This is a genomic window from Plantibacter sp. lyk4-40-MEA-4 (assembly GCF_030209415.1).
Lineage (GTDB): Bacteria > Actinomycetota > Actinomycetes > Actinomycetales > Microbacteriaceae > Plantibacter > Plantibacter flavus_A.
Genome location: NZ_JARVSA010000010.1, coordinates 113,352 through 170,449 on the forward strand (window position 1 = coordinate 113,352; position 57,098 = coordinate 170,449).

The 57,098-nt window shown below is 68.5% G+C and carries 51 protein-coding genes and 1 tRNA gene (2 of these 52 cut by a window edge); 17 read left to right on the forward strand and 35 right to left on the reverse strand.

Annotation, left to right across the window (positions count from 1 at the left end):
* Window positions 1-30, reverse strand: partial view of a TrmH family RNA methyltransferase gene (locus QRN44_RS16455; RefSeq protein WP_064296952.1) — the start only. The gene continues 774 nt to the left of window position 1, outside the view; 30 of the gene's 804 nt are visible here — the first part of the coding sequence; it begins with the start codon at window positions 28-30; the stop codon falls past the left edge of the window.
* Window positions 31-168: 138 nt separating this feature from the next.
* On the opposite strand from QRN44_RS16455, the gene QRN44_RS16460 reads away from it, so the two are divergent.
* Window positions 169-1,071, forward strand: coding sequence for a Sir2 family NAD-dependent protein deacetylase (locus QRN44_RS16460; protein WP_064296951.1), 903 nt, complete (start codon window positions 169-171; stop codon window positions 1,069-1,071).
* 4 nt (window positions 1,072-1,075) lie between these two features.
* On the opposite strand, the gene QRN44_RS16465 is transcribed toward QRN44_RS16460, so the two are convergent.
* Window positions 1,076-1,978, reverse strand: coding sequence for an alpha/beta fold hydrolase (locus tag QRN44_RS16465; RefSeq protein WP_121290620.1), 903 nt, complete (start codon window positions 1,976-1,978; stop codon window positions 1,076-1,078).
* 104 nt (window positions 1,979-2,082) lie between these two features.
* On the opposite strand from QRN44_RS16465, the gene QRN44_RS16470 reads away from it, so the two are divergent.
* Entirely contained in the window at window positions 2,083-2,856 is a 774-nt protein-coding gene (locus QRN44_RS16470) for a 3'-5' exonuclease (RefSeq protein WP_285039651.1), read from the forward strand.
* Window positions 2,857-2,929: 73 nt separating this feature from the next.
* Here QRN44_RS16470 and QRN44_RS16475 read toward each other — a convergent pair whose 3' ends face one another.
* The 3 genes from QRN44_RS16475 to glgA all read right to left on the reverse strand — a co-directional run bounded on the left by QRN44_RS16475 (window position 2,930) and on the right by glgA (window position 5,393).
* Window positions 2,930-3,178: a type B 50S ribosomal protein L31 gene (locus QRN44_RS16475; RefSeq protein ID WP_056005588.1), complete on the reverse strand. Its 249-nt coding sequence runs from the start codon at window positions 3,176-3,178 to the stop codon at window positions 2,930-2,932.
* A gap of 157 nt (window positions 3,179-3,335) precedes the next feature.
* Window positions 3,336-4,148, reverse strand: a complete 813-nt coding sequence (locus QRN44_RS16480; protein ID WP_064296948.1) for an ABC transporter ATP-binding protein — start codon at window positions 4,146-4,148, stop codon at window positions 3,336-3,338.
* Between the two features lie 63 nt (window positions 4,149-4,211).
* Window positions 4,212-5,393 (reverse strand): glycogen synthase, encoded by a 1,182-nt coding sequence (gene glgA / locus QRN44_RS16485; RefSeq protein WP_071260213.1) that lies wholly within the window; start codon window positions 5,391-5,393, stop codon window positions 4,212-4,214.
* A gap of 45 nt (window positions 5,394-5,438) precedes the next feature.
* On the opposite strand from glgA, the gene QRN44_RS16490 reads away from it, so the two are divergent.
* Together QRN44_RS16490 and serB are read left to right on the forward strand one after the other, a co-directional pair.
* Complete coding sequence (locus tag QRN44_RS16490) at window positions 5,439-6,683, forward strand: glucose-1-phosphate adenylyltransferase (protein ID WP_121290622.1); 1,245 nt, start codon at window positions 5,439-5,441, stop codon at window positions 6,681-6,683.
* A gap of 17 nt (window positions 6,684-6,700) precedes the next feature.
* Entirely contained in the window at window positions 6,701-7,375 is a 675-nt protein-coding gene (gene serB / locus QRN44_RS16495; RefSeq protein ID WP_285039653.1) for a phosphoserine phosphatase SerB, read from the forward strand.
* Between the two features lie 59 nt (window positions 7,376-7,434).
* Here the strand turns inward: serB and fabG are convergent, their stop codons facing one another.
* Window positions 7,435-8,145: a 3-oxoacyl-ACP reductase FabG gene (fabG, locus tag QRN44_RS16500; protein WP_064296944.1), complete on the reverse strand. Its 711-nt coding sequence runs from the start codon at window positions 8,143-8,145 to the stop codon at window positions 7,435-7,437.
* A gap of 161 nt (window positions 8,146-8,306) precedes the next feature.
* Between fabG and QRN44_RS16505 the strand changes: the two genes are divergently transcribed.
* From QRN44_RS16505 to QRN44_RS16515, 3 genes are read left to right on the forward strand one after another with little or no spacing between them, the layout of a single operon-like run.
* Entirely contained in the window at window positions 8,307-8,615 is a 309-nt protein-coding gene (locus QRN44_RS16505; RefSeq protein ID WP_064296943.1) for a DUF3099 domain-containing protein, read from the forward strand.
* Window positions 8,612-8,836 carry a hypothetical protein gene (locus QRN44_RS16510; protein WP_064296942.1) on the forward strand — a complete coding sequence of 75 codons (225 nt, stop codon included), beginning with the start codon at window positions 8,612-8,614 and terminating at the stop codon, window positions 8,834-8,836. Before QRN44_RS16505 ends, QRN44_RS16510 begins: the two co-directional genes overlap by 4 nt.
* Complete coding sequence (locus QRN44_RS16515; protein WP_285039657.1) at window positions 8,833-9,681, forward strand: SURF1 family cytochrome oxidase biogenesis protein; 849 nt, start codon at window positions 8,833-8,835, stop codon at window positions 9,679-9,681. The genes QRN44_RS16510 and QRN44_RS16515 overlap by 4 nt, the downstream gene beginning before the upstream one ends.
* 80 nt (window positions 9,682-9,761) lie before the next feature.
* Here the strand turns inward: QRN44_RS16515 and abc-f are convergent, their stop codons facing one another.
* From abc-f to sufB, 7 genes are all read right to left on the reverse strand, one after another.
* Window positions 9,762-11,360, reverse strand: a complete 1,599-nt coding sequence (gene abc-f / locus QRN44_RS16520) for a ribosomal protection-like ABC-F family protein (RefSeq protein WP_056005615.1) — start codon at window positions 11,358-11,360, stop codon at window positions 9,762-9,764.
* A gap of 131 nt (window positions 11,361-11,491) precedes the next feature.
* Window positions 11,492-12,658 (reverse strand): MalY/PatB family protein, encoded by a 1,167-nt coding sequence (locus tag QRN44_RS16525; RefSeq protein WP_121290629.1) that lies wholly within the window; start codon window positions 12,656-12,658, stop codon window positions 11,492-11,494.
* A 93-nt stretch (window positions 12,659-12,751) separates the two neighbouring features.
* On the reverse strand, window positions 12,752-13,081 hold the full coding sequence (locus QRN44_RS16530) for a metal-sulfur cluster assembly factor (protein ID WP_056005622.1): 330 nt from the start codon (window positions 13,079-13,081) through the stop codon (window positions 12,752-12,754).
* 28 nt (window positions 13,082-13,109) lie between these two features.
* Entirely contained in the window at window positions 13,110-13,886 is a 777-nt protein-coding gene (gene sufC / locus QRN44_RS16535; protein ID WP_285039660.1) for a Fe-S cluster assembly ATPase SufC, read from the reverse strand.
* A gap of 4 nt (window positions 13,887-13,890) precedes the next feature.
* A complete protein-coding gene (locus tag QRN44_RS16540; RefSeq protein ID WP_064296937.1) occupies window positions 13,891-14,214 on the reverse strand; it encodes a non-heme iron oxygenase ferredoxin subunit in 324 nt (107 codons plus the stop codon).
* On the reverse strand, window positions 14,214-15,422 hold the full coding sequence (sufD, locus tag QRN44_RS16545) for a Fe-S cluster assembly protein SufD (protein WP_175115822.1): 1,209 nt from the start codon (window positions 15,420-15,422) through the stop codon (window positions 14,214-14,216). The genes QRN44_RS16540 and sufD overlap by 1 nt, the downstream gene beginning before the upstream one ends.
* Entirely contained in the window at window positions 15,422-16,840 is a 1,419-nt protein-coding gene (gene sufB / locus QRN44_RS16550; protein WP_056005633.1) for a Fe-S cluster assembly protein SufB, read from the reverse strand. Before sufB ends, sufD begins: the two co-directional genes overlap by 1 nt.
* 307 nt (window positions 16,841-17,147) lie before the next feature.
* On the opposite strand from sufB, the gene QRN44_RS16555 reads away from it, so the two are divergent.
* Entirely contained in the window at window positions 17,148-18,119 is a 972-nt protein-coding gene (locus QRN44_RS16555; RefSeq protein ID WP_121291065.1) for a COX15/CtaA family protein, read from the forward strand.
* 47 nt (window positions 18,120-18,166) lie between these two features.
* Here QRN44_RS16555 and QRN44_RS16560 read toward each other — a convergent pair whose 3' ends face one another.
* Together QRN44_RS16560 and QRN44_RS16565 are read right to left on the reverse strand one after the other, a co-directional pair.
* Entirely contained in the window at window positions 18,167-20,716 is a 2,550-nt protein-coding gene (locus tag QRN44_RS16560; RefSeq protein ID WP_079002529.1) for a DEAD/DEAH box helicase, read from the reverse strand.
* A gap of 4 nt (window positions 20,717-20,720) precedes the next feature.
* Window positions 20,721-21,641, reverse strand: coding sequence for a heme o synthase (locus tag QRN44_RS16565; protein ID WP_064296933.1), 921 nt, complete (start codon window positions 21,639-21,641; stop codon window positions 20,721-20,723).
* Window positions 21,642-22,018: 377 nt separating this feature from the next.
* On the opposite strand from QRN44_RS16565, the gene tkt reads away from it, so the two are divergent.
* Genes tkt through pgl form a run of 6 tightly spaced genes read left to right on the forward strand, consistent with a single transcriptional unit; the run spans window position 22,019 to window position 30,168 of the window.
* The gene (tkt, locus tag QRN44_RS16570; protein WP_121290633.1) at window positions 22,019-24,109 is read left to right on the forward strand and encodes a transketolase; all 2,091 of its coding nucleotides are present in this window, start codon (window positions 22,019-22,021) and stop codon (window positions 24,107-24,109) included.
* Window positions 24,110-24,133: 24 nt separating this feature from the next.
* Window positions 24,134-25,243, forward strand: coding sequence for a transaldolase (gene tal, locus QRN44_RS16575; RefSeq protein WP_121290634.1), 1,110 nt, complete (start codon window positions 24,134-24,136; stop codon window positions 25,241-25,243).
* Window positions 25,240-26,853, forward strand: a complete 1,614-nt coding sequence (locus QRN44_RS16580) for a phosphoglucose isomerase-related protein (RefSeq protein ID WP_064296930.1) — start codon at window positions 25,240-25,242, stop codon at window positions 26,851-26,853. Before tal ends, QRN44_RS16580 begins: the two co-directional genes overlap by 4 nt.
* Before the next feature lie 23 nt (window positions 26,854-26,876).
* On the forward strand, window positions 26,877-28,421 hold the full coding sequence (zwf, locus tag QRN44_RS16585; RefSeq protein ID WP_064296929.1) for a glucose-6-phosphate dehydrogenase: 1,545 nt from the start codon (window positions 26,877-26,879) through the stop codon (window positions 28,419-28,421).
* On the forward strand, window positions 28,418-29,380 hold the full coding sequence (locus tag QRN44_RS16590) for a glucose-6-phosphate dehydrogenase assembly protein OpcA (RefSeq protein ID WP_079705959.1): 963 nt from the start codon (window positions 28,418-28,420) through the stop codon (window positions 29,378-29,380). Before zwf ends, QRN44_RS16590 begins: the two co-directional genes overlap by 4 nt.
* Window positions 29,380-30,168, forward strand: a complete 789-nt coding sequence (gene pgl / locus QRN44_RS16595) for a 6-phosphogluconolactonase (protein WP_079705958.1) — start codon at window positions 29,380-29,382, stop codon at window positions 30,166-30,168. Before QRN44_RS16590 ends, pgl begins: the two co-directional genes overlap by 1 nt.
* An 88-nt stretch (window positions 30,169-30,256) precedes the next feature.
* On the opposite strand, the gene QRN44_RS16600 is transcribed toward pgl, so the two are convergent.
* From QRN44_RS16600 to polA, 16 genes are all read right to left on the reverse strand, one after another.
* The gene (locus QRN44_RS16600; RefSeq protein ID WP_064296926.1) at window positions 30,257-30,619 is read right to left on the reverse strand and encodes an RNA polymerase-binding protein RbpA; all 363 of its coding nucleotides are present in this window, start codon (window positions 30,617-30,619) and stop codon (window positions 30,257-30,259) included.
* 86 nt (window positions 30,620-30,705) lie between these two features.
* Window positions 30,706-30,954, reverse strand: a complete 249-nt coding sequence (gene secG / locus QRN44_RS16605; RefSeq protein ID WP_056005661.1) for a preprotein translocase subunit SecG — start codon at window positions 30,952-30,954, stop codon at window positions 30,706-30,708.
* A 135-nt stretch (window positions 30,955-31,089) separates the two neighbouring features.
* Window positions 31,090-31,893 carry a triose-phosphate isomerase gene (gene tpiA / locus QRN44_RS16610; RefSeq protein WP_064296925.1) on the reverse strand — a complete coding sequence of 268 codons (804 nt, stop codon included), beginning with the start codon at window positions 31,891-31,893 and terminating at the stop codon, window positions 31,090-31,092.
* Window positions 31,881-33,098, reverse strand: a complete 1,218-nt coding sequence (locus QRN44_RS16615; protein WP_079705956.1) for a phosphoglycerate kinase — start codon at window positions 33,096-33,098, stop codon at window positions 31,881-31,883. The genes tpiA and QRN44_RS16615 overlap by 13 nt, the downstream gene beginning before the upstream one ends.
* A gap of 136 nt (window positions 33,099-33,234) precedes the next feature.
* A complete protein-coding gene (gap, locus tag QRN44_RS16620; RefSeq protein ID WP_064296923.1) occupies window positions 33,235-34,242 on the reverse strand; it encodes a type I glyceraldehyde-3-phosphate dehydrogenase in 1,008 nt (335 codons plus the stop codon).
* 124 nt (window positions 34,243-34,366) lie between these two features.
* The gene (locus QRN44_RS16625) at window positions 34,367-34,993 is read right to left on the reverse strand and encodes a superoxide dismutase (protein WP_064296922.1); all 627 of its coding nucleotides are present in this window, start codon (window positions 34,991-34,993) and stop codon (window positions 34,367-34,369) included.
* 155 nt (window positions 34,994-35,148) lie between these two features.
* Window positions 35,149-36,126 (reverse strand): DNA-binding protein WhiA, encoded by a 978-nt coding sequence (gene whiA / locus QRN44_RS16630; protein WP_285039667.1) that lies wholly within the window; start codon window positions 36,124-36,126, stop codon window positions 35,149-35,151.
* Between the two features lie 124 nt (window positions 36,127-36,250).
* Window positions 36,251-37,132 carry an RNase adapter RapZ gene (gene rapZ, locus QRN44_RS16635; protein ID WP_064296920.1) on the reverse strand — a complete coding sequence of 294 codons (882 nt, stop codon included), beginning with the start codon at window positions 37,130-37,132 and terminating at the stop codon, window positions 36,251-36,253.
* Between the two features lie 34 nt (window positions 37,133-37,166).
* Window positions 37,167-39,092 carry an excinuclease ABC subunit UvrC gene (gene uvrC, locus QRN44_RS16640; protein WP_079002525.1) on the reverse strand — a complete coding sequence of 642 codons (1,926 nt, stop codon included), beginning with the start codon at window positions 39,090-39,092 and terminating at the stop codon, window positions 37,167-37,169.
* A gap of 1 nt (window position 39,093) precedes the next feature.
* Window positions 39,094-41,985 (reverse strand): excinuclease ABC subunit UvrA, encoded by a 2,892-nt coding sequence (uvrA, locus tag QRN44_RS16645; RefSeq protein WP_175115829.1) that lies wholly within the window; start codon window positions 41,983-41,985, stop codon window positions 39,094-39,096.
* 79 nt (window positions 41,986-42,064) lie between these two features.
* Window positions 42,065-44,131 carry an excinuclease ABC subunit UvrB gene (uvrB, locus tag QRN44_RS16650; RefSeq protein WP_121290644.1) on the reverse strand — a complete coding sequence of 689 codons (2,067 nt, stop codon included), beginning with the start codon at window positions 44,129-44,131 and terminating at the stop codon, window positions 42,065-42,067.
* A 68-nt stretch (window positions 44,132-44,199) separates the two neighbouring features.
* Window positions 44,200-44,829 carry a dephospho-CoA kinase gene (gene coaE / locus QRN44_RS16655; RefSeq protein ID WP_175115831.1) on the reverse strand — a complete coding sequence of 210 codons (630 nt, stop codon included), beginning with the start codon at window positions 44,827-44,829 and terminating at the stop codon, window positions 44,200-44,202.
* A 120-nt stretch (window positions 44,830-44,949) separates the two neighbouring features.
* Window positions 44,950-46,407 carry a 30S ribosomal protein S1 gene (rpsA, locus tag QRN44_RS16660; RefSeq protein WP_056005690.1) on the reverse strand — a complete coding sequence of 486 codons (1,458 nt, stop codon included), beginning with the start codon at window positions 46,405-46,407 and terminating at the stop codon, window positions 44,950-44,952.
* Between the two features lie 174 nt (window positions 46,408-46,581).
* Window positions 46,582-47,568, reverse strand: a complete 987-nt coding sequence (locus QRN44_RS16665) for an epimerase (RefSeq protein WP_175115832.1) — start codon at window positions 47,566-47,568, stop codon at window positions 46,582-46,584.
* Window positions 47,565-49,241 carry a DUF885 domain-containing protein gene (locus tag QRN44_RS16670; protein ID WP_285039671.1) on the reverse strand — a complete coding sequence of 559 codons (1,677 nt, stop codon included), beginning with the start codon at window positions 49,239-49,241 and terminating at the stop codon, window positions 47,565-47,567. The genes QRN44_RS16665 and QRN44_RS16670 overlap by 4 nt, the downstream gene beginning before the upstream one ends.
* 57 nt (window positions 49,242-49,298) lie before the next feature.
* Entirely contained in the window at window positions 49,299-51,959 is a 2,661-nt protein-coding gene (gene polA, locus QRN44_RS16675) for a DNA polymerase I (protein ID WP_285039673.1), read from the reverse strand.
* A gap of 55 nt (window positions 51,960-52,014) precedes the next feature.
* Between polA and QRN44_RS16680 the strand changes: the two genes are divergently transcribed.
* Window positions 52,015-52,437: a hotdog fold thioesterase gene (locus tag QRN44_RS16680; RefSeq protein WP_079002521.1), complete on the forward strand. Its 423-nt coding sequence runs from the start codon at window positions 52,015-52,017 to the stop codon at window positions 52,435-52,437.
* Window positions 52,438-52,511: 74 nt separating this feature from the next.
* Here QRN44_RS16680 and QRN44_RS16685 read toward each other — a convergent pair whose 3' ends face one another.
* A complete protein-coding gene (locus QRN44_RS16685; protein ID WP_064296913.1) occupies window positions 52,512-53,117 on the reverse strand; it encodes an ANTAR domain-containing response regulator in 606 nt (201 codons plus the stop codon).
* 54 nt (window positions 53,118-53,171) lie between these two features.
* Between QRN44_RS16685 and QRN44_RS16690 the strand changes: the two genes are divergently transcribed.
* Both QRN44_RS16690 and QRN44_RS16695 read left to right on the forward strand, forming a co-directional pair.
* Window positions 53,172-53,255 (forward strand) — tRNA-Leu (locus QRN44_RS16690).
* Between the two features lie 60 nt (window positions 53,256-53,315).
* Window positions 53,316-53,588: a hypothetical protein gene (locus tag QRN44_RS16695; RefSeq protein ID WP_124769355.1), complete on the forward strand. Its 273-nt coding sequence runs from the start codon at window positions 53,316-53,318 to the stop codon at window positions 53,586-53,588.
* On the opposite strand, the gene QRN44_RS16700 is transcribed toward QRN44_RS16695, so the two are convergent.
* The 3 genes from QRN44_RS16700 to pyk form a co-directional block, all read right to left on the reverse strand.
* Window positions 53,589-54,251 carry a histidine phosphatase family protein gene (locus QRN44_RS16700; RefSeq protein ID WP_285039675.1) on the reverse strand — a complete coding sequence of 221 codons (663 nt, stop codon included), beginning with the start codon at window positions 54,249-54,251 and terminating at the stop codon, window positions 53,589-53,591.
* A 60-nt stretch (window positions 54,252-54,311) separates the two neighbouring features.
* Window positions 54,312-55,652, reverse strand: coding sequence for a CoA transferase (locus QRN44_RS16705; protein ID WP_285039677.1), 1,341 nt, complete (start codon window positions 55,650-55,652; stop codon window positions 54,312-54,314).
* A 112-nt stretch (window positions 55,653-55,764) separates the two neighbouring features.
* On the reverse strand, window positions 55,765-57,098 hold the 3' portion of the coding sequence (gene pyk / locus QRN44_RS16710; RefSeq protein ID WP_064296910.1) for a pyruvate kinase. It continues 82 nt past the right edge of the window; 1,334 of the gene's 1,416 nt are visible here — the last part of the coding sequence; its start codon lies off the right edge, out of view — the gene reads right to left on this strand; its stop codon occupies window positions 55,765-55,767.

The window sequence follows — 57,098 nt, forward strand, 5'->3', positions numbered from 1 at the left end:
GTCGAGATCGGTGATCCGGATGACCTGCATGGGAGACGTCCTCTCGACGCGATGTTCGACCTCCACCTTGCCAGAGTGGGAACACGATCGAAAACGAGGCCGTTTAGACTCAGGGGAAGCGATGGCCCGGAGCACTCCGATCATCGCGGACGGATGGACGGAGCAGGCATGAGCACGCTGATCGCAGCAGGGGATCCCGCTGACGAGACGGCCGAGGCCGGGCTCGAACGGGCGATCGAGCTGCTCGCGGACCGACGCGTCGCCTTCCTCACCGGGGCCGGCGTCAGCACGGACTCCGGCATCCCCGACTATCGGGGCCAGGGCGCTCCGGTGCGGACCCCCATGACGGTCGACCAGTTCCTGTCCAACGACGACGCCGCGCGCAAACGCTACTGGGCCGGCAGCCACCTCGGGTGGAAGCGGTTCGACGGCGCTCGACCGAACGCCGGCCACCGGGCGATCGCGCTCCTCGAGGAGGCCGGCATCGCCGACGGCGTCATCACGCAGAACGTCGACGGCCTCCACGTCAGGGCCGGCTCGCGCCGCGTCGTCGACCTGCACGGGTCGATGGACCGCGTCAGCTGTCTCTCGTGTGGGCAGAGCTACGCCAGGTCGAGCATCGCGGAGCGCATGACGTCGCTGAACCCCTGGCTCGACACCGAGACGGACGTGACGATCAATCCGGACGGCGATGCCGAGGTCGGGCGCGTGGACGAGATCGTCGTCCCCGTGTGCACGGTCTGCGGTGGCATGTTGAAGCCGGACGTGGTCTTCTTCGGCGAGTTCATCCCCACGGAGAAGTACGCCGAGGCGGCGGCACTCGTGCGCGGCGCCGACGCACTCGTGATCGCCGGGTCGTCGCTCGTGGTCAACTCGGGGATCCGGCTCCTCGAACTCGCCCGCCGGAAGCGGTTGCCGATCGTCGTCATCAACCGTGGCGTCACGAAGGCGGACGGCCGTGCGGACGTGAAGCTCGACGCGGGCGCCAGTGAGACGCTCACCGGGATCGCCGCTCGCCTGGTCCCGTCCGCGTTCACGAGCGTCGTCTCGCAGGAGGCGACCGACGCCTGACGCCTCAGGCGTCGGTGTGGTCGTCCGCGAGGAACGCGGTGAGGCGTTGCGCCGCGTCGTGCGGCTCCTCGTAGTGGATGAGGTGTCCGACGCCCGGGATGACGTGCAGCTGCGCGTCGGCGAACCGCTTCGCGAGCGCGTACTGCGCGGCCACGGGCGTGATGTCGTCGCGCTCGGCGGCGATGAGCAGCGTGCGGCTGGGGATGCGGTCGGCGTACTCGCTGACGTCGTGGCTGACCGAGGCGGTGAACGACTCGAGGACGACCTCCCGGTCGGCGAAGGCGCTGAAGTACTGGTCGTGCTGGGCGTGGATCCACCGACGGAGCGCCGGGTCCTTCGTTTTCGCCATCGCGACGCTCATGATGCGGACGACACCCTTGTTGCGGAGGAAGGCGAAGCCCAGGCGTTTCGGGAGCTTCGCGGACGACCAGTAGTAGAAGACCGCGAGCCTCGTCAGGACACCTCGAGGGCCCTGGAGCGCCGGGGCGGCGATCGGGTTCACGAGGACGAGGTCGTCCGGTCGGAGTCCCCCGGCGACGGCGGCGCTCGACACGATCGAGCCGAACGAGTGCCCGAGCAGGACGACCCGGCCGGTCAGGTGCAGCTCCTCGATGAACCGTCCCAGCCAGGCTGCGTACCCCTCGACGGAGTGGGTGGCGTCGGGGAAGGGTGCGGAGCTGCCGAAGCCGGGGAGGTCCGGAGCGATGATCCGGAATCCGGAGAGCTGCGCGACGACCGGTTCGAGGCCGTGGTGGTCGCCGCGGAACCCGTGCACCATGACGATCGTCGTCGACGCCTCTCGGTCGCCGTAATCCCAGAACCGGGTCTCGGCTCCGTCCACGATGAGCGAGCGCTCCCGGACGGGGATGCGGTCGAGCTGGTCGGCGTACGGTGATTCGACGGGCATCCACTCAGTCTAGGCAGTCCGGCTCCGCGTTCACCCGACGACGCGGAGCGTGCCGTCCCGGCGTGGCACAGGCCCCTGTCGGAGGTGCGTCATAGGGTGAAGGCGTGAACACGGTCGACGCGAACCCCCACTGGACGGACCGCCTGGCGGTCTTCGATCTCGAGACGACCGGCATCGAGGTGGAGACGAGTCGCATCGTGACCGCCTTCGTCGGTGTCATCGCCGCGGACGGTTCGGTCGAACGCTCGTGGTCCTGGATGGCCGACCCCGGGGTCGAGATCCCCGCTCGCGCCGCCGAGATCCACGGCGTCACGACGGAGCGTGCCCGGGCGGAGGGGCGTCCGGCACCGGCCGTCGTCGGAGAGATCGTGTCCGTCCTCACCGAACTGTTCGCCGCACGGACCCCGGTGGTCGCCTACAACGCGCCCTACGACTTCTCCCTCCTGCACTTCGAGGCGGAGCGGCACGGGGTGACCTCGATCACCGCCCCGTCCCCCGTCGTCGACCCGCTGATCCTCGACCGACGGCTCGACACGTTCCGCCGCGGCAAGCGGACGCTCGAGGTCGTCGCCGCCCTGCACGGCGTTCCACTGGAGGGTGCTCACGACGCGGGCGTGGACGCCGTCGCCGCTGGACGCGTCGCTCAGGCCATCGGCCGACGCTACGCCGACGCGTTGCCGACGAGCGTGGACGAGCTGCACGAGGCTCAGCGGACCTGGTCGCTCGAGCAGGCGGAGAGCTTCCAGTCCTACATGCGCCGCGTGCGCGATCCCGAGTTCGTCGCCGAGGGCGCTTGGCCCATCCGCACCGGACGCCCTGCCGCTCGACCCGAGGCGCCGGTCATCGTCCCAGCGGACCAGCTGCCCATCGGTATCTGAGTCGCACGGACTCCCCACGACGACGAACGCCCCGATCCGAGGATCGGGGCGTTCGTGTATGACAGCGGAAGGACTACTTGCCGAAGCCCTTGAAGCGCTGGTTGAACTTCTCGACGCGACCGGCGGAGTCCATGATGCGCTGCTTGCCCGTGTAGAACGGGTGCGACTCGGACGAGATCTCCACGTCGATCACCGGGTAGGTGACGCCGTCGAGGTCGATCGTCTTGCCCGACGAGACCGTCGAGCGCGTGAGGAACGTCGCGCCGGAGGCGAGGTCGCGGAAGACGACGGCTTCGTACGTGGGGTGGATGTCAGATTTCATCAGCAGTCCTTGTTGAGTGGATGGTGTGGGTAGTACCCGCGCTCGGAACTCCAGGCACGAGGCAGAAAGCTCTTGGCTCCGCGAGCCAAAGGTCGACTTTACCAGACTCGGCGCGCGTCTGCTCGCCTGCCGAGGTCGACCCGCCGAGGCACGACCGTCAGGAGGGGGTGACGGCCGAGCGTCCGGCGCGGGCGGAGCGGGCGTGGAAGCGTCCGTCCTCCTCGGTCAGCTCGATCGGGAGGTCGAAGGTCTCACTGAGGTGCTCGGCCGTGAGGGTCTCGGCGATCGGTCCGGCGGCGACGACGCCGCCGTCGCGAACGAGCAGGACGTGCGTGAAGCCGACGGGGATCTCCTCGACGTGGTGGGTCACCATGATGATCGCCGGTGAGTCGTCGGCGCTCGCGTAGCCGCCGAGCAGCTCGACGAGCTCCTCGCGCGTGCCGAGGTCGAGGCTCGCGGCCGGCTCGTCGAGCAGGAGGAGTTCGGGGTCGGTCATGATGGCCCGCGCGATCTGCACGCGCTTCTGCTCGCCGTCGCTGAGCGTGCCGAAACGGCGGTCGGCGAGGTGGTCGAGCTTCCATTCGGCGAGGACCCGCGAGGCCCGCTTCACATCGATGTCCTCGTACTGCTCGACCCAGCGGCCGGTGACCGAGTAGGCCGCCGTGAGCACGACGTCCAGGACGGTCTCCTCCGGCGGCACCCGCTTCGCGAGGGCGGAGGACGCGAAGCCGATGCGCGGTCGCAGCTCGAAGACGTCGACCCGGCCGAGCGTCTCGTCGAGCACGGAGACCGTGCCCTTCGAGGGGTGGATGAGCGTCGCCGCGAGCTGCAGGAGCGTCGTCTTGCCTGCGCCGTTCGGGCCGAGGACGATCCATCGCTGGTCGCCCGTCACCGTCCAGTCGACGCCATCGAGGATGGGGTTGAGATTGCGGACGACGGACACATCGGAGAACTGCAACACGCTCGGCATGGTCCTAGCCTATCCGCCAAGACTCGTCGCGCGTCGCCGTCCTCCGAGGTGTCCGCAGGTGGTTCAGACCAGGCTGCGGTACAGCTCCGCGGTCTGGGTGGCGATGCGCGACCAGCTGAAGTCGGACTCCGCGCGTCGGCGACCAGCGGCCCCGTAGGCCCTCGCCTGGGCGGGATCCTGGACGACCTCGGTGAGGGTGGCGGCGAGGTCGGCGACGAAACGCTCCGGGTCGAGCGGGGTGCCGGTGCCGTCGGACGCCTGCGCGAGGGGGACGATCCTCCCGGTCACTCCGTCCTGCACGACCTCAGGGATGCCGCCGGTCCCCGTCCCGACCACGGCGGCACCGCAGGCCATCGCCTCGAGGTTGACGATGCCGAGCGGCTCATAGATCGACGGGCACACGAAGGTCGTGGCGGCGGTGAGGACGGTGCACAGCTCGTGACGCGGGAGCAGCCGTTCGATCCACACGACCCCGGTGCGTTCGCGCTGCAGCTCCTCGACGAGCCCCTTGACCTCGGTGAGGATCTCGGGGGTGTCGGGAGCGCCGGCGCACAGGATGAGCTGCACGTCGGGCGGCAGCAGGCGGGCCGCGCGGAGCAGGTACGGCAGCCCCTTCTGACGGGTGATCCGACCGACGAAGACGACGGAGGGACGGGACGGGTCGATGCCGAGCGACCGCAGCAGCTCGTCGTCCACGCGTGGCTGCCAGTCGGTCAGGTCGATGCCGTTGTAGATGACCTGCACCTTGGCCGGGTCGAGGCTCGGGTACGACCGCAGGATGTCGCGACGCATGCCGTCGCTGACCGCCACGACGGCCGCGGCGCCTTCGTAGGCGGACTGCTCGATCCAACTGGACACGCGGTACCCGCCGCCGAGCTGCTCGGCCTTCCACGGGCGGAGCGGCTCCAGACTGTGCGCGGTCACGACGTGCGGGATGCCGTGCAGCAGCGACGCGAGGTGACCGGCACCGTTCGCGTACCAGGTGTGCGAGTGCACGAGGTCTGCTCCGGCGACGTCCTGGGCGATCAGGAGGTCCGTCCCGAGTGTCGTGAGGGCGCCGTTCGCCCCCTGGAGCTCGGCCGGGACACCGTAGGCGACGGTGTCGGCCTCGTCGCGTGGAGCGCCGAAGCAGCGCACGGTCACGTCGATGTCGCTACGGAGGGATTTCACCAGCTCCGACACGTGGACGCCTGCGCCGCCGTAGATCTCCGGCGGGTACTCCTTTGTCACAAGATCAACTCGCATGTCTAGACGCTAGTACAGGTCTCGTCCGGCATCTATTGTGAAGCCATGGCCGCCTCAAAGAAGATCTTCGGAATCGTCCTCGCTGGTGGGGAAGGGAAGCGGTTGATGCCGCTGACCGCAGACCGCGCGAAACCGGCCGTACCGTTCGGCGGGCAGTACCGTCTGATCGATTTCGCGCTGTCGAACCTCATCAACTCCGGACTCACCCAGATCGTCGTCCTCACCCAGTACAAGTCCCACAGCCTCGACCGCCACGTCTCGCAGACCTGGCGGTTGTCCGGCCTGCTCGACTCCTATGTCGCGTCCGTGCCGGCGCAGCAGCGTCTCGGGAAGCGCTGGTTCAGCGGATCCGCCGACGCGATCCTGCAGAGCCTCAACCTGATCCGCGACGAGAAGCCCGACATCGTCGTGGTCGTCGGCGCCGACCACGTCTACCGCATGGACTTCGCGCAGATGATCGAGGCGCACATCGCCTCGGGCAAGAAGGCGACGGTCGCCGCGATCCGTCAGCCCATCTCCCTCGCCGACCAGTTCGGCGTCATCGACGTCGACGCGGACGACCCGACGACCATCGCCCGCTTCCTCGAGAAGCCGCTCGACGCACCGGGCCTGCCCGACTCCCCCGGTGAGGTGCTCGCCTCGATGGGCAACTACGTCTTCGACGCCGACGCCCTCATGCAGGCGGTCATCGACGACGGCGAGGTGACGAGCTCGAACCACGACATGGGTGGCGACATCGTCCCGTACTTCGTCGATCGCGGCCAGGCGGGCGTCTACGACCTCCAGCGGAACGATGTACCCGGATCGACGGATCGCGATCGCTACTACTGGCGCGACGTGGGGACGATCGAATCGTTCTACGAGGCCCACCAGGACCTCATCTCGACCCTCCCGATCTTCAACCTGTACAACCGCGACTGGCCGATCTTCAGTTCTCAGCTGAACTCGCCGCCGGCGAAGTTCGTGCGGGACGCGAAGGGCAACCTCGGCCAGACCATCGACTCGATCGTCTCCCTCGGTTCGCTGCTGTCCGGTGCCCACATCGAGCGCAGTGTCCTCGGGCCATGGGCGCTCGTGGAATCCGGCGCCCACGTCTCCGACTCGGTCGTGTTCGACAAGGTCCACATCGAACCGGACGCCGTCGTCAAGCGGGCTATCCTGGACAAGGATGTGGTGGTCACCTCCGGCGCGAGCGTCGGTGTCGACCACGACCGTGACCGCGCTCGCGGCTTCACCGTCACCGAATCCGGTCTCACCGTGGTTGGCAAGGGAGTACGCGTCGTTCCATGAGTACCGAGCGTTCGGCAGTGGCGGATCCAGAAGCAGCACTCCCCCCACAGGCCGGACGAGGCGTCCGGTTCCTCGCGGTCCTCGACGCCGACTCGACGCTCATCGAGAACGAGGTGATCGAGCTCCTCGCCGAGGAGGTCGGCAGCCTCCCCGAGGTCGCCGCCATCACCGAGCGCGCCATGCGCGGTGACCTCGACTTCGCCGACAGCCTCCGGGCCCGGGTCGCGACGCTCGCGGGCCTGCCCGTCGACCGGATCCCGGTGATCGCCGAACGGATCCGGACGACGACCGGCCTGGAGACGCTGATCGGCCGGCTGCATGCGCACGGGTCACGGATCGGTGTCGTGTCCGGCGGGTTCCATGAACTGCTCGACCCGCTGGCCGAGGCACTCGGCCTCGACCATGTGCGGGCGAACCGCCTCGAGACGGCCGACGGTCGGTTGACGGGAGGCCTCAGCGGTCCCATCATCGACGCGGCGGCGAAGGCGGCCGCACTGCAGGAGTGGGCCGACGAGGACGGCGTGCCGTTGGCACGGACGATCGCGATCGGCGACGGAGCCAACGACCTCGAGATGATGGCCGTCGCCGGGCTCTCGGTCGCGTTCAACGCGAAGCCGATCGTCCGCCGCCGTGCCGACGTCGTCGCCGGGCGGGTCGACCTCGCCGGCGTCCTCCCACTCCTCGGGCTCTGATCCGCGCGTCGGGGGTCAGCGCCCGAGGTCGGGTTCTGCTCGGTGCGGTGCTGCCCGGGTCAGTGACCCATGCCGAGGCCGCCGTCGACCGGGATCACGGCGCCTGAGATGTAGCCCGCGTCGTCACCGGCGATCCACGTGACGACCTTCGCGACCTCGTTCGCACTCGCGAAACGCGCTGCCGGGATGCTCTTCTTGTACTCGGCCTGGGTCTCGGCGGGCAGTTCGGCGGTCATGTCGGTCTCGATGAACCCCGGGGCGATCACGTTCGCCGTGATCCCACGTGCACCGAGCTCGCGGGTGATGGACCGCGCCATGCCGATGAGGCCGCTCTTCGAGGCCGCGTAGTTGACCTGACCGGCCGACCCGTAGAGGCCCACGACGCTGGAGATGAGCACGATGCGTCCGAAGCGTGCCTTGAGCATGCCCTTGGACGCGCGCTTGACGACGCGGAAGGAGCCGCCGAGGTTCGTGTCGACCACCTGGTCGAAGTCGTCCTCGCTCATCCGCATGAGCAGGGTGTCCTTCGTGATGCCCGCATTCGCGACGAGCACCTCGACCGGGCCGAGCTCCGACTCGATCTCGCTGAACGCCGCGTCGACGGAGGCTGCATCGGTGACGTCCGCGCGGACCGTCAACGTACCCGCGGGGCCTTCGCCGGATCGAGCGGTGACGGCGACGCGGTGACCCTGCGCGACGAACTCCTCGGCGATGGCGAAACCGATCCCCCGGTTGCCTCCGGTGACGAGTACGGTGCGTGGTGCGGTCATGGTCGATTCCTCTCCTGCGGCGATACCGGCCGACTCGTGCGGCGGCCGTCGGGGCGCGCGGCGTTCCGGCCGCGGACCCGTACCAGCATATGGGGGTGCTCCGGTTCTCCCGGTGATTTGGGGGCTTCGCCCACCCGCCGAGCGCGTAGGCTGGTCGTGGCATGAAGCAGCAGAGCATCACCTCCCTCCCACCGGCTCCCGAACAGGAGCGCCGGCAGCGGTTCATCAAGTACTCGATCACCATGGGTGTCCGGTTGCTTTGCCTCGCTGCGCTCCCGTTCGTCCAAGGCGGTTGGATGTTCGCGGTCGCGGCCGGTGCCATCTTCCTGCCGTACGTCGCCGTCATCATCGCGAACGCCGGATCGCTGCCGTCGCAGGGGGCCATCGAGCGCCCCACCGGTGTCGTCGTGTCCCAGCGGCCGATCATCGTCGACGACTCGGTTCCGCCTCGTCCCACCGACCAGGCATGATCGGGTTCGGTGCCGAGCCCGACGGCGTGATCTGCTCCCGGGCCGGCTGCCGCGCGGCGGCGAGCTGGCGGATCGAGTGGCGCAATCCGAAGATCCACGCGGAGGACCGCGTGAAGGTCTGGACCGCCTGCGACGAACACGTCGACTTCCTGGAGGCGTTCCTCGAAGCCCGCTCCTTCCCCCTCGAGCGGCGTCCGTTGACATCGGCGGTCGGCTCATGAGCGCGGGTTGGCGGTTCGCCTTCAGCCGCCGTTGGCTCGGCTACCTCGGCGTCGCGATCGTGTTCGCGATCGTGTGCGTCCTGCTCTCCAACTGGCAGCTCGCTCGGGCGAGCGAGAAGGAGGAGGAGGTCCAGCGCATCGAGGCCAACTGGGACGCGACTCCGATCCCGCTCGACGAAGCGCTGCCGTCGCTCGACTCGTTCAGCGTGGCCGACGAATGGCACCCGGTGTCGATGAGTGGCACCTACCTGCCTGACGAGCAGCTGCTGGTGCGGAACCGTCCCAGGAACAACCAGGCCGGCTTCAACGTCCTCACGCCGCTCCGACTCGCCGACGGAGACGTGTTCATCGTCGACCGTGGCTGGGTCGCCGCGAACGATTCACTCGAAGCACCCGAGTCGGTCCCGGCGCCTCCGAGCGGAGAGGTCTCGGTCGTCGTCCGTATCCGACCCGGCGAACCGACGCTCCCGGGCCGCGGGGCCGCCGACGGGCAGGTGGCCACGATCAACCTCCCGCAGATCGCCGAACTCCGCGGCGAGACCCTCTACTCCGGTGCGTACGGCATGCTCCTCTCGGAGAGCCCGGCGCCGGCCGAATCGGCGCCGCTCGGTCCGATCAAGCCCGAGCCGAACGAGGGGATGCACCTCTCGTACGCGCTGCAATGGGTGGTCTTCGCGCTGATGGGCTTCATCTTCCTCGCCTATGCCATCCGTCAGGAGTACCGCATCCTGAATTCCGACAACCCGAAGGAGCAGCGGCGTGCGGCTGCACGCGCCGAACGGCTCGCCGCGAAGGCACGGTCCGACGCCGACATCGAGGATGAGATCCTCGAAGCGAGTCGCTGACGCGAGTGCGACGAGCCGTCGACGGACGGTGCGTACCCGGCCGGTGATGCTCACGGACCGGGAGCGCTGGCCCGCTGGCGCTAGGCCAGGCTGACGAGGTCCTGGTAGTCCTTGTTCCAGTGGTCCTCGACGCCGTCGGGCAGGATGAGCACTCGCTCGGGGTTGAGCGCCTCGACGGCGCCCTCATCGTGACTCACGAGCACGACGGCACCCTCGTAGTGGGCGAGCGCGTCGAGGATCTCCAGACGGCTGGCCGGGTCGAGGTTGTTGGTCGGTTCGTCCAGGAGGAGCATGTTCGCGCCCGAGACGACGATCATCGCGAGAGCGAGTCTCGTCTTCTCGCCACCGGACAGCACGCCCGCGAGCTTGTTGGAGTCGTCGCCGGTGAACAGGAACGAGCCGAGGACCTTGCGCGCTTCCATCTCGGTGATGTTCGGCGACGAGGAGACCATGTTCTCGAGCACGCTGCGCTTCACGTCGATCGTCTCGTGCTCCTGCGCGTAGTAGCCGATCCGCAGGCCGTGCCCGGGCTCGAGCTGCCCGGTGTCGGGCTGGTCCACTCCGGCGAGGATCCGCAGCAGGGTCGTCTTGCCCGCACCGTTGAATCCGAGGATGACGACCTTCGAGCCACGGTCGATCGCGAGGTCGACGGCCGTGAAGATCTCGAGCGAGCCGTAGCTCTTCGACAGGTTGCTCGCCATGAGCGGCGTCCGGCCACAGGGCGCCGGAGTCGGGAACCGTAGCTTGGCCACGCGGTCTTGCGCGCGGACCTCCTCGAGCCCGGAGAGCATCCGTTCGGCGCGAGCCACCATCTGGTGGGCTGCGGCCGCCTTGCTGGCCTTCGCACCGAACTTGGCCGCCTGGAGCTGGAGCGCCGTCGCCTTCTTCTCGACGTTGGTGCGCTCCTTCTTCCGGCGCTCCTCGTCGGCCTCGCGCTGACGCTGGTAGTTCTTCCAGTTCATGTTGTAGATGTCGATGACGGTGCGGTTCGCATCGAGGTAGAAGACCCGGTTGACGGTCTCGCCGACGAGCTCGATGTCGTGCGAGATCACGATGAACCCGCCCTTGTACTGCTTGAGGAACTCACGCAGCCAGACGACCGAGTCGGCGTCGAGGTGGTTGGTCGGCTCGTCGAGGATGAGCGTCTCGGCGTCGGAGAAGAGGATGCGCGCGAGTTCGATGCGGCGGCGCTGTCCGCCCGAGAGCGTCTTCAGCTGCTGATCGAGGATGCGATCGGGTAGGTTCAGGTTCGATGCGATCGAGGCCGCCTCGGCCTCCGCGGCGTACCCGCCGAGCGCGTTGAACCGGTCGGTGAGGTTGCCGTACTTCTTCATGGCGGCTTCCGCCACCTTCGGGTCGTCGCTCGCCATGGCCATGCTCGACTCGTGCATGCCGAGTGCGAGCTGGCCGAGACCACGCGCATCGAGGATGCGGGTGCGGGCGAGGTCCTCCGGGTTGCCGGAACGCGGGTCCTGCGGCAGGTACCCGATCTCGCCACCGCGATCGATCTTGCCGTTCGTCGGGAGGGTCTCCCCCGCCAGCGTCTTGGTCAGGGTCGTCTTCCCGGCACCGTTACGGCCGACGAGGCCGATCTTGTCGCCGGCGGACACGCGGAAGTTCACGTGCTCCATGAGCACGCGTGCCCCCACGCGGATCTCGAGGTCGTGCACACTCAGCACAGGCATAGTCCATTTCTTCGGGTGCGTTTCGACAACGCGGAGGGTGGGGGTCAGCCTCCCAGTATAAATCGTGAATCCGATGCTCAGCACCGCGGCCGTTCCGGCAGGGTCCCGGTGCGGCCGGACGTCCGTCAACGCAGGGCGGAGATCCGTCCGACCGCCTCGGTGAGGAGCTCGGGCGAGCAGGCCAGGTTGAGTCGTGCATGGCCGACGCCTCCGGGCCCGAACGGGGCTCCCTCCTGCAGGGCCACGCGCGCCTCGCGCAGGATGCGCCGCGCCGGGGGCTCCGTCCAACCGAGCCCGGTGCAGTCCAGCCAGGCGAGGTACCCGGCGGCAGGCGGTCGGTAGCCGACCTCGGGCAGCTCGGCACCCAGCAGCTCACCGAGCAGCCGCCGGTTGCCGTCGATCAACGCGAGGAGCCCGTCCAACCAGGGCTCTCCCGACTCGAAGGCGGCGACCGACGCCAGCACTCCGAACTGGCCCGTCCGCCAGAACACCTCGACCGGCATCCCCGCGACCACGCTCCGCGGTCCGGGTGCGGCGGTGACCATCACCGCGCACTTCAGGCCGGCGAGGTTCCAGGCCTTGCTCGCCGACAGGACGGCGTACCCGTGTTCGGCGGCCTCGTCGGACACGCTGAGGTAGGGGACGAACCGCTCGCCCGGTTGGGTGAGCGGAGCGTGGATCTCATCACTCACGACCGTGACCCCGTAGCGCGCTGCCAGTGCTGCGACCGAGCGGAGTTCGTCGACCGTGTGCGGCCGACCGATCGGGTTGTGCGGGTTGCAGAGGAGGAAGGCCTTCGCTCCGTCGCGGAACGCGGCTTCGACACCGTCCAGGTCGAGCCGCCAGCCTCCGGCGAGATCGTCGGCGCGGCTGGACCCGAGCAAGGGGACGTCCACCACGACTCCCCCGGCCTCGGTGACGAGGTCGAAGAACGGCGGGTAGACCGGCGAGGTGATCACCACGCCCTCACCGGGTGAGATGACGCGACGCAGGATCTCGACGATGCCCATGCTGACGTCGGCGGTGGTGAACACGGAGCCGGGATCCACATCCCAACCCCAGCGTCGCGCTGCGAAGTCGGCGAACGTCTGTGGGAGCCGTGTGCGGCTCGCGACGTACCCGGCGTCGCCGCGGTCGATGGCCGCGTGTAGGACCTCGCGGACCACGGGTGCCAGCGGGACGTCCATCTCGGCCACGAACATGGGCAGGACGTCGTCGGGGTACTCGGACCACTTCTCGCTCGTCCGGCTGCGCAGGACGTCGAGGGGGTCGGCGGACACGATCTCGGTCATGCGTCGACCCTATCCGGGATCAGCCGGGTGACGCCGCCGGGAACAGGACGACGGACGGCTGCATTGCAGCCGTCCGTCGTCGTGGAGGATCGATCAGATCGAGAAGCCGAGGGCACGCATCATGTCGCGCCCGTCGTCCGTGATGCGCTCCGGGCCCCACGGCGGCATCCACACCCAGTTGATGCGGAAGGCGTCGACGATGCCGTCGAGCGCTTGACCCGTCTGCTCCTCGAGGACGTCCGTGAGCGGACATCCGGCGGAGGTCAGGGTCATGTGGATGATGAGCGCGTCGTTCTCGTCATCCCAACCCAGGTCGTAGATGAGACCGAGGTCGACCACGTTCACCCCGAGCTCGGGGTCCATGACGTCCTTGAGCGCCTCTTCGACCTCGTCGAATCGTTGCGGACTGAGCGTTGTTACCATGTCGTTATCTTAGACCGCTGGCGCGGCTTCAGGCACCTTCCGGGGCGACGACGGCGTCCACGAGGAAACGGTCGTAGCCTTCGTTCTCGAGGCGGTCGGCGAGCTCGGGACCGCCCTGCTCAGCGATCTTGCCGGCGACGAAGACGTGCACGAAGTCCGGCTTGATGTAGCGGAGGATGCGCGTGTAGTGCGTGATGAGCAGGACACCGAGGCCCGTGTTCTCCTTGGCGCGGTTGACGCCCTCGGACACGATCTTGAGGGCGTCGACGTCGAGGCCGGAGTCGGTCTCGTCGAGGACTGCGAACTGCGGCTTCAGCAGCTCGAGCTGGAGGATCTCGTGACGCTTCTTCTCGCCACCGGAGAAGCCCTCGTTGACGTTGCGTTCCGCGAAGGCAGGCTCCATGCGCAGGTTCTTCATCGACTCGCGGACGTCCTTGATCCAGCCGCGGATCGCGGGCGCCTCGCCGTCGACGGCGGTCTTCGCCGTGCGGAGGAAGTTCGTGACCGTGACTCCGGGGATCTCGACGGGGTACTGCATCGCGAGGAAGAGTCCGGCACGGGCGCGCTCGTCGACGCTCATCGCGAGGACGTCCTCGCCGTCCAGCGTGATGAATCCGCTGTCGACGGTGTACTTCGGGTGGCCGGCGATCGTGTACGCGAGCGTGGACTTGCCCGAACCGTTCGGACCCATGATCGCGTGGGTCTCGCCCTTCCGGATGGTGAGGTCGACGCCACGCAGGATCGGCTTGGTGCCCTGCTCGGTTTCGACGCTGACGTGCAGGTCGCGGATTTCGAGGACTGACATGGTGCTAGATCTCTTTCGTTGCGGTCGGGTCGATGTAGATGTCGCCGTCGATGAGCTCGACGGTGTAGACGGGGACCGGCTCGTAGGCCGGGAGGGTGAGCGGCTTGCCCGTCGTGAGCGAGAACTGTGAGCCGTGTGCCCAGCATTCGAGATTGCCGTCCTCGACGAAGCCTTCGGACAGCGAGATGTCGCCGTGGGTGCAGACGTCGCCGATCGCGAACAGCTCGTCGGACGCGTCGCGCACGAGGGCGATCGGCACGCCGTCCACCACGACCCGCTTGGCCTGGTTGACGGCGAGCTCGTCGAACGAGCACACCTTCGTCGCCATCAGTGCTGCGCTCCGCCGGTGCCCTGTCCGTCGGCGCCGAGCAGTTCGGCCTCGATGGCCGCCGAGAGGCGCTCCTGCAGCTCGGTGTCACCGATCTGCTGGATGATCTCCACGAGGAAGCCGCGGACGACGAGTCGTCGTGCCTCGTCCTCAGGGATGCCTCGAGCCTGCAGGTAGAAGAGCTGCTCGTCGTCGAAGCGTCCGGTCGCGCTCGCGTGACCGGCACCGGCGATGTCGCCGGTCTCGATCTCGAGGTTCGGCACGGAGTCGGCACGGGTGCCGTCGGAGAGGACCAGGTTGCGGTTCTGCTCGTAGCTGTCGGTGCCGACGGCACGGTTGCTGATGAGGACGTCGCCGATCCACACGGACCGCGCACCCTCGCCCTGCAGTGCGCCCTTGTAGGTCACGCGCCCGCGGGTGTTCGGTGCGTCGTGGTGCATGTAGACCTGCTGCTCGAGGTGCTGACCCGCGTCGGAGAAGTACACGCCGAGCGAGTCGAGGTCCGAGCCCTGACCGGCGAGGTGCAGGGTCGGGTTCACCCGGACGACCTTGCCGCCGAGCGACACCACGACGTGCTTGAGGTGGGCGTCACGACCGATGGACGCGAAGTGGCTGGCGAGGTGCACGGCGTCGTCGTCCCACCACTGCACGGTCACGACGGTCACGTCGGCCTGCTCGCCGACGACGATCTCGACGTTCTCGGTCAGGCGGGCGTCGCCCGCGTTCTCGATGATGACGAGGCCGCGGCTGAACGGCGCGGCGGTGATGACGGTGTGCGCAGCGCGGGCGCTGTCGCCGAGTCCGCTCCGCTCGAGGCGCAGGGTCTTGGACTCCTCACCCGTGACCGAGATCGCCAGTGCCTGGTCGAAGCTCGACCAGGCGTTCGCGGAGGCGCGCTCCTCCGGCACGCCGGCGGAGCCGACGCGGGCGTCGTCGCGACCGATCCACTCGACGCTGAATCCGTCGACGTCGTCGTGCGTGATCGGGGTGGGAGAGCCGTCGAGCTCCCCCGCGGTGAGGTCGGTGAACTGCGCGACCGGGCTGAGCTTCCAGACCGCCTCGCGTCCCGTCACCGCTGGGAAGTCGGCGACATCATAGGAGCTGAAGCGCTCCGAACGGGTCTGCACCGGGATGACGCGTCCTGCGCCGTCGCTGTGTGCCGTGATGCCGTGCTGTCCTTCGGTCTGAGTCGGTGCTGCAGTCGTCATTAACCGACGGATCCTTCCATGCCCATCTCGATGAGCTTGTTGAGTTCGAGTGCGTACTCCATGGGCAGTTCGCGGGCGATCGGCTCGATGAAGCCGCGGACGATCATCGCCATGGCCTCGTCCTCCGGCATGCCGCGGCTCATGAGGTAGAAGAGCTGCTCCTCGCTGACCTTGGACACCGTCGCCTCGTGTCCGAGCTGGACGTCGTCCACACGGATGTCGATCGCCGGGTACGTGTCGCTCCGGGAGATGGTGTCGACCAGGAGCGCGTCGCAGCGCACGGTGTTGGCCGAGTGATGGGCGTTGGCGTCCACCCGGACCTCGCCGCGGTAGCCCGCGCGTCCGCCGCCTCGGGCGATCGACTTGGAGACGATGGACGACTGCGTGTACGGAGCCATGTGGATCATCTTCGCGCCGGCGTCCTGGTGCTGGCCGGGACCGGCGAAGGCGACGGACAGGGTCTCGCCCTTGGCGTGCTCGCCCATGAGGTAGATGGACGGGTACTTCATCGTGACCTTGGATCCGATGTTGCCGTCGATCCACTCCATGGTCGCTCCTTCGGCGGCCGTGGCGCGCTTCGTGACCAGGTTGTAGACGTTGTTCGACCAGTTCTGGATCGTCGTGTAGCGGACGCGGGCGTTCTTCTTGACGATGATCTCGACGACCGCGGAGTGCAGCGAGTCCGACTTGTAGATCGGCGCGGTGCAGCCCTCGATGTAGTGCACGTAGCTGCCTTCGTCGGCGATGATCAGCGTGCGCTCGAACTGACCCATGTTCTCGGTGTTGATCCGGAAGTAGGCCTGCAGCGGGATCTCGACGTGCACGCCGGGCGGCACGTAGACGAAGGAGCCACCCGACCATACGGCGGTGTTCAGCGCGGCGAACTTGTTGTCGCCGGACGGGATGACCGTGCCGAAGTACTCCTCGAAGAACTCGGGGTGCTCGCGCAACGCGGTGTCGGTGTCCATGAAGATGACACCCTGCGCCTCGAGCTCCTCGTTGATCTGGTGGTAGACCACCTCGGACTCGTACTGCGCGGCGACGCCGGAGACGAGGCGCTGGCGCTCCGCCTCGGGGATGCCGAGCTTCTCGTAGGTGTTCTTGATGTCGTCCGGCAGGTCCTCCCAGGTCTGAGCCTGCTTCTCGGTGGACCGGACGAAGTACTTGATGTTCTCGAAGTCGATCTCGGAGAGGTCGGCGCCCCACGTCGGCATGGGCTTGCGCTCGAACAGCTGCAGGGCCTTGAGGCGGCGCTGCAGCATCCAGTCCGGTTCGCTCTTCAATGCGGAGATGTCGGCAACGACCTCCGTGGAGATGCCGCGGCGCGCTGAAGCGCCGGCGACGTCGCCGTCGTGCCATCCGAACTCGTATTGGCCGAGTCCGGCGAGCTCCGGGCGATCGATCAGGATGTCTGACATGTGTCCCTCTTTCCTCCCTGGAGACAACCACCGGCTGGAGGTCGTCATTCCCTCCCATGGCACGCGCCTGATCGGAGCGGATTGGGGAGGGGATGTGCGGGCGGCTTCTTCGCGAACCTACAATGTTCATGAACCATGGCGCATCTCGCGCGCACCGTGAACCTCATAATCCTACAGCTTCCTGTGGGTTGTGGGTGAGGACGGTGGATACCGCAGCCGTGGCCACCGCGAACCGAAGGATCGACCCGTGTCACACCACTCCAAGACCGCCGGTCGACCGACGCCGGCACCGTCCCTTCCCGACCGGGTGCGTGCCACCCGGTTCTGGCAGTGGTTGCCGACGACGATCGACAAGCGCGTGCGTGTCGTCGCCTGGCTCTCCTTCGCCTTCCAGCTCGTCCTCATCGGGACCGGGGGCGCCGTCCGCCTGACGGCCTCCGGGCTCGGATGCCCGACGTGGCCGCGCTGCACGGACGACTCCTTCGTCAACACGCCGGAGATGGGCATCCACGGGTTCATCGAGTTCGGCAACCGCCTCCTCACCTTCGTCCTCGCGGCCATCGTGATCGCCGCGTTCCTCGCGGTGATCCGTATGCGTCGGCAGCGCCCCGATCTCTTCCGGCTGACCCTGCTCCAGGGCCTGTCGATCCCCGCGCAGGCGGTCCTCGGCGGCATCACGGTCCTCACCGGGCTGAACCCGTACGTGGTCGGGCTGCACTTCGTCATCTCCATCGTCCTGGTCGCCCTCGCGACGATGCTCGTCCATCGGGTCCACCGCGGTCCCCGTGGCGCGGTGAAGGTCATGCCCGGCTGGTACCTCGGCGTCGTCCACCTGACGAGCCTCTTCGTCGCCGTCACCGTCGTGTTCGGCATCCTGACGACGGGCTCGGGCCCGCACGCCGGCGACAACTCGAAGGAGGTGCCGGCGCCGCGCAACGGGTTCGACCCCGAGTTCCTCCAGCACCTCCACAGCTGGCCCGCCTACGCGACGCTCGCCGGCACCATCGTGCTGCTCGTCGGCGTGATCGCCCTCGGCGCCCGCCGTGGGTCGCGCGGGGTGCGCACCGCGGTCTCCACTCTGCTGGCGGTCGAAGTGGTGCAGATCATCGTGGGGCTCACCCAGGCCCGCCTCGGACTCCCCGAGGTGCTCGTGGGGCTGCACATGGTGCTCGCCGGGTTGCTCGTCGCCGCGATGACCTGGGTCGTGCTGCAGCAGCGGATCCCGGTCCGGACCGCGTCACGCGTCGAGGAGTCGGCATCCCTCAGCGTCTCCCGCTGATGGCTCAGACGCTCTCCCGCTGAGGGCTCTGCGCGCCCGCTGACGACTCAGAGCATCCCGACCGCGGTCACCCGGACGACCGCGGTCCCGGTCTCGTCGGAGGCGTCGAGGTCGATGACGGCGCTGATCCCCCAGTCGTGGTCGCCGGCCGGATCGGCGAACACCTGACGCACCCGCCAGACACCGCCCGTGTCGCCCACGGGGCGCTCGTCCTCGTCGTCGACGACCAGCAGCGCCGGGCTCCGTGCTGCAGCACCGGTCGGGAGTTCCCCGTGCTCCTCGAAGTACGGATCCATGGCGTCGGCCCAGGCGTCGGCGTCGAATCCGGCCGACGCGTCGAGCTCGCCGAGCGCGTCGTAGTGCTCCAGCGATGCGAGCTGGACCCGGCGGAAGAGTTCGTTCCGGACGAGGACGGTGAACGCCCGGCGGTTGGCGAGGACGCTCCGTGGCGTGGGCGGGAGTGACCGACTCGCCTCCGCATGGCGTTCGGGGTCCGGGTGGGACAGTTCCTCCCACTCGTCGAGCAGACTCGAGTCGACCTGTCGGACGAGTTCGCCGAGCCACTCGATGAGGTCCTGGAGCTCCTCGTCCTTGAACTCGTCCGGCACGCTCTGTCGGATCGCCCGGAAGGCGTCGGAGAGGTACCGCAGAACGAGTCCCTCGGACCTCGAGAGACTGTAGAACGAGACGAACTCGCTGAAGTTCAGTGCACGCTCGATGAAGTCGCGCACGACCGCCTTCGGGCGGAGCTCGAGGTCGAGTGCCCACGGCTGCGCGGCGGTGTAGCTCGTGAACGCCGCTTCGAGGAGTTCGGCCAGCGGTCTCGGATGGGTGACCGCCTCGAGGAGCTCCATGCGCTGGTCGTACTCGATCCCCTCGGCCTTCATCGCCTGCACGGCCTCGCCTCTGGCGAGGTGTTGCTGGGCCATGACGATCTGGCGCGGATCGTCGAGCGTCGATTCGACCACCGAGATGACGTCGAGGGCGAAGCCTGGCTCCGCGGGGTCCAACAGCTCGAACGCGGCGAGGGCGAACGGTGACAGCGGAGCGTTGAGCGCGAAGTTCGGCTGCAGTTCGACCGTCAGGCCGATGACGACCTCACCCGTCTCGGGATCGATCGTCTGGGTGATCACCCCTGCCGTGCGGAGGGTGCGGTAGATCTCGAGCGCCCGCCTGGCCAGGGCGAAGCGTCTCGCCCGAGGCTCGTGGTTGTCGAAGACGAGGGAGCGGATGGTGCCGAAGCTGTCGCCGCCGCGCGCGATGACGCTGAGCATCATCGCGTGGGTGAGCTGCATGTGGCTGGTCAGCGTTTCAGGCTCGGCCGCGACGAGCCGCTGGAAGCTCGGCTCCCCCCAGGACACGAACCCCTCCGGCGCCTTCTTCCGGATGATCTTGCGGCGCTTCTTCGGGTCGTCGCCGGCCTTCTCGATGAGCTTGAGGTTCTCGGTCTCGTGCTCGGGAGCCTGGACGACGACGGTGCCCGCGGTGTCGTAGCCGGCCCGACCCGCACGACCGGCGATCTGATGGAACTCCCGGGCGTTCACCTGGCGCATCTTCGTGCCGTCGTACTTCGTGAGCGCCGTGAACAGGACCGTGCGGATCGGGACGTTGATCCCGACGCCGAGGGTGTCCGTCCCGCAGATGACGCGGAGGAGACCACGTTGGGCCAGCTGCTCCACGAGGCGTCGGTACTTCGGCAGCATGCCGGCGTGGTGCACGCCGATCCCGCTGCGGACGAGCCGGGACAGCGTCGTGCCGAACGCGGTGCTGAACCGGAAGTCGCCGATGGCGTCGGCGATCTCGTCGCGCTGCTCGCGGGTGACGACCTTGAGGCTGGTCAAGGCCTGTGCCCGCTCGAGCGCCGCCGCCTGCGCGAAGTGGACGATGTAGATCGGAGCCTGTCCCGTGTGGAGGAGGTCCTCCACGGTCTCGTGGATCGGCGTGGTCGCGTACGAGAAATGGAGCGGCACCGGTCGTTCGACGCCGGTCACGATGGCGGTCTCACGGCCGGTCCGGCGCTCGAGGTCGCGCGCGAGGTCGCCGACGTCGCCGAGGGTCGCGGACATGAGGACGAACTGCGTGTCCGGGAGGGTGAGCAGCGGCACCTGCCACGCCCACCCGCGGTCGGGGTCGGCGTAGAAGTGGAACTCGTCCATCACGACCTGGTCGATGCCGGCGTCCTCGCCGTGCCGGAGCGCCAGGTTGGCGACGATCTCCGCGGTGCAGCAGACGATCGGCGCGTCGGCATTCACCGAGGAGTCCCCGGTGACCATCCCGACGTTCTCAGCGCCGAACATCTCGACGAGTGCGAAGAACTTCTCGCTGACGAGCGCCTTGATCGGGGCCGTGTAGTAGCTGCGTCGACCGGAGCTCAGGGCCGCGAAGTGTGCGCCGGCGGCGACGAGGCTCTTGCCGGTGCCCGTCGGGGTGGAGAGGATGACGTTGGCGCCGTCGACGATGCCGATGAGCGCCTCCTCCTGCGCCGGGTACAGGCTGAGTCCGCCGGCCTCGGCCCAGGAGACGAACCGGTCGAAGACGATGTCGGGGCTCTCCCCCGTCGCAGCGATCAGCCGGCCGCGTTCCGCTGCGTCAGCCACCGGGTCAGAACGGGAGCAGCGGGTCGATGCCGACGGCGAGGAACAGGAGGGTCAGGTAGGTGATCGACCCGTGGAAGACGCGCATCGGCGAGACGTGCTCGTGACGGATCGCGAGGTTGTAGAGACGGTGGGTCTCGTAGACGAACCAGCCGCCGGACAGGAGGGCGACGGCGCTGTACAGCAGCCCCATGTCGGCCACCGGGATGAGCAGGAGCGAGCAGACGACCGTCGCCCACGCGTACAGGATGACCTGGAGGCCGACCTGCGCGCGACCGCGGACGACGGCGAGCATCGGCACGCCGACGGCCTGGTAGTCGCTGCGGTACTTCATGGACAGCGGCCAGTAGTGCGGCGGCGTCCAGAGGAACACGACCGCGAAGAGGATGATCGGTGCCCACGAGAGCGAACCGGTGACGGCGGCCCAGCCGATGACGACGGGGAAGCAGCCCGCGATCCCACCCCAGATGATGTTCTGCTGGGTGCGTCGCTTCAGCCACAGCGTGTACACGAAGACGTAGAAGAGGATCGCGCCGACGGACAGTGCGGCCGCGAGCCAGTTGGTGGTGGCGAGGAGCCAGACCGTCGAGACGACGCCGAGCGTCCACGCGAACACGAGCGCCTCGCGCGGCGTGAGCTCGCCGGTCACCAGGGGGCGCTTCTTCGTGCGGTCCATGACCGCGTCGATGTCGCGGTCGATGTAGCAGTTGAACGCCGCTGCGGAGCCGGCGCTCAAGGACCCGCCGATGACGGTCGCGATGACGAGCCACCAGTCGGGCAGACCGCCCTTCGCGAGGATCATGACGGGGATCGTCGTCACGAGGAGCAGCTCCATGACCCGCGGCTTGGTCAGGGCGATGTACGCCTTCGCCTTGCGTCGGAAACCGAGCTTGGGGCTCGACACACGTTCTGCTACAGCGACGTCCATTGCTCCTCTAACGTTCGGTTCACCACGCACTGCTCGCCCGGTGCGCGGTCCGCAGACGATTCTACGACACGCGCGGGCGGCTCCCTACTCACGGTGCGCAGGCGCACGGTCCCTCACCAGGTGACGCCCGTCGTGCAAGCGCTGCAACGATCCGTGACGTCGCGTGTTCGCGCTCGTCGAACATCGACCCTCGGCTGCAGGGGTTCGCTATGCTGGGAAATGCTCGCCAGCCACTGTGCACGCGTGCGCCCCCCTTCACCCAGTTCGAAGAGCGGTGTCGTGTGCTCGGACGCCGAAGACGACGTGGGCCGCGAACGCACAGAAGAAGGCTCGACCGCTCGTCGGCCTCCTGTTCCGATGAGAAGGGTCAGTATTCAGTGGCAGATCTGCAGTGGGAAAGCATTGACAGCAAAGCAGTCGACACGGCGCGCATCCTCGCCGCCGACGCGGTGGAGAAGGTCGGCAACGGCCACCCGGGAACGGCGATGAGTCTCGCCCCCGCCGCCTACCTGCTGTTCCAGAAGGTCATGCGACGCGATCCGAAGGACCAGGACTGGCTCGGACGCGACCGCTTCGTCCTCTCGGTCGGGCACAGCTCGCTGACCCAGTACGTCCAGCTCTACCTGGGCGGCTACGGGCTGGAACTCTCCGACCTCGAGGCGCTCCGCACCTGGGGCTCGCTCACGCCTGGTCACCCGGAGTACGGCCACACCGACGGCGTCGAGATCACCACCGGTCCGCTCGGCCAGGGGCTCGCCTCCGCCGTGGGCTTCGCGTACGCGTCCCGCTTCGAGCGTGGCCTGTTCGACCCCGAGGCCGAGGCCGGTACCAGCCCGTTCGACCACTTCGTCTACGTCATCGCCGGCGACGGCGACCTGCAGGAGGGCGTCACGAGTGAGGCGTCCTCGCTCGCCGGTCACCAGCAGCTCGGCAACCTCATCGCGATCTACGACTCCAACCAGATCTCGATCGAGGACGACACCAACATCGCCTTCACCGAGGACGTCAAGGCCCGTTACGAGGCCTACCACTGGCACGTCCAGGTCGTCGACTGGAAGAAGACCGGCGAGTACGTCGAGGACGTCCACGCGCTGAACGACGCGATCGAGGCGGCGAAGGCCGAGACCGACAAGCCGTCGCTCATCATCCTGAAGACCATCATCGGATGGCCGGCTCCCAAGAAGCAGAACTCCGGCAAGATCCACGGTTCGGCGCTGGGCGCCGAGGAGCTCGCGGCCGTCAAGGAGGTGCTCGGCTTCGACCCCGAGCAGAACTTCTTCGTCGCCGACGAGGTCATCGAGCACACCCGCAAGGCGATCGACCGCGGTGCCGAGGCACGTGCCGAGTGGCAGCTGACGTTCGACGCCTGGGCCGCGGCCAACCCGGAGCGCGCTGCGCTGCTCGAGCGTCTCGAGGCCGGCGAACTCCCCGAGGGTGTCGAGTCGGCGCTCCCCGTGTTCGAGGCCGGCAAGGACGTCTCGACCCGCGCCGCATCCGGCAAGGTGCTCAACGCCCTCGGCCCGGTCATCCCCGAGCTGTGGGGTGGTTCGGCCGACCTCGCCGAGTCGAACAACACGACGATCGAGGGCGGTGCGTCGTTCATCCCGAGCGAGCACTCCACCCACGAGTGGACCGGGAACCCCTACGGTCGTGTCCTGCACTTCGGCATCCGCGAGCACGCCATGGCCGCGATCCTCAACGGCATCGTCCTGCACGGCCCGACCCGCGCGTTCGGTGGCACCTTCCTCATCTTCAGCGACTACATGCGTCCGGCCGTCCGTCTCGCCGCGCTCATGAACGTGCCGTCCATCTTCGTGTGGACGCACGACTCCGTCGCCCTCGGCGAGGACGGCCCCACGCACCAGCCGATCGAGCAGCTCGCCTCGCTCCGTGCCATCCCGAACCTCGCCGTCGTGCGACCGGGTGACGCGAACGAGGTGGCCTACGCCTGGCTCGAGATCCTCAAGCGTCGCGGCGGCCCGACCGGCATCGCGCTGACCCGTCAGAACATCCCGGTGTTCGAGCGCGGCACGGGCGACGCCACCGGCGAGACCTTCGCTGCAGCGTCGAACGTCGCCAAGGGTGCGTACATCCTCGCCGAGGCGCCCGGCGGAACGCCGGACGTCATCCTCATCGCGACGGGCTCCGAGCTCCAGCTCGCCGTCGAGGCCCGCGAGGTCCTGCGCGGCGAGGGCGTCAACGCCCGCGTCGTCTCGGTGCCCGCACTCGAGTGGTTCGAGGAGCAGTCCGCCGAGTACCGCGAGTCCGTCCTCCCGAAGGCCGTCACCGCACGCGTCTCCGTCGAGGCGGGTCTCGGCCTGACCTGGAAGAGCATCGTCGGCGACGCCGGCCGGACCGTGTCGATCGAGCACTTCGGTGCGTCCGCCGACTACAAGACGCTGTTCCGTGAGTTCGGCATCACCACGGAGGCAGTCGTCTCCGCAGCACACGAGACGCTCGGCAAGTAGCCCGGGCGAAGGAGACAGAAGAACATGACTGAAACCCCAACCGCCCAGCTGTCCGCCGCCGGCGTCAGCATCTGGCTCGACGACCTCTCCCGCGGACGCATCCAGTCCGGTGGGCTGGAGCAGCTCATCGCCGACCGCAACGTCGTCGGTGTCACGACGAACCCGACGATCTTCGCGTCCGCGCTCAGCAACGGCGACGTCTACGCCGAGCAGGTCGCCCAGCTCGCCGCCGACGGCAAGGACGTCACCGAGGCGGTCTTCGAGATCACCACCGACGACGTGGCTGCTGCATCGAAGATCTTCCGTGGCGTCTACGACTCCTCGAACGGGTACGACGGCCGCGTGTCGATCGAGGTCGAGCCGGGCTTCGCGCACGACGCCGCCGCGACGATCGAGCAGGCCAAGCAGCTCTGGGCCAAGGTCAACCAGCCCAACGCGATGATCAAGATCCCCGCGACGGTCGAGGGCCTCGAGGCCATCACCGCCGTCATCGGCGCCGGCATCAGCGTCAACGTCACGTTGATCTTCAGCCTCACCCGCTACCGCGAGGTCATCAACGCGTTCCTCACCGGTCTCGAGCAGGCGAAGGCCGCGGGCCACGACCTCTCGACGATCCACTCGGTCGCCTCGTTCTTCGTGTCGCGGGTCGACACCGAGATCGACAAGCGTCTCGACGCGATCGGCAGCCCCGAGGCGACCGCGCTGAAGAGCAAGGCCGGCGTCGCGAACGCCCAGCTCGCCTACCAGGTCTTCGAGCAGGAGTTCGCGAGCGAGCGTGCCACCGCGCTCCTCGAGGCCGGCGCCAACAAGCAGCGTCCGCTCTGGGCCTCGACGGGCGTCAAGTCCGCCGACCTCCCCGACACGCTCTACGTGACCGAGCTCGTCGCCGACGGCGTGGTCAACACCATGCCGGAGAAGACCCTCGAGGCGACCTTCGACCACGGCGTCATCACCGGCGACACCGTCACCGGCTCTTACGCGGCTGCGAACGAGGTCCTCGACGCCATCGCCGCACTCGGCGTGTCCTACGACGAGGTGACGGCGCTGCTCGAGCGTGAGGGCGTCGAGAAGTTCATCGTGTCCTGGGACGAGCTGCTCGAGACCGTGAAGACGGCTTTGGAGGCCTCCAAGTGAGCTTCAAGATCCGCGTGAGCGGCGCGGCGGAGGCCGCTGTCGCATCGGTGGTCCCGACCCTCGTCAGCGACCTCGTCGCGTCGCGCATCACGGACCAGGACCCCACGCTGTGGGGTCCTGCGGCCGAGGCCGAGGCGTCCAAGCGCCTCGGCTGGGTCCAGGCGGTCTCCATCTCCCGCCCGCTGGTCGAGCCGATCCTCGCGCTCCGTGAGCAGTTCAACGACGAGGGCATCGACCACATCGTGCTCGCGGGCATGGGCGGTTCCTCGCTCGCACCCGAGGTCATCACGAACACGCTGGGCGGCAACCTGACCGTCCTCGACTCGACCGCTCCCGGTCAGGTCCTCGCGGCCCTGGCGGACCGCCTCGAGACCTCGGTGCTCGTCGTCTCCTCGAAGTCCGGCTCCACGGTCGAGACCGACAGCCAGCGCCGTGCCTACGAGGCCGCGTTCACGGCTGCGGGGATCGACCCCGCCGGCCGCATCGTGATCGTCACCGACCCGGGCTCCCCGCTCGAGGCGGCGGCGAACGAGGCCGGCTACCGGGTCTTCAACGCCGACCCCAACGTCGGCGGTCGCTACAGTGCGCTCACCGCCTTCGGTCTCGTGCCGTCCGGTCTGGCCGGTGTCGACATCGGCGCGCTGCTCGACGAGGCCGACGCGGTACTCGGTGAACTCGCGATCGACGACGCTTCGAACCCGGGTCTCATCCTGGGCGCGGCGATCGGCGGCACCGTTCCGCTGCGCGACAAGGTCGGTCTCATCACCGACGGGACGCACATCGTCGGATTCCCGGACTGGGCCGAACAGCTCATCGCCGAATCGACCGGCAAGTCCGGTCGCGGTCTGCTGCCCGTCGTGCTCAACCCGCTCGCTCCCGAGCTCGAGTCGAAGCCGGCCGACCTCCAGATCGTCCGCATCGTCGACGACGCCCACGAGTTCCACCTGCTGCGCCACGACCGCCACGAGGGCGAGATCCTCGTCAGCGGCAGCCTCGGCGCGATGATGCTGGTGTGGGAGTACGCGACCGTCGTCGCCGGGCGCCTCATCGGCATCGACCCGTTCGACCAGCCGGACGTCGAGTCCGCGAAGGTCGCCACCCGTGGGCTGCTCGACAACCGTCCGGAGCCCGAGGCACCCGCCTTCGTCGCCGACGGTGTCGAGGTCCGCGGCTCTGCCGGTCTGCTCGACGGCGTGACCACCCTGTCCGGCGCCGTCGAGGCACTGCTCGCGCAGCTGCCCTCCGACGGGTACGTCGCGATCCAGGGCTACGTCGACCGTCTCGCCTCCCCGCAGCTCGAGAGCATCCGCGACCTCGTCGCGGCGAAGGCGGCACGACCCACGACCTTCGGGTGGGGTCCCCGCTTCCTGCACTCGACGGGTCAGTACCACAAGGGCGGCCCCGCGAACGGCGTGTTCCTGCAGATCACCGAGACGGCCCCCGTCGACCTGGAGATCCCCGAGCGCCCGTTCACCTTCGGCCAGCTCATCGAGGCCCAGGCGGGCGGCGACGCCCGCGTCCTCGCCGAGCACGGTCGTCCGGTCCTCACGCTGACGCTCACGTCGCCGGATCAGAACATCGTCACCCTCTTCGACGCCGTCAACGACTAGCGCGTCACTGCACAAGGAGCTTCATGTCCCCGGTGGAAATCACCCCGGAGTCCAACCCGCTGCGGGTGGACACCGACCGACGCCTCAATCGGATCGCCGGTCCGAGCGGCCTCATCATCTTCGGCGTGACAGGTGACCTGTCCCGCAAGAAGCTGATGCCGGCCGTGTACGACCTGGCGAACCGGGGCCTCCTGCCCCCTGGCTTCTCACTCGTCGGGTTCGCCCGACGGGACTGGGAGGACCAGGACTTCATGGAGGTCGTCCACGAATCAGTCAAGCAGTACGCCCGGACCGAGTTCCGCGAGGACGTCTGGAACCAGCTCGCCCAGGGCATCCGGTTCGTCCCCGGTGAATTCGGTGACGACGCGGCGTTCGAGAAGCTGAAAGAGACCATCGAGGAGCTCGATGCGGATCGCGGGACGATGGGCAACCACGCGTTCTACCTCTCGATCCCGCCGAAGGCCTTCCCGCAGGTCACCGAGCAGCTCCGTCGCTCGGGACTCGCGGAGCCCGCTGACGGTCAGTGGCGCCGGGTGGTCATCGAGAAGCCGTTCGGCAGCGACCTCAAGACGGCTCGCGAGCTGAACGACATCGTGCAGTCGGTCTTCCCGTCGGACTCGATCTTCCGGATCGACCACTATCTCGGCAAGGAGACCGTCCAGAACATCCTGGCGCTCCGGTTCGCGAACCAGCTGTACGAGCCCATCTGGAACGCCAATTACGTCGACCACGTGCAGATCACCATGGCCGAGGACATCGGCGTCGGCGGTCGTGCCGGGTACTACGACGGCATCGGAGCGGCGCGCGACGTCATCCAGAACCACTTGCTGCAGCTCCTCGCCCTCACGGCGATGGAGGAGCCGATCTCCTTCAACGCGGCAGATTTGCGCGCGGAGAAGGAGAAGGTCCTCGCGGCCGTCCGCCTCCCCGACGACCTCGGGGCCGCGACGGCCCGTGGGCAGTACGCCGGCGGTTGGCAGGGTGGCGAGCATGTGCTGGGCTTCCTCGACGAGGACGGGATGAACCCGGAGTCGACGACCGAGACCTACGCGGCGATGCGGCTCGACATCAACACGCGCCGGTGGGCCGGTGTGCCGTTCTACCTGCGTGCCGGGAAGCGCCTCGGACGCCGCGTCACCGAGATCGCGGTCGTGTTCAAGCGTGCTCCGCAGTACCTGTTCGCGGAGAGCCAGACCTCGGCGCTCGGCCAGAACGCCTTGGTCATCCGGGTCCAGCCCGACGAGGGTGTCACCATCCGCTTCGGTTCGAAGGTCCCGGGTGCGGGCACCCAGGTCCGCGACGTCACGATGGACTTCGGCTACGGCCACGCCTTCACCGAGGCGAGTCCCGAGGCGTATGAACGTCTCATCCTCGACGTCCTGCTGGGCGACCCGCCCCTCTTCCCCCGTCACGAGGAGGTCGAGCTCTCCTGGAAGATCCTCGACCCGATCGAGGAGTACTGGGCCGCTCAGGACACGCCGCTCGAGCAGTACGCTCCCGGCACCTGGGGCCCGTCCTCGGCCGATGACCTCATGAACCGCGACGGACGCACCTGGAGACGACCATGATCGTAGACCTGCCAGACACGACCACGAGCAAACTCTCGAAGGCGCTCGTGACCATCCGCGAGGACGGCGGCGCCGTCGCCCTGGGCCGCGTGCTCACTCTGGTGATCTCGACGCGGCTCGGAGCCGAGGAGGAGGCCATCGAGGCCGCCAACGAGGCCTCCCGCGAGCACCCCATGCGGGTCATCGTCCTCTCCACGGAGCACGACGACCAGCACTCCTCCATCGGAGACCGGCTCGATGCCCAGATCCGCGTCGGCGGCGACGCCGGAGCGAGCGAGGTGGTCATCCTGCGCGCCTACGGTGCGGTCGCCGAGAACGAGGAGAGCCTCGTGACCGGTCTGCTCCTGCCCGACGCGCCCGTGGTCGCCTGGTGGCCGGGAGAGGCGCCGGAACGCGTCTCGACGTCACCGATCGGCCGCATCGCCCAGCGTCGTATCACCGACGCGTCCGCGGCGGCGGACACCCACGCCGCCCTCCGCGGTCGCGCGGCGAACTACGCCCCCGGAGACACGGACTTCGCATGGACCAGGCTCACGCTCTGGCGTGCACAGCTCGCGGCGGTGCTCGACCAGCCGCCGTACGAGCCCGTCACGGCGATCGAGGTGTCCGGAGCATCGGACTCCCCGTCGACCGAGCTGCTCGCCGCCTGGCTCCAGCTGCAGTTGCAGGTCGACGTGACCCACGAGCTCAGCATGGCGCACGGGTCGAGCGGCATCCACGGTGTCCGCCTCACGCGGGCGTCCGGCAACGTCGTCCTCGAGCGACCCGTTCCCGACATCGCGACCCTGATCCAGCCCGGACAGCCGACGCACGACCTCTCGCTCCCCCGTCGCAGTCTGCGCGACTGCCTCGCCGAGGAGCTGCGCACGCTCGACCCGGACGTCCTGTACGGACAGGTCATCACCGTGGGCCTCCCCGGCCTCGGCGAGCCGGTCACGCTCCGCGCTCGGACCAGCTGATGCCGACCGAGCGACGCGTCCTCGTCTACCAGGACCGCGACCAACTGACGACCTCGGTCGCCAAGCGGTTCCTCTCCCGAACCCGCGAACTGCTCGAGTCGCAGGAGACGGTCCACGTCGTCCTGACCGGCGGGACCGTCGGCACGGGCACGCTCGCCGCCGTGGCCGCGTCGAAGGACCGCGACCGGGTGGACTGGTCCCGGGTGCACCTCTGGTGGGGGGATGAGCGCTGGGTCGCTCGGGACGACGCCGATCGGAACGAGTTGCAGGCACGCGAGGCATTGCTGGAGACCCTGCTGGCGCTTCCGGAGCGTGGCCTCGTCGCCGAACACGTGCACGGATACCCGGCGCCGGAGGACGGCATCGATCTCGACGCTGCCGCGGTGCGGTACGCGGACGAGCTCCGTCGATTCGCGCGACCCGGCGAGGACCACCCCCGGTTCGACATCACGTTCCTGGGTGTCGGTCCCGACGGTCACGTCGCGTCGCTCTTCCCGGAGCGGGCCGAGGTCTCGGTCACCGACACCTCGGTCGTGCCGGTGCGGAACTCCCCCAAGCCGCCGTCGGAACGACTCAGCCTGACCCGGCCGGCCATCAACTCCTCCGTGCGGGTCTGGCTCGTCCTCGCCGGTACCGACAAGGCGTCTGCACTCGGCCTCGCCCTCGCGGGTGCCAGCTACAACGAGGTCCCCGCCGCCGGGGCCAAGGGACGCAAACGGACGGTGTTCTTCGTCGACCAGGATGCGGCCGCCGAGGTCCCGGATTCGTTGATCCTCCCGGAGTACTAGCGGGAGGCCGGTCGCCCAGCCGGTGCCAGCATGCGGAAAGGCCGTTCCCCGAGGGGAACGGCCTTTCCGCATATGTGGTGCTGTCCGGCTACTTCGCTGCCGTACCGCGGCGTGCACGGAGCTGCTGGAGTGCTTCTTCGAGCAGCTGCTCGGCTTCTTCCTCCGTGCGCCGTTCCTTCACGTAGGCGAGGTGGGTCTTGTACGGCTCGAGCTTCGCGACCTCCGGCGGGTTCGCCTTGTCGCGACCGGCAGGCAGACCGGACGTCGGGCAGTCGATCGTCTCGGGGATCTCCTCGTCGGGGACGTTCGCCGCGAAGTGGCGGACCGTCTCGTTGCCGAGGGCGTCCCAGTAGGAGATGGCGATGCGGTCCGCGTGGTAGCCGTGGTCCTGCTCGCCCATGGGACCGGCGCCGACGCGTGATCCCCTGATAGCGCTTCCGCCTGATGCCATGGTGTTTCCTCTTTCTCGTACTGTCGAGAGTGGTTCGGGTGTGGTGCGTCGAGTTGCGTCCCCGGGATCGGGGCTTCGCGGCCGGTCTAGGCGGCGGCGAACTTCGTCAGGAGCCCGATCACGACGATGCAGGCGCCCCAGGTCAGGCCGAGGATGACGGTGAAGCGGTTGAGGTTGCGCTCGGCGACCCCTGACGAACCGAGGTTGCTGGAGGAGCCGCCGCCGAACATGTCGGACAGGCCGCCGCCGCGGCCCTTGTGCAGCAGGATCAGGAAGGTGAGCAGGAGGCTGGTGATGCCGAGCAGCACCTGCAGGATGACCTGGAGAATCTCCACGTGAGACCTTTCGCATTCGCGTTCAGAGGGGCTGAACCGCCGTCCAGTATACCTCGACGGTTCAGCGGAGACGGCTCGGCCCGCGGCTGGTGCCGCGGGCCGAGCCGTGTCGGTAGTGCTGGTGCAGCAGGTCGGTCAGAGTCCGACGTGCTGCGAGAAGCGGGCGATCCCGGCGAACTCGTCGGCGAGCAGGCTCGCACCGCCGACGAGGGCACCGTCGACGTCGGGTTCGCGCATGAAGCCGGCGATGTTCGAGGCCTTCACCGAACCGCCGTAGAGGATCCGCGTGCGCTGCGCCGCCTCATCGCCGAGGACCTCGGCGAGCGTGCTGCGGAGAGCGGCTGCGACCTGCTGCGCCTGGTCGGGCGTCGCCGCCTGACCGGAACCGATGGCCCACACCGGCTCGTAGGCGACGACGATGTCCGCGTCCGGTGCGAGTCCGTCGATGGCGGCCTTGAGCTGCGCCACGGGGACGGCCGACGGGCCGTGTTCCTCGAGGTCTTCGGCGGTCTCACCGATGCAGATGACGGGGACGAGGCCGTGTCGCACGGCTGCGGCCGTCTTCGCCTGGACGACCTCGTCGGTCTCGTTGTGCAGGGTGCGGCGCTCGGAGTGTCCGACGAGCACGTAGCGGCAGTCGAGCTTCGCGAGGAACGCTCCGGAGATCTCACCGGTGTAGGCGCCGGCGTCGTGCTGCGACAGGTCCTGCGCGCCGTAGGCCAGCTTGAGCTTGTCGGCGGCGACGATCGTCTGGACCGAGCGGAGGTCGGTGAACGGCGGGAAGATGGCCACCTCGGCGTCGGCGTAGTCGTGCTTGCCGTCCTTGAGTGTCCAATCGAGCTTCTGGACGAGGGCGATCGCCTGGAGGTGGTCCAGGTTGAGCTTCCAGTTGCCGGCGATCAGGGGCACACGCGTGCGCCCGGGGGTTACTGCTGCCATCCGAGGACCTCCAGTCCAGGCAGACGCTTGCCCTCGAGGAACTCGAGGCTGGCGCCGCCACCAGTTGAGATGTGACCGAACTGGTCATCATCGAAGCCGAGCGCACGAACCGCTGCGGCCGAGTCACCGCCACCGACGACGCTCAGGCCGTCCGTGCGGGTGAGTGCTTCAGCGACCGCGCGCGTACCGGCGGCGAAGGGCGCGAGTTCGAACACGCCCATCGGGCCGTTCCAGAACACCGTCTTGGACGCGGCGACGATCTCGGCGAACGCTGCAGCCGTGTCCGGTCCGATGTCGAGTCCGAGCCCTGAGGCACCGAACGGGGTGTCCTCGATGGCGTCGGCCGGGCGCACGACGTGCTCGGCGTCGGCGCCGAACGCCGAGGCGACGACGACGTCGGTCGGCAGGACAATCGTCACGCCGAGCTCGTCGGCCTTCGCGAGGTACCCGCGGACGGTCTCGATCTGGTCCGCTTCGAGCAGGCTCGAACCGACGGCGTGCCCCTGGGCGGCGAGGAAGGTGAACAGCATGCCACCGCCGATGAGCAGCGAGTCGACGCGCGGCAGCAGGTGGCCGATGACGCCCAGTTTGTCGGACACCTTCGAGCCGCCGAGGACGACCGTGTAGGGGCGCTCCGGGGTCTCGGTGAGACGGTCGAGGACCTCGAGCTCGGCGGCGATGAGCAGTCCGGCAGCGCTCGGGAGCAGCTTGGCGAGCTCGTACACGCTCGCCTGCTTCCGATGGACGACACCGAAACCGTCGGAGACGACGACGTCGCCGAAGGCGGCGAGCTTGGCGGCGAACGCCTCGCGTTCGCCGGCGTCCTTGCTGGTCTCGGCGGAGTTGAAGCGCAGGTTCTCGAGCAGCACGACGTCGCCGTCGGTCTGTGCGGCGACGGCGTCGGTGGCGGCACTGCCGACGGTGTCGGCGGCGAATGTCACGGGCTTGCCGAGGAGTTCGGACAACCGCTGCGCGACGGGCGCGAGGCTGTACTTCGCGTCGGGTGTACCGTCGGGCCGGCCGAGGTGCGAGACGATGACGACGCGCGCACCCTGGTTGATGAGCGCGTTGAGGGTGGGGAGTGCCGCGCGGATGCGGCCGTCGTCGGTGATGACGCCGTCCTTCAGTGGGACGTTGAGGTCGAGGCGGACGACGGCTCGGCGGCCGCTGAGGTCGCCCAGCGAGTCGAGGGTGCGGAGGGTCATGAGGAGGGTCTTTCTCTGCGCTGAGCCATGACCACCGACGAAGCCGAACGGGCGCCCTGAAGATGATTCAGGACGCCCGTTCGGACCATGCGGTGTCTGGCTGCTCGGGTGAGGAGTGCGGCAGACAGCCGGTTGGTTAGAGGCGGTCCGCGACGTACTCGGTGAGGTCGACGAGGCGGTTCGAGTAGCCCCACTCGTTGTCGTACCACGAGGCGACCTTGACCTGCGAGCCGATGACCTTGGTGAGGCCGGCGTCGAAGATCGAGGAGTGCGGGTCGGTCACGATGTCGCTCGAGACGATCGGGTCCTCGGTGTACTTGAGGATGCCCTTGAGGGGGCCCTCGGCGGCGGCCTTGTACGCGGCGTTGATCTCCTCGACCGTGGCCGGGTTGGTCAGCTCGACCGTGAGGTCGGTGATCGAACCGGTCGGGACCGGGACGCGCAGGGCGTAGCCGTCGAGCTTGCCGACGAGCTCCGGGATGACCAGGCCGAGTGCCTTGGCTGCACCGGTGGAGGTCGGGATGATGTTGACGGCGGCGGCGCGTGCACGACGGAGGTCGCTGTGCGGGCCGTCCTGCAGGTTCTGGTCGGCGGTGTAGGCGTGGACCGTGGTCATGAGGCCACGCTCGATGCCGAAGTTGTCGAGCAGGACCTTGGCGAGCGGCGCGAGGCAGTTCGTCGTGCAGGACGCGTTCGAGATGATGTCGTGCGTCGCGGCGTCGTAGGTGCCCTCGTTGACGCCGAGGACGATCGTGGCGACGTCGCTGCCCGTGGCGGGAGCCGACACGAGGACCTTCTTGGCGCCGGCGGTGATGTGCTTGCGGGCGTCGTCGGACTTCGTGAAGCGACCGGTCGACTCGATGACGATGTCGACGCCGAGCTCGCCCCAGGGGAGGTCGGCGGGGTCGCGCTCCGCGAGCACGATGATGGGCTTGCCGTTGACGATGATCTTGTCGCCGTCGAGCTCGACCGTGGCGTCCAGACGACCCGTGATGGAGTCGTACTTCAGGAGGTGGGCGAGCGCCTTGTTGTCGGTGAGGTCGTTGACAGCGACGATCTCGAGGTCGCTGCCCTTGGCGAGGGCGGCGCGGAAGAAGTTGCGGCCGATGCGGCCGAAGCCGTTGATGCCGATCTTGACGGACACAGATGACTCCTGATACTGAGGCGCCAGACGGCGCGATTGTACGGTCTGCTCGGAGTGAGCGCCCTCCCCGAGTGAGGAGGAAGGTGGTCCGTCCCGGCCCGTGGGACCGGGACGGACCGGTCAACTACGACAGTACCAGCAGGCCGTTGGTCTGCTTGCGCGCGACCTCGAAGCGTGCCTGGACGTCGGCCCAGTTGACGATGTTCCAGAACGCCTTGACGTAGTCGGCGCGGACGTTCTTGTAGTCGAGGTAGTAGGCGTGCTCCCAGACGTCGAGCAGCAGCAGCGGGACGGTACCGGCGGGGAAGTTGCCCTGCTGGTCGAAGAACTGCTGGATGTTGATGCGCTGACCGAGGGTGTCCCAGGTGAGCGCGGCCCACCCGGAGCCCTGCACGCCGAGCGCCGCGGCGGTGAAGTGCGCTTGGAACTTGTCGAAGCTGCCGAAGTACTCGTCGACGGCCGACTCGAGCTCGCCGGTCGGCTTGTCGCCGCCGTCCGGGGAGAGGTTGTTCCACCAGATGGTGTGGTTGACGTGACCGCCGAGGTTGAACGCGAGGTCCTTCTCGAGCTTGTTGACGTTCGTGAAGTCGTTGGCGTCGCGGGCCTCAGCGAGCTTCTCGAGGGCCGTGTTCGCGCCGGCCACGTAGGTGGCGTGGTGCTTGTCGTGGTGGAGCTCGGTGATGGTCGCACTGATGTGCGGCTCGAGCGCACTGTAGTCGTACGGCAATTCGGGCAGTGAGTAAACAGCCATTCTTCGTGATCTCCTCGTGTTGTCCCGTGCGCTGTCTGCACACGGCTCTGAGCGTCATCACCCAGTCTAGTGAGCGGCAACCGTCGGGAGTCGGGGCTTGTTCCCAGCATGACGAACCGCGACGATGGCGGGTCGGCGAGGATTCGCGAGCTGGTTCAGTCCTCGTAATCCGCCGGGAGGTTGGCGTCGGTGCCCGGGATGCCGAGATCGCTCGCGTGCTTGTCCGCCATGGCGAGCAGGCGCCGGATGCGGCCGGCGATGGCGTCCTTCGTCATAGGAGGGTCGGCGAAGTGGCCCAGTTCGTCGAGGCTGGCCTCACGGTGGTCGAGGCGCAAGGCCCCGGCGTACTGCAGGTGGTCGGGGACGTCGTCGCCCAGGATCTCGAGGGCGCGCTCGACGCGCGCGCAGGCCGCCACAGCCGCCTGGGCGGAGCGGCGAAGGTTGGCGTCGTCGAAGTTGACGAGGCGGTTCGCGGTCGCCCGGACCTCCTTGCGCTGCCGCATCTCCTCCCAGGAGGTGACCGTGCCGGTGGCACCCATGAGCGACAGCATGCCGCTGATCGCGTCGCCCTCGCGGATGACGACCCGGTGGATGCCGCGGACCTCCCGCGCCTTCGCGGAGACACCGATGCGGCCGGCGGCACCGACGAGCGCCATTGCGGACTCGTTGCCGGGGCACACGACGTCGAGCGACGCAGATCGGCCGGGGTCGGTGAGGGACCCGGTGGCGAGGAACGCCCCCCGCCAGACGGCGGCGAGTTCGTCGCGCGACCCGGTGGTCAGCCGGTTCGGCAGCCCGCGGACCGCACGCCGACGGGCGTCGAGGAGTCCGGTCTGTCGGGCGAGGGTCTCGCCTCCCTCGATGACACGCACCACGAACAGGCTCGGTTTGCCCGAGCTGCCGGGGTTCTGCACCAGGATCTCGCTGCGGATCCCGTAGAGCTCGCCGATGTCGCGACGCACCCGCTGGGCGAGGGTCGGACTGTCGAGTTCGGCTTCGATCGCCACGCGTCCGGAGATCGTGTGGAGTCCGCCGGAGAAGCGGAGCAGGGACGCGAGCTCGGCCGCTCGGACCGAGTTGCGGGTCTCGCGGACGAGCGCCAGTTCGTTCTTGACGTCGGCGGTGAGGGCCACGGTGGTTCCTATCTGTCGTGATCGCGCCGTCGGAGTGCGGCGACGATCCTGCATGTTCGCGATCCGGAGGCGTGGTGCCTCGGACCGTTCGGGCTCCGCCGCGGCTGCGTCGGGCCCGTGGGCGTCATTCGCGCCCGAGGTCTCGGTGCCGGACGTGCACGGCGACGCCGGACTGGTTCCGCAGTCGGTCGGCGAGCTCGAGGGCGACCGCGACCGAGCGGTGCTTGCCCCCCGTGCAGCCGACGGCGATGGTGACGTGACGCTTGTTCTCGCGCTGGTACCCCGCGAGGACGGGCTCGAGGGCGTGGGCGTAGCTCTCGAGGAACTCGGCGGCTCCGGTCTGCGAGAGCACGTACTCGCTGACCTCTGGGTCCTGACCGCTCAACGCACGCAGCTCCGGAACCCAGAACGGGTTCGGGAGGAACCGCATGTCGGCGACGAGGTCCGCATCAGGCGGCAGGCCGTACTTGAACCCGAAGCTCAGCACGGTGACCTGGACACCCGGTGTCTCCGCGCCGGCGAAGAGCTCACGCGTGGTCGTGGCGAGCTGGTGGATGTTGAGGTCGCTCGTGTCGATGATGACGTCACTCGACTCACGGATCTCGCTCAGTCGGTGACGCTCAGCCACGATGCCGTCGAGGATCGTCCCCTCGCCCTGCAGCGGGTGCGGCCTGCGGACGGCTTCGAACCGGCGGACGAGCGCCGCGTCGGTCGCCTCCAGGAAGATCATGCGGAGGTGCGTCCCGCCCCGGAGCGCCGGCACGATCTCCTGCAGCTCGCTGAAGAAGTCGCGGCCCCGGACGTCGACAACCGCGGCGATCCGCGGCAGACGTGATCCGGCGCGCTCGGCGAGGTCGACGAGGGGACGGAGCATCTGCGGGGGCAGGTTGTCGACGACGTACCAGCCGAGATCCTCGAGCGCGTTCGCGACGGTGGAGCGTCCGGCGCCGGACATCCCCGTGACGATGAGGACTTCCTGCTGGTGCTGCGGCTGGCCCGGGGTCATCGACACGCTTTCCTCGAAGGTCTGAAGTCCCAGCCTACCCATTCCGCGAGGCCTGCGAGGGCTGTGCGGAGCCGGAGGTCAGCGCCTCGTGCACCGTGGCCGCCAGTTTGTCGCCGATGCCCTTGACCTCGGTGATCTCGGCCGGCGTCGCGGTCTTCAGACGCGCGACGGATCCGAAGTGCTTGAGCAGCTCGCGGACCTTCGCCGGACCGAGCCCGGGGATCTCGCCGAGGACGGTCGAGATGTCGCGCTTCCGCTTCTGGCGCTGGAAGCTGATGGCGAACCGGTGCGCCTCGTCGCGGACCCGCTGGAGGAGGAACAGCGCTTCGCTCCCCCGCGGCAGGATCACCGGATACGGGTCCTCGGGCAACCAGATCTCCTCCAGTCGCTTCGCCAGTCCGCACAGGGTGATCCCGGTCAGGCCGGACTCCTCCAGCGCACGCGCGGCGGCGGCGACCTGCGGTTGCCCGCCGTCGACGATGAGGAGCTGCGGCGGATAGGTGAACTTCCGGCGCTTGCGCTCCCCCGTGGTCTCGTCGACCGTCTCGACGGGCTCGGACGACGTGAGGTGTGCGAGTCGCCGGGAGACGACCTGGTAGATCGAGTCGGTGTCGTCGGTGGACTCAGCGACGCCGAAGCGGCGGTACTCGTCTTTCCGGGACAGCCCGTCCTCGAAGACCACCATCGACGCCACGATGTTGGTACCGCTCAGGTGCGACACGTCGAAGCACTCGATCCGCAGCGGCGCCTCCGGCATCCCGAGCGCATCGCGGATGTCCTCGAGCGCCTGCGTCCTGGCGACGAAGTCGGAGCTGCGCCGGGTCTTGTAGAGCATGAGGGCCTGCTTGGCGTTGACGACCGCGGTCTCCATGAGCGTCGCCTTCTCGCCGCGCTGAGCGACGCGGAGGGCGACCTTCGAGCCGCGGCGTTCGGCCAGCCAGTCCTCGAGGCTCTCGGCGTCGTCCGGCAGTTCCGGGACGAGCACCTCTCTCGGGACCTCGGTCCCGCTCGCGGCGGCGTACACCCGTTGGACGACGCTGTCGACGAGCTCGGCGGTCGACATGTCGAGCTCCTTGTCGACGGTCCACGACCGCACACCGCGGATGCGGCCGCCACGGACGATGAACTGCTGCACCGACGCGGCGAGCTCGTCGTGGTCGATGCCGAACAGGTCGGCGTCCACGGCGTCGCGCAGGACGACCGCGCTCTTCGCGAGCACCTGGTCGAGCGCCTGGAGCTGATCCCGGTAGACGGCCGCCGACTCGTAGTCCTGGCGGGCCGCGGCGGCCTTCATGTCGGCGGTGATGCGCGTCGTGAACCGGCGGTCGTTGCCGACCATGAACGAGACGAAGTCGTCGACGATCGCGCGGTGTTCCTCGATCGTGACCTTGCCGGAGCACGGGCCGCCGCACCGCCCGATCTGCCCGGGGAAACAGGGCTTCCCCGAGGCCATGGCCCGCTTGTACGCCGAGTCGGAGCAGGTGCGGATCGGGAAGACCTTGATCATGAGGTCGACCGTGTCGTGGACGGCCCAGATCTTCGGGTACGGGCCGAAGTACTTGGCCCCCGGGATCCGGGTGTTCCGGGTGACCATGACGCGCGGAGCCTCGTCACCGAGGGTGACCGCGAGGTACGGGTACGACTTGTCGTCGCGGAACTTGACGTTGAACGGCGGGTCGTACTCCTTGATCCACGTGTACTCGAGCTGCAGCGCCTCGACGTCGCTGCCGACCGTCGTCCAGGTGACCCCGGTCGCGGTCGTCACCATGCGGCGCGTGCGCTCGTGCAGGGTGTGCAGGGGCGCGAAGTAGTTGCTGAGCCTCGCCCGGAGGTTCATCGCCTTGCCGACGTAGAGCACCCGGCCCGAGTCGTCGCTGAAGCGGTACACGCCGGGCATGGTGGGGATCTCCCCCGCCTTCGGCCGGTACGCCAGACCACTTCCGCCGCGGACGGCCGCCACGTCAGCCCGCCTTGCGGCTGCCGCCGGCCTCTGCCTCGAACAGTTCGTTCAGGAAGAAGCCCGTGTGGCTGCCGGGGACCGTCGCGAGGTGCTCGGGTGTTCCCGTGGCGAGGACCGTCCCGCCGCCGGCTCCACCCTCGGGGCCCATGTCGATGAGCCAGTCGGCGGACTTGATGACGTCGAGGTTGTGCTCGATCACGATGACCGTGTTGCCCTTGTCGACGAGCCCGCCGAGGACGAGCAGCAGCTTCCGGACGTCTTCGAAGTGCAGACCCGTGGTCGGCTCGTCGAGGACGTAGACACTGCGCCCGTTGCTCCGCCGCTGCAGCTCCGTCGCGAGCTTGACGCGCTGGGCCTCGCCGCCGGACAGCGTCGTGGCGCTCTGGCCGAGACGGACGTAGCCCAGGCCGACCTCGACGAGCGTCTTCAGGAACCGGTGGATCGAGGAGATCGGCTCGAAGAAGTCGGCAGCCTCGGCGATCGGCATGTCGAGGACCTCGGCGATGTTCTTGCCCTTGTAGTGGATGGTCAGGGTGTCGCGGTTGTACCGCGCTCCCCCGCACACCTCGCAGGCGACGTAGACGTCGGGCAGGAAGTTCATCTCGATCTTGATCGTGCCGTCGCCCGAGCAGGCCTCACAGCGGCCGCCCTTGACGTTGAAGCTGAACCGCCCGGCGAGGTAGCCGCGGACCTTGGCCTCCTGCGTCTCCGCGAAGAGGTTGCGGATCTTGTCGAAGACGCCGGTGTACGTGGCGGGGTTCGAGCGAGGGGTGCGGCCGATGGGCGCCTGGTCGACGTGGACCACCTTGTCGAGGTGCTCCAGACCCGTGACCCTGGTGTGCTTGCCGGGCAGCTTGCGCGCGCCGTTCAGCTTGTTCGCCAGGACCCGGTACAGGACGTCGTTGACCAGCGAGGACTTCCCGGAGCCGCTCACGCCGGTGACGGCGGTGAGGACTCCGAGCGGGAAGTCCGCGCTGACCTTCTTCAGGTTGTTCGCCTGCGCTCCGATCACCTGGATCTGACGCTTCGTGTCGATCGGGCGACGCTTCGCCGGGATCTCGATGGCCTTGCGGCCGGAGAGGTAGTCACCGGTGAGGGACTCGGTGTTGGCCTCGAGCGCCTCGTACGATCCGGAGTGCACGACACGGCCGCCGTTGACGCCCGCGCCGGGACCGATGTCGACGATCCAGTCGGCGGTGCGGATGGTGTCCTCGTCGTGCTCGACGACGATCAGCGTGTTGCCGAGGTCGCGGAGGGCGACGAGGGTCTCGATGAGTCGGCGGTTGTCGCGCTGGTGCAGGCCGATGCTCGGTTCGTCGAGGACGTAGAGCACGCCGGTGAGGCCCGAGCCGATCTGCGTCGCGAGGCGGATGCGCTGCGCCTCACCACCCGAGAGGGAGCCGGCGGTCCTGGCCAGGTCGAGGTAGTTGAGCCCGACCTGGATGAGGAAGTCGAGGCGCACCTTGATCTCACGGAGCACCTGCGCCGCGATGTGGGCCTCGCGGTCGCTCAGTTCGAGGCGGTCCATGAACTTCCGGGCGTCGGAGAGGCTCAGCTCGGCGACCTCCGCGATGCTGTGATCGTGGATCAGGACCGAGAGCACCTCGGGCTTCAGGCGACGACCGCCGCAGACCTGGCACGGGACTTCGCGCAGGTACTCCGACCACCGCACCCGTTGGCTGTCGGTGTCGGCCTGGAGGTACTGCCGTTCGATGTAGGGGATGACGCCCTCGAAGCCCGAGGAGTAGCTCATCTCACGGCCGAAGCGGTTCTTCCACTTGACCTTGACTTTGAAGTTGTCGCCGCGGAGCACCGCCTCCTGGACCTTGGAGGGCAGGTCGCGCCACGGGGTGTCGAGCGAGAAGTCGAGGTCGCGGGCCAGCCCGTCGAGCAGCTTCTCGTAGTACTGGTAGAGCCCCTTGCCCTGCGTGGTCCAGGGCACGATGACGCCCTCGTTGATGCTGAGTTCCTCGTCGCCGAGGAGCAGCTCCGCGTCGACCGACATGCGCGTGCCGAGGCCGGAGCACTCCGGGCAGGCACCGAACGGGGCGTTGAACGAGAACGTCCGCGGCTCGATCTCGGTCAGCTGCAGCGGGTGGTTGTTCGGGCAGGAGAGCTTCTCGGAGAAGGTCCGCCAGGCGTCGTCGCCCTCCTCGTCGACGAAGTTGATCGTCACGAGGCCGTCGGTGAGCTGCAGTGCCGTCTCGAGGGAATCCGTCAGGCGGCCGAGGATCTCGGGCCCGGCGACGAGGCGGTCGACGACGACCGCGATGTCGTGCTTGACCTGCTTCTTGAGCGTCGGCGGCTCCGCCAGCTGGATCGCCTCGCCGTCGACGATGGCGCGTGCGAAGCCCTTGGCCGAGAGCTCCTTGAAGAGGTCGACGAACTCGCCCTTCTTCTGGCTCACGACGGGGGCGACGATCTGGTACCGGCGTCGCTCCTCGAGCTCCATCAGCTGGTCGGCGATCTGCTGCACCGTCTGGCGTTGGATGACCTCGCCGCAGACCGGGCAGTGCGGGACGCCGATGCGCGCCCAGAGCAGCCGCATGTAGTCGTAGACCTCGGTGATCGTCCCGACGGTCGACCGCGGGTTGCGGTTCGTGGACTTCTGGTCGATCGAGACCGCGGGGCTCAGGCCCTCGATGAAGTCGACGTCCGGGCGGTCGACCTGACCGAGGAACTGGCGGGCGTACGCCGAGAGCGACTCGACGTAGCGTCGCTGGCCCTCGGCGAAGATCGTGTCGAAGGCGAGCGAGGACTTCCCCGAGCCCGAAAGACCCGTGAAGACGACGAGCGAGTCGCGTGGGATCTCGAGGTCGACGTTCTGAAGATTGTGGACGCGGGCACCGCGGACGCTGAGCGTGGAGTGGTGATCTACCTTGGCAATTGACACCCTTCGAGTCTACGCAGCACCACCGACACCGGACTCCCGAGCGGTGTCTGTGGTACTGCGCTCTCAGCGAAGCGGCGGACTAGATGTGCCCGGCCTTGGCCATCTGTCGGAGTTCCTGCTTGAGTTCGGAGACCTCGTCGCGGAGGCGGCCGGCGAGTTCGAACTTGAGTTCGGCCGCGGCGGCCAGCATCTGGGCGTTGAGGTCGGCGATGATCGACTCCAGGTCGTTCGCGCCCTCGGCGGCGATGCCCTCCCGACGCAGGTTCGGCGTCGGACTCTTCTTCTTGCCGTTGTCGCGTCCGGCGAGCAACGCCGCGGTGTCCGCACCTTCTCGGGCGAGCGCCTCGGTGATGTCGGCGATCCGCTTGCGCAACGGCTGCGGATCGATGCCGCGCTCCTCGTTGTAGGCGATCTGCTTCTCCCGGCGACGGTCCGTCTCCTCGATCGCGCGCTTCATCGAGTCGGTCAGGACGTCGGCGTACATGTGGACCTCGCCGGACACGTTGCGGGCGGCACGACCGATGGTCTGGATGAGCGAGGTCGACGAGCGGAGGAAGCCCTCCTTGTCGGCGTCGAGGATCGCCACGAGCGAGACCTCGGGGAGGTCGAGCCCTTCGCGAAGCAGGTTGATGCCGATGAGGACGTCGTAGACGCCCTGCCGGAGTTCGCTCAGCAGCTCGACCCGCCGGAGGGTGTCGACGTCGGAGTGCAGGTAGCGGACGCGCACGCCGGCCTCCGTCAGGAAGTCGGTGAGCTCCTCCGCCATCTTCTTGGTGAGGGTGGTCACGAGGACGCGCTCGTCGCGCTCGGCGCGGACCCGGATCTCCTCGAGGAGGTCGTCGATCTGGCCGTTGGAGGGCTTCACGATGATCGCCGGGTCGACGAGGCCGGTCGGGCGGATGATCTGCTCGACGATGCCGTCCGCGATGCCCATCTCGTACTTGCCCGGCGTCGCCGAGAGGTACACCGTCTGGCCGACGCGGTTCTTGAACTCGTCCCACCGGAGCGGGCGGTTGTCCATCGCGCTCGGGAGTCGGAATCCGTGCTCGACCAGGGTGCGCTTGCGGGAGGCGTCGCCCTCGAACATCGCGCCGATCTGCGGAACGGTGACGTGCGACTCGTCGATGACGGTGAGGAAGTCGTCCGGGAAGTAGTCGAGGAGGCAGTTCGGTGCCTCGCCGGCCGAGCGGCCGTCGATGTGGCGCGAGTAGTTCTCGATGCCGGAGCAGAAGCCGATCTGCTGCATCATCTCGAGGTCGAAGGTGGTGCGCATGCGGAGTCGCTGCGCCTCGAGGAGCTTGCCCTCGCGTTCGAGCGACTGGAGCCGCTCCGCCAGTTCTTCCTGGATGGTGCCGATGGCGCGCTGGATCGTCTGCGGGCTGGCGGCGTAGTGGGAGGCCGGGAACACCGACACCGCGTCGAGCTTCTTCACGACGTCGCCGGTGAGCGGGTGCAAGGCGTAGAGGGCCTCGATCTCGTCGCCGAAGAACTCGATGCGGATCGCGAGCTCCTCGTAGACCGGGATGATCTCGATGGTGTCGCCGCGCACACGGAAGTTGCCGCGCGAGAAGTCGACGTCGTTGCGGTTGTACTGCATGCCGACGAACTTGCGGATGAGGCGGTCGCGCCCGATGTTCTGCCCGACCTGCAGTGCCGCCATCGCCTCCAGGTACTCCTCCGCCGCACCGAGACCGTAGATGCACGACACGGTCGACACGACGATGACGTCGCGACGGCTCAGCAGCGAGTTGGTGGTCGAGTGCCGCAGCCGCTCGACCTCCGCGTTGATCGACGAGTCCTTCTCGATGAAGGTGTCGGTCTGTGGGACGTACGCCTCGGGCTGGTAGTAGTCGTAGTAGGAGACGAAGTACTCGACCGCGTTGTTCGGCATGAGTTCGCGGAACTCGTTCGCCAGCTGGGCCGCGAGGGTCTTGTTGTGCGCCAGGACGAGCGTCGGGCGCTGGACGGCTTCGATGAGCCAGGCGGTCGTCGCGGACTTACCGGTACCGGTGGCACCCAGGAGGACGACATCGGTCTCGCCGGCGTTGATGCGCCCGGACAGCTGCTCGATGGCGGCGGGCTGATCGCCGCTCGGCTCGTACTCGCTGATCACCTCGAAGGGGCGGACGGCGCGTGTTGGTTCCATGCTCCGAGTCTACGGAGGACCACCGACACCGCCGCCCCGCTTCGCCCACAGCGGAGCGGGTGACGCGCTCAGACGCCGTCCTGGCGGTCGGGCGCCGGTACGGCCGTCGCGGCGGCGCGGTGCCAGACCGCGTCGACCTGGCTGAGGGTGTGCTCGAGCGAGCCGGAAGTGTCGATCACCACGTCGGCGACGGCTGCGCGCTGCTCCTCGGTCGCCTGGGCCGCGATCCGTCGTTCCGCCTCGCCCCGGTCGAGCCCGCGGAGGTCGACGAGCCGACGGGCGCGCTCCCCCTCCGGAGCTGCGGCGACGACCACGAGGTCGAACTCGTCGGCGCGGCCGGTCTCGACGAGCAGCGGGACGTCGTAGACGACGACGGCACCGGGGTCGCTCGAGGCTTCGGCGATCCGGGCCTGTGAACGCCGTTTGACCTCCGGGTGCACGATGGCGTTGAGGTCGGCCCGCGCCTGGTCGTCGGCGAAGACGATCGAGCCGAGCGCCGCGCGGTCGAGTGCTCCGTCGGGCCCGATCACGTCGGCACCGAAGCGCTCCGCGATGGCGGCCAGTCCCGGGGTCCCCGGCTCGACGGCTTCTCGGGAGAGGACGTCCGCGTCGATGACGACGGCGCCGTGTTCAGCGAGCCGGGCCGCGATGGTCGATTTGCCGGAGGCGATCCCGCCGGTGAGGCCGATGAGGTACATGTCAGCCAGCGTACCCGCGGAGCGTGCAGCGCCTTCGACGAGCGCCTCTCGCACAACGCAGCAGGGGGCCGCCCGAAGGCGACCCCCTGCTGGACACCGACGTGGTCGGTGCTGGTGGGACTAGTTGCTCGAGAGCTTCTCGCGGAGGGCCGCGAGGGACTCGTCGTCAGCGAGCGTGCCGCCGCCGGCGGAGTCGCTCGAGAACGAGGAACCGGCCGACGAGGACGCGGTCGACGAGGAAGCCTGGTTGGCCTCTTCGACGGCTGCGGCAGCGACCTGCTTCTTGTGCGCTTCCCAACGAGCCTGGGCGGCAGCGTAGTCCTGCTCCCACTTCTCGCGCTCGGCGTCGAAGCCTTCCTTCCACTCCTGCGTCTCGGCGTCGAAGCCCTCGGGGTACTTGTAGTTCCCGAGCTCGTCGTACTCCGTGAGCATGCCGTAGAGGGCCGGGTCGAACTCGGTGCCCTCGGGGTCGACACCCTCGTTGGCCTGCTTGAGGCTCAGCGAGATACGGCGACGCTCGAGGTCGATGTCGATGACCTTGACGAAGACCTCTTCGCCGACCGACACGACCTGCTCGGCGAGCTCGACGTGCTTGCCGGAGAGCTCCGAGATGTGCACGAGGCCCTCGATGCCGTCTGCGACTCGGACGAACGCACCGAACGGGACGAGCTTGGTGACCTTACCCGGTGCAACCTGGCCGATGGCGTGGGTGCGGGCGAAGACCTGCCACGGGTCCTCCTGGGTCGCCTTGAGCGACAGCGAGACGCGCTCGCGGTCCAGGTCGACCTCGAGGATCTCGACGGTGACTTCCTGACCGACCTCGACGACCTCGCTGGCGTGCTCGATGTGCTTCCAGCTGAGCTCGGAGACGTGGACGAGACCGTCGACGCCGCCGAGGTCGACGAACGCGCCGAAGTTGACGATCGAGGAGACGACGCCCTTGCGGACCTGTCCCTTCTGGAGGTTGTTGAGGAAGGTGGTGCGGCTCTCGGACTGCGTCTGCTCGAGGAGCGCACGGCGCGACAGGACCACGTTGTTGCGGTTCTTGTCGAGCTCGAGGATCTTCGCCTCGATCTCCTGGCCGAGGTACGGCGTGAGGTCGCGGACGCGGCGCAGCTCGATGAGCGAAGCCGGGAGGAAGCCACGGAGGCCGATGTCGACGATGAGGCCGCCCTTGACGACCTCGATGACCGAACCGGTGACGACGCCGTCGGATTCCTTGATCTTCTCCACGTCGCCCCAAGCACGCTCGTACTGCGCGCGCTTCTTCGACAGGATCAGACGGCCTTCCTTGTCCTCCTTCTGGAGAACGAGAGCCTCGATCGTGTCGCCGACGTTGACGACCTCGGAGGGGTCGACGTCGTGCTTGATGGAGAGTTCACGCGAGGGGATGACACCCTCGGTCTTGTAGCCGACGTCGAGGAGGACCTCGTCGCGGTCGATCTTCACGACGGTGCCCTCGATGAGGTCGCCGTCGTTGAAGAACTTCAGAGTCTTTTCGACCGCTGCGAGGAAGTCCTCAGCAGATCCGATGTCGTTGATTGCGACCTGCTTGGGGGCGGTCGTTGCGCTTGTCATGTAGTAATTGCTCCAGGTGGACAATGATTCAGGCCGGCCTCGCGCACGGCTCCGGACCCGTGGATGACCACGGACGTTGATCGAAGCGATGCTGTTGTGTGAACCGATCCGGGGATCGGTGTCGCTCTGCGAGACGGGCAGGCGGATAGGACGTCACAATTGTGACAGTCCAGTCTAGCGATTTTCCGGGTGTGCAGGCAAGCCGCGGTCGGAGAGGATGTCCCGCAGTGCTGGATCGAGCGTCGGGTGCTCGAACCGGTAGCCCGCCTGCAGCAACCGCTCCGGCATCGCCCAGCGACTCTTCAGCACCAGCTCGCTCTCGGTCCGCAGGACGGACATCCCGATCTCCAGCAACCAGCGGGGTGCGGGGAGACCGACCGGCATCCCGAGCACGTACCGCACGGTCCGCATGAATCCGCGGTTGTCCGTGGGGTTCGGTGACGTCACGTTGACGACGCCGTCGAGTTCGGGATGGCCACGGAGGAACCGGACGATCCCGACGACGTCGTCCAGGTGGATCCAGCTGAACCGCTGCCGCCCGCCCGGCGTCCCGAACCGGTGATCCGTGCCGGCGGCACGACGCGATCGTGACGTGGGCCAGTGACCGTCCAGTTGGGGTCCTCCGAGGCCCAGGCGCGCCAACCACTTGAGCGGGGTGAGTGCTCCACCGTCGCCCAGGACGATCGCGATGCGGAGGGCGACCCGTCGTGTCCCGGGCAGCTCGTCCGCGAAGAACGCCTGCTCCCAGGCGGTCGCGACGTCGACAGAGAACCCGGAACCGATCTCACCGTCGGCCTCCGTCATCGGGCGGTCGTCGGCATGGCGGTAGATCGTGGCTGTCGACGAATTGATCCAGAGCGGCGGAGGCGAGGCGGCTGCACGCACCGCCCGCGCCAGCTGCGTCGTCGTGTCCACGCGGGATCGGAGGATCTCGGCGCGGTTCGACGGGGTGTAGCGACAGTTCACGCTCTTCCCGGCGAGGTTGACCAGGAGGTCCGCGCCGTCGACCAGCCGGGCGATGCCCGCGTGGTCACCCCATCGCGCGTCGGCGGCACCGCGCCCGATGACGGAGACGGTGGCGCCGTCGGCCCGGAACGACTCGACCAGACGACGCCCGATGAACCCGGACGCGCCGGCGACGACGATCCGTTCGACCGTCATCCGAGCATCGCCGTCCGCAGCGTGTCGAGCCCGACGCCACCGAGGTCCAGTGCCCGACGGTGGAAGTCCTTGATGTCGAAGGCGTCTCCGGCACGGCGGGCCGCGTCGTCGCGGAGCTGTTCCCAGATGCGCTGGCCGATCTTGTACGAGGGCGCCTGGCCGGGCCAACCAAGGTACCGGTTGACCTCGAACCGGACGAACTCCGGCGACATGTTGACGTTGCGACCCATGAAGTCGAAGGCGTACTCGGCGGTCCAGGTCCCGCTGCCGTCCGGAAGCGGCTTGCCGAGGTGTACGCCGATGTCGAGGACGACGCGGGCCGCGCGCATCCGCTGACCGTCGAGCATGCCAAGGCGGTCCGCCGGGTCGTCGAGGTATCCGAGCTGTTCCATCAGGCGCTCGGCGTAGAGCGCCCATCCCTCGGCGTGGCCGGAGGTGCCGGCGAGCTGTCGGCGCCAGAGGTTGAGCGTCTTCCGGTTGACGACGGCCTGCCCGATCTGCAGGTGATGTCCCGGCACACCCTCGTGGTAGACGGTCGTGAGCTCGCGCCACGTGTCGAACTCGGTGACGCCGGCGGGGACGGACCACCACATGCGGCCGGGGCGTGAGAAGTCGTCCGTCGGGCCGGTGTAGTAGATCCCGCCCTCCTGCGTCGGCGCGATCATGCACTCGAGCGCGCGGATCTCCTGCGGGATGTCGAAGTGCGTGCGCCCCAGGTCCTCGACCGCACGGTCACTCGTCTCCTGCATCCACCGCTGGAGCGCGTCGGTGCCGTGCAGCTTGCGCGCCGGATCCTGTTCGAGGAATGCGACGGCCTCCTCGACGGACGCGCCGGGGAGGATCTCGTTCGCGATCGCCTCCTGCTCCGACACCATGCGCGCCAGTTCCTCGATGCCCCACTCGTAGCTCTCGTCGAGGTCGACCGTCGCGCCGAGGAAGCGGCGGGACTGCAGCGCGTAGAGCTCGCGGCCGATGGCGTCCTCCTGGGTCGCAACAGGCAGCAGCTCCTGCGCGAGGAAGTCCGCCAGACGGTTGTAGGCGACGGCTGCGGCGCCGGCACCCGTCGAGAGTTCGGCGGCGAGGGACGCCGGGAGCTGACCGTCCGCCGGTCCGGCGTTCGCGGCGAAGCCGATGAAGAACCCGTCGTCGGCGCCGGTGCGGAGGACCTGCTCGTACACCTCGGCCACCTGGCGGCGTGCCGGGGTGATCCCACGGGCGATGCCCTCGCGCAGGGTCTCGATGTACCCGTCGACCGCGTCCGGCAACGCGCCGAGGCGGGTCCGGATGGTGCTCCAGTCCTCCACCGTCGCGGTCGGCATCAGGTCGAAGACGTCGCGCAGCTCCTGCGACGGCGACGCGATCACGTCGAGGTCGCGGTACTGGAGACCGGCCTCCGACGAGGCGAGGTCGAGTTCCAGCTCCGCCGAGAGGTCGGTCTGGGTGACGCGGTCGACAGCGTCGACCGGTGCGGCCGACCGCAGCTCGCGAAGCGTGCGCGATGCCGCTTCGATGTAGGCCTCGTGGCCGGCAGGCGAGTAATCGCCGTACCGCCCGCCGACGTCCGTGCGGCCGATGTAGGTGCCGACCTCCGGCTTCAGCTGGACGAGGGTCTCCACCCAGCTCTCGGCGATGGCGTCGATCGGTGTGCTCTGACGAGGTTCTTCGTGGGACATGACGACGAGCCTAGTCCGCACCCGTCCGCCGCCCGGGTGCGGACCCGCAGGGCGCGTTCAGTGGGCTGCGGCGTCCCAGTCGTGACCGCGGCCGATCTGGACCTCCAGCGGTACCGACAGCTCGGCGGCGCCGGCCATCTGTACTCGGACGATGCGCTCCAGGGCGTCCCACTCCCCCTCGGCGACCTCGAAGATCAGTTCGTCGTGCACCTGCAGCATCATCTGCGAGCTGAGGGATTCGGAGCGCAGCTCGGACTCGATGCCGATCATGGCGCGTTTCATGATGTCGGCGGCCGAACCCTGGATCGGGGCGTTCAATGCCTGGCGTTCGGCGTTCTCCCTGACCAGTCGGTTGGGGCTGGAGAGCTCGGGGAAGAGCCTGCGACGACCGAAGATCGTCTCGGTGTAGCCGTCGAGTTTGGCCTGCTCGACGACGTTGCGCAGGTAGTCGCGGACCGCACCGAAGCGCTCGAAGTAGTCGACCATGAGCTGCTTCGCCTCAGCGCTCGAGATCCGCAGCTGCTTCGAGAGCCCGAACGCACTCAAGCCGTAGGCGAGTCCGTACGACATCGCCTTGACCTTGTTGCGCATCGCGGGGGTCACGTCCTCGGCGGCGACGCCGAAGATGCGTGCGCCGACGAAACGGTGGAGGTCCTCGCCGGACTTGAACGCCTCGATGAGGCCGGCATCGCCGGAGAGGTGCGCCATGATCCGCATCTCGATCTGCGAGTAGTCGGCGGTCAGCAGGGTCTCGTACCCGGAGCCGGCTTGGAAGGCGGCGCGGATGCGGCGTCCCTCCTCGGTGCGCACGGGGATGTTCTGCAGGTTCGGGTCGGTCGAGGAGATCCGACCGGTGCTGGTCCCGATCTGGACGTACGTCGTGTGGATGCGGCCGTCGGGCGTGATCGCCTTGTCGAGCGTCTCCACGATCTGGCGGAGCTTCGTCGCATCGCGGTGCTCGAGGAGAAGCCCGAGGAACGGGTGCGGGCTCTTCTCCTGGAGATCGGCCAGGGCGCCGGCGTCGGTCGAGAAGCCCGTCTTGTTGGCGCGTGTCTTCGGCATGGCGAGCTGGTCGAAGAGGACCTCCTGCAGCTGCTTCGGTGATCCGAGGTTGACCTCGCGGCCGATCTCCGCATACGCGTTGCTCGCGAGCTCCGCCGCCCGGTTCCCGAGCTGCTCGGACAGGCCGCTCAGGATGTCGTGGTCGACCGTCACCCCGGTCAGCTCCATGTGGGCCAGCACCTGGAGGACCGGCAGTTCCATGTCGAGCAGCACGCCGAGCGACCCGGCGTCGAGCGCCGTGCGAGTGGCCTCGGCGACCCGGAGGGCGTACCAGGCGGTACCACCGACCCCCACGGGGTCGGTCTCGGGGACGAGCTGGTTCGGGTCGGCGACGGGCATCGTCTCGTCGAGATAGCGCGTGATGAGGTCGGCGATCGTCTTGTCTCCGCCGCTCGGACGCAGGAGCCAGCCGGCGACCGCGGTGTCGTAGCCGAGACCGTCCACCGTCAGGCCGGCGCGCGTGACCGCCTGGAGCTGCGGCTTGGCGTCGTGCATGATCTTCGGGGCGTCGCTCGCCAACCACGCTTCGAGCGGGGCGTAGTCGGCTTCGCCGGGACGCCAGGCGAGCGAGACGATCTCCGTGGGCGTCGCGAGGCCGGCCGCGACCGGGAGGCCTCCGTCGAGGTCGAGGTGGAGACCGATCCCGGCGGGATGTGCGGCGACGGCACGGGTGATCCACGCCTCGAGCTCTTCGTCGAGCAGCTCCTTCTGCGGTGGCATGACCACGCCGCCCGCCTGCGGTGCGGACACATCCGTGTTGGCCTCGAGTCCGTCGAGTTTGAGGACCCGATCGAGCAGCGTGCGGAACTCGAGCCGCCCGAAGACGGCCGCCACCGCGTCCGCGTCGATCGGTCGGCGTTCGAGGTCCTTCGGTCCGACGGGCAGTTCGACGTCGGTGAGGAGCCGGTTGAGGCGGCGGTTGCGGACCGCGTTCTCCTTGTGCTCGCGGAGGCTCTCCCCCACCTTGCCGGTGATCTCGTCGGCGCGCTCGAGGATCTGTTCGAGGGAGCCGAACTGGTTGAGCCACTTCACGGCGGTCTTCTCGCCGACCTTCGGGATGCCCGGGAGGTTGTCGCTCGTCTCTCCGACGAGCGCCGCGATCTCCGGGTATTGCTCCGGCCGGATGCCGTAGCGCTCGAAGACCTTGGCTCCGTCGTACCGGGTGAGCGCGGAGACGCCCTGGCTCGACGGGTACAGCAGGGTGACGTCGTCGGTGACGAGCTGGATGGTGTCGCGGTCGCCGGAGACCACGAGGACCCGGAAGCCCTCCTCGGCGCCCTGCTTGGCGAGGGTGGCGAGGATGTCGTCGGCCTCGTAGTCCTCTTTGCTGATCGTCGTGATGTTCATCGCCGTGAGCGCTTCTTCGAGCAGCGGCACCTGCCCCTTGAACTCCGCCGGGGTCTCACCGCGCGTGCCCTTGTACTCGGGGTACTCGCGGGTGCGGAAGGAACGGCGCGAGATGTCGAAGGCCACGGCGATGTGGCTCGGGTTCTCGTTCTTGAGCAGGCTGATCAGCATGGAGATGAAGCCGTGGATGGCGTTCGTGTGCTGACCGTCGCGGGTTTGGAAGCTGTCGACCGGCAGGGCGTAGAACGCCCGGAATGCGAGCGAGTGGCCGTCGACGACGAGGAGGGTAGGCTTTTCTGATTCCGACACGCGCCCAGCCTACAAGCCGGTGCCGACACGGCTCAGGCCCGATCCGAAGGTGGACATGACGAACGAGACCGACGACGCACTCGAGTTCCTGCGGACGAGGGGCAGCGGCGCACTCGCCGCCAAGATGGGCATCGAGTTCACCGAGTTCACGGTGCAGCGATCCGTCGCCACCATGCCCGTCGAGGGCAACACCCAACCCGCGATGCTGCTGCACGGCGGGGCGTACGTCGTGCTCGGCGAGTCCCTCGGCTCGATGGCCGCCAACCTCTTCGCGGGCCCGGGCAAGCTCGCCGTCGGCATCGACATCAACGCGACGCACACCAGGTCCGCCACGGAGGGCCTCGTGACGGGTGTCTGCACCCCGATCCACCTCGGCCGCTCGCTCACCGTGCACGAGATCGCCGTCACCGACGAGCAGGGACGACGGTGCTCCACGATCCGCATCACGAACCTCATCAAGGACGCACCGACCGCCTGACGAGCCCGGCACCGGACACAGCAGAGCGGCCCGCCCCCGAGGGGACGGGCCGCTCTTGCGACGAGGGAGGAGCGCTACTTCTTGGCGCTGAGCTGCTCGATGATGGCCTGCGCGACATCGTGCATGGTGAGGCGACGGTCCATGGAGGCCTTCTGGATCCAGCGGAACGCCTCGGGCTCAGTGAGGCCCATCTTCTCGTTGAGGAGGCCCTTCGCCCGGTCGACGAGCTTGCGGGTCTCGAAGCGCTCGACCATGTCGGCGACCTCGGCCTCGAGGGTGATGATCTGCTGGTAGCGCGAGAGGGCGATCTCGATCGCGGGAAGGAGGTCGTTCGGCGTGAACGGCTTCACGACGTAGGCGAGGGCGCCCGCCTCGCTCGCCCGCTCGACGAGCTCCTTCTGGCTGAAGGCCGTGAGGAGGACCACCGGGGCGATGTGCGCCTTCCCGATGCGCTCGGCCGCGGAGATGCCGTCGAGCTGAGGCATCTTGACGTCCATGATCACGAGATCCGGACGGAGTTCCGTCGCGAGGGCGACAGCGGTCTCGCCGTCGCCGGCCTCGCCGACGACCTCGAAACCGTTGTCGCGGAGGATCTCGACGATGTCGAGGCGGATGAGGGATTCGTCCTCAGCGACGACGACGCGCCGTGGGGCTGCGGGAGGGGTCTCTTGCTCGGTCACCCTCAAATCCTACGGTACTCTGATGCAGGTTGCTGTTCGCCGTGCGGCGGACGCGCCGGTGTGGCGGAATGGCAGACGCGGAGCACTCAAAATGCTTTGTCGAAAGACGTGTGGGTTCGAGTCCCACCACCGGTACCAGGAACGAGCTGATGGCCCACCGGGTGCACTCGACCTGCCGACACGATGGGACCCGACACCATGACCGCAGAGCACACCGACCCGCGCCAGGACGTCCACGACGCCAGCACCGACGACCGGCTCCAGGGCATCCTGGTGCAGGTCGCAGCAGACCGGTCCCTCACCCCGGACCTCGACGTCCGGGCAGCGCTGGCGGACCGTCTCAGCGACCAGGGCATCGACGTCGACGCCGCCGAGCTCGACCGTCTCGTCGGCTCACTGCCGGGTCAGCCCGGCGAAGAGCCCGGACCGTTCCTCACGGACGGCGCGACCTCGGCCGACGACGCGAACTGATCAGAAGCCGCGCTCGACGGCGGCGGCCGGACCGTCGGCCTCCGTCGTCAGCTCCGGTCCGCCGACGGCGTCGCCCGTCCAGGTGTCGACCCGCCAACCGGTCGTCGTGTCCCCGTCGACGATGATGACGCCCGTGTTCGTGATGGGGTGCGTGCCGATGAAGTGTCCGTCGACGTTCGCCCCGCGCAGCCCGAGCCAGGACCGGAGCATCGCTCCGTGGCTCACGACCACCACGCTCTCCAGTCCGGAGCCCTCGAGCTCCTCGATCACGGCGTCGAAACGCGCGAACACCTCGTGGCCGTTCTCGCCGCCCGGCATCCGGGAGTCGAGGTCACCCATCGCCCACGCCACGATGGTGTCGATGTAGACCTGGACGGCCTCGGGCGACCCGAGCATCTCGTTGTCGCCGGCGCTGATCTCCCGGAGTCCGTCACGGACGATCACGGGAAGCCCGCTGACGTCGGCGACGGGTGCGGCGGTCTGTTGCGCCCGCACCGCGGTGGAAGCGTAGACCGCGTCGATCCGCTCCCCCACGAGCGCTTTGGGGAGGGCGGCCGCCTGCGTCTCGCCGAGTTCGGTGAGGACGGCCCCGGGGATCGCGGTGTCGAGCAGGCCGGCGACGTTGGACGAGGTCTGACCGTGTCTGATGAGGATGAGGCGCATGTCTCCAGGGTAGGCGAGCTACCGGAGGGCGGTCATCTCCCGGTGCGGAGTGTGCCGGGATCAGCTGCGCGGGGTCCACTGCGGTTCGGCGCTCCCCAGGACCGCCGCCGGGGACGCGTGATCGTCGAAGGCGCTGAGCGCGGGGCGGGCCGTCGTCACCGCACCGTGGGTCACCAGGCACCGCGCTCCCGGGAGGTCCGACGGCGGGCGTGCCTCGGATCGTGGCAGACGCTGGAGCACCGCACCGACGCGCGCGAGCGACACCGACGACCGGCCGGCATCGCCGCCACCGACGACCCTCGCCACGTCGTCGACGATGGCCGCCGCCAGCAGGTATCCCGCGCTGTGGTCGAGCGCCTGAGCCGGCAGGGCGCCCGGGGCGCCGTCTTCGCCCTCGACCAGCGCGATGCCCGTGGCGGCCTGGACCAGGCTGTCGAACCCGCGTCGATCACCCCAGGGCCCCGTCGTACCCCAGGCGTCGACGGAGCCGGTGACCAGACCGTCGCGACCTCGCAGACCGAGGCGCTCGAGGGCGTGTGGCCGGTACCCCGTCACCAGGATGTCGGCCTCGTCGCTCAGCGTCTGCAGTGTCGCGAGGCCGCGCGGTGTCGACGCGTCGAGGGTCGCCGTCCGCTTCCCCTGGCCGCTGTCGGTGTGCTGCCAGGGGATCTCGGGGACCTGCGGTGGATCCACGCGCAGGACGTCCGCACCGAGGAGCGCGAGGGTCCTCGTGGACACCGGACCGGCGATCACCCGCGTCAGGTCGAGGACGCGGAGGCCGCGCAAGGGCTGGCGGCGCGTGGGCCGCACCCACGAGGCGATCCTCGAGCCGCTGGAGCCACCGTGGCGCCTGACGAGCGGTCCGTCACCGACCGAGGCCTGCGGCGTGGACGACCACTCGGCAGCGCTCCGGACGGCGACGAGCAGTGCGCCGACCCCGGCGGCCTCCGATTCCAGGTCGAGGGCGGAGCGGGAGGCGATCGCCGAGGCGAGCTCTGCGCGGGTGGCCTCGTCGCCGATCCCGAGCATGGCGCTCAGGCGGCGACGATGGTGGGGGTAGTTCGCGTGCGTGCGCACCCAGCCGTCGGCCGCGGCGAAGAAACCGGACAGTGGCGCGAACGGATCCACGGCTGCTCCGTCGATCCGCAACAGGCGGTCGCTCTGGTAGGCCGCGGCGATCCGCTCGAGGTCGAGAGCCGGGTGCATCGGCTCGTATCCGAGGGCGATGCGGAGTCGGTCGGCGGCATCCTCCACGGCGCCGACGGCGACCGCGGCGAGCTCCAGGACGGCGAATCGGGAGGCCAGGAGTCCCGTCGACCCGGTCGCTTCACGGTCGATTCCTCCCGGGTCCAGGCCCACGGCGCTGCGGAGGGTGTCGTCGACGAGGACAGAACGGTTCATGGGCATCAGGCTAGACCCACGGCGTCCGGAATCGCGGTGCCACCGGACCCGGCGGACGACGAAGGCCGTGGTCCCCGTACGGGAGGACCACGGCCTTCGCTGCTGTCGACGACTAGAGGACGTCGCCCACCTTGTGGACGCGGATGTCGTTCGTCGTCCCGGGGATGCCGGGAGGGGAACCGGAGATGATGATGACCGGCTCACCGACGGCGGCCTTGCCCGTGGCGACGAGGACCTCGTCCACCTGGGCGACCATCTGGTCGGTGTGCGTGACGCGCTCGACGACGAAGGACTCGACGCCCCAGTTCAGCGCCATCCGACGACGGATGGCCGGGTCGGGCGTGAACGCCAGGATCGGGATCCGGTTGCGGAGACGGGCCATGCGGCGGACCGACTCCCCCGACTCCGTGAAGACGCAGAGGAACTTCGCCTCGACGAAGTCCGCCACCTCGACGGCCGCCAGCGTGATCGCTCCGGCCTGGGTGCGCGGCTTCGTGCCGAGCGGCGGAACGCGGTCGAGACCGTGGATCTCGGTCGACTCGACGATCCGGGCCATGGTCTGGACCGTGATCACCGGGTAGGCACCGACACTCGTCTCGCCACTGAGCATGACCGCGTCAGCACCGTCGAGCACCGCGTTCGCGACGTCAGAGGTCTCCGCGCGCGTCGGGATGGGGCTGGAGATCATCGACTCGAGCATCTGCGTCGCGACGATGACCGGCTTCGCCATGCGGCGAGCGAGCTCCACCGCACGCTTCTGTACGATCGGGACGGCCTCGAGCGGGAGCTCGACACCGAGGTCGCCGCGGGCGACCATGATCGCGTCGAACGCCTCGACGATGCCCTCGAGGTTCTCGACGGCCTGCGGCTTCTCGATCTTGGCGATCACGGGGACCTTGCGGCCCTCCTCCGCCATGATCTCGTGGACACGGTCGATGTCGGCCGCGTCGCGCACGAACGACAGCGCGATGAGGTCGGCGCCGAGACGCAGTCCCCAACGGAGGTCCGCTTCGTCCTTCTCGCTGAGCGCGGGGACGTTGACGGCGACGCCGGGGAGGTTGATGCCCTTGTTGTTCGACACCGGGCCGGCGACGATGACGCGCGTGGTCACGACGGTGTCGTCCGCTTCAACGACCTCGACCTTGACCTTGCCGTCGTCGATCAGGAGGAAGTCGCCCGGCTTGACGTCCTGGGGCAGGCCCTTGAACGTCGTCGAGGAGATCTCCTTGGTGCCGAGGATGTCCTCGGTCGTGATCTTGAAGATGTCGCCGACGGCGAGGTCGTACGGGCCGCCCTCGAACTTGCCGAGGCGGATCTTCGGGCCCTGCAGGTCGACCAGGACGGCGACGGCACGGCCGGAGTCCTCGGTGGCCTTGCGCACGTTGGCGTAGATGGCCTCGTGCACGTCGTAGCTGCCGTGGCTCAGGTTCATCCGGGTGACATCGA

Coding starts and splice junctions, on each gene's coding strand:
- QRN44_RS16670 (WP_285039671.1), bottom strand. CDS start 49,241: ATGTCCCACGAAGAACCTCGTCAGAGCACACCGATCGACGCCATCGCC.
- QRN44_RS16600 (WP_064296926.1), bottom strand. CDS start 30,619: ATGGCATCAGGCGGAAGCGCTATCAGGGGATCACGCGTCGGCGCCGGT.
- QRN44_RS16465 (WP_121290620.1), bottom strand. CDS start 1,978: ATGCCCGTCGAATCACCGTACGCCGACCAGCTCGACCGCATCCCCGTC.
- QRN44_RS16525 (WP_121290629.1), bottom strand. CDS start 12,658: ATGACCGAGATCGTGTCCGCCGACCCCCTCGACGTCCTGCGCAGCCGG.
- QRN44_RS16680 (WP_079002521.1), top strand. CDS start 52,015: ATGACGAACGAGACCGACGACGCACTCGAGTTCCTGCGGACGAGGGGC.
- sufC (WP_285039660.1), bottom strand. CDS start 13,886: ATGTCAGTCCTCGAAATCCGCGACCTGCACGTCAGCGTCGAAACCGAG.
- QRN44_RS16540 (WP_064296937.1), bottom strand. CDS start 14,214: ATGGCGACGAAGGTGTGCTCGTTCGACGAGCTCGCCGTCAACCAGGCC.
- QRN44_RS16460 (WP_064296951.1), top strand. CDS start 169: ATGAGCACGCTGATCGCAGCAGGGGATCCCGCTGACGAGACGGCCGAG.
- QRN44_RS16515 (WP_285039657.1), top strand. CDS start 8,833: ATGAGCGCGGGTTGGCGGTTCGCCTTCAGCCGCCGTTGGCTCGGCTAC.
- QRN44_RS16490 (WP_121290622.1), top strand. CDS start 5,439: ATGGCCGCCTCAAAGAAGATCTTCGGAATCGTCCTCGCTGGTGGGGAA.
- tal (WP_121290634.1), top strand. CDS start 24,134: ATGACTGAAACCCCAACCGCCCAGCTGTCCGCCGCCGGCGTCAGCATC.
- sufB (WP_056005633.1), bottom strand. CDS start 16,840: ATGTCAGACATCCTGATCGATCGCCCGGAGCTCGCCGGACTCGGCCAA.
- rpsA (WP_056005690.1), bottom strand. CDS start 46,407: ATGACAAGCGCAACGACCGCCCCCAAGCAGGTCGCAATCAACGACATC.
- QRN44_RS16705 (WP_285039677.1), bottom strand. CDS start 55,652: ATGAACCGTTCTGTCCTCGTCGACGACACCCTCCGCAGCGCCGTGGGC.
- QRN44_RS16510 (WP_064296942.1), top strand. CDS start 8,612: ATGATCGGGTTCGGTGCCGAGCCCGACGGCGTGATCTGCTCCCGGGCC.
- fabG (WP_064296944.1), bottom strand. CDS start 8,145: ATGACCGCACCACGCACCGTACTCGTCACCGGAGGCAACCGGGGGATC.
- QRN44_RS16530 (WP_056005622.1), bottom strand. CDS start 13,081: ATGGTAACAACGCTCAGTCCGCAACGATTCGACGAGGTCGAAGAGGCG.
- QRN44_RS16695 (WP_124769355.1), top strand. CDS start 53,316: ATGACCGCAGAGCACACCGACCCGCGCCAGGACGTCCACGACGCCAGC.
- QRN44_RS16625 (WP_064296922.1), bottom strand. CDS start 34,993: ATGGCTGTTTACTCACTGCCCGAATTGCCGTACGACTACAGTGCGCTC.
- glgA (WP_071260213.1), bottom strand. CDS start 5,393: ATGCGAGTTGATCTTGTGACAAAGGAGTACCCGCCGGAGATCTACGGC.
- QRN44_RS16565 (WP_064296933.1), bottom strand. CDS start 21,641: ATGGACGTCGCTGTAGCAGAACGTGTGTCGAGCCCCAAGCTCGGTTTC.
- zwf (WP_064296929.1), top strand. CDS start 26,877: ATGTCCCCGGTGGAAATCACCCCGGAGTCCAACCCGCTGCGGGTGGAC.
- uvrB (WP_121290644.1), bottom strand. CDS start 44,131: ATGGAACCAACACGCGCCGTCCGCCCCTTCGAGGTGATCAGCGAGTAC.
- tpiA (WP_064296925.1), bottom strand. CDS start 31,893: ATGGCAGCAGTAACCCCCGGGCGCACGCGTGTGCCCCTGATCGCCGGC.
- QRN44_RS16700 (WP_285039675.1), bottom strand. CDS start 54,251: ATGCGCCTCATCCTCATCAGACACGGTCAGACCTCGTCCAACGTCGCC.
- coaE (WP_175115831.1), bottom strand. CDS start 44,829: ATGTACCTCATCGGCCTCACCGGCGGGATCGCCTCCGGCAAATCGACC.
- pgl (WP_079705958.1), top strand. CDS start 29,380: ATGCCGACCGAGCGACGCGTCCTCGTCTACCAGGACCGCGACCAACTG.
- rapZ (WP_064296920.1), bottom strand. CDS start 37,132: ATGACCCCGGGCCAGCCGCAGCACCAGCAGGAAGTCCTCATCGTCACG.
- QRN44_RS16480 (WP_064296948.1), bottom strand. CDS start 4,148: ATGCCGAGCGTGTTGCAGTTCTCCGATGTGTCCGTCGTCCGCAATCTC.
- QRN44_RS16615 (WP_079705956.1), bottom strand. CDS start 33,098: ATGACCCTCCGCACCCTCGACTCGCTGGGCGACCTCAGCGGCCGCCGA.
- QRN44_RS16665 (WP_175115832.1), bottom strand. CDS start 47,568: ATGACGGTCGAACGGATCGTCGTCGCCGGCGCGTCCGGGTTCATCGGG.
- QRN44_RS16475 (WP_056005588.1), bottom strand. CDS start 3,178: ATGAAATCTGACATCCACCCCACGTACGAAGCCGTCGTCTTCCGCGAC.
- QRN44_RS16590 (WP_079705959.1), top strand. CDS start 28,418: ATGATCGTAGACCTGCCAGACACGACCACGAGCAAACTCTCGAAGGCG.
- sufD (WP_175115822.1), bottom strand. CDS start 15,422: ATGACGACTGCAGCACCGACTCAGACCGAAGGACAGCACGGCATCACG.
- QRN44_RS16505 (WP_064296943.1), top strand. CDS start 8,307: ATGAAGCAGCAGAGCATCACCTCCCTCCCACCGGCTCCCGAACAGGAG.